We start from the raw sequence: 55,457 nt of genomic DNA, 5'->3' as shown, positions 1-55,457 counted from the left end.
CAAAGATGGTTTCCGTCAGAATGGCACCTCCAAGAAGAAGCCCCGTCTGCAGACCGATGACAGTAACAACCGGAATCATCGCATTTTTCAAGGAGTGCTTGTACACCACCCAGAACATTTTCAATCCTTTTGCCCGTGCTGTACGGATGTAATCAGATCTCATGACTTCAAGCATGCTGGAGCGGGTCATCCTTGCAATGATCGCCATCGGAATGGTGCCAAGGGCAATACCAGGCAGGATTAAGTGCTTCACCACTTCAATGAACTGGTCAAACCTTCCCTCTATCAGCGTATCGATCAAGTACAAATGCGTGATGGCTTCCACGGGCATCCGTATATTGTCCCGTCCTGTTGTCGGAAGCAAGTCCCATTTAATAGATACAAAATATTGCTCCATTAAACCGAGCCAGAAAATGGGCATGGAAACCCCAATAAGTGCAATCAGCATAACCCCATAGTCAAACCATGAGTTTTGAAACCAGGCGGAAATAATGCCCGCATTCACACCGACAATGACAGCAATTAAAATCGCTACAAGCGACAGTTCGATGGTTGCTGCTAAATACGGCCAGATTTCATCGCTGATCGGAGATCTTGTTTTTAATGACATCCCCAGATCGCCCTGGAACAGTCCGCCTAAGTAATGAACGAATTGCGTATACCAAGGCTGATCGAGGCCCAACTGTTTTGTCAGTGTTTCAATCGCGTCTTTTGACGCTTGCTGGCCCAGGATCAATTGCGCAGGATTACCAGGGATCGCGCGAATCATCATAAATACAATGAACGTCATGCCAAGAAGTACGGGTATCAGCAAACCAACCCTTCTGATTGTATAAGAAAACATGTCCACACCTCATTTACGCATAGTTGTGTTACATCCTGATGTTTTTCTCCAAAACAAAAGGGGAGCATGCAAGATACTCCCCCGTTTTTTCATTACTTCGACATGGAAACATCAACAAATGATTGAGAGCCTTTAGGATGCGGGTAGAAACCTTTAATCGTGCTCACACCAGCAAGCTGTGGCTTAGCATGTACAAGAGGAACCCATGGTGCATCTTCGTGAATGATTTCCTGTGCTTTTTTGTATAGCTCTTCACGTTTTGCTTCATCAGCTGTGGATTGTGCTTCAATCAACAGTTTGTGAACCGGTTCGCTCTTATAGCGGGAATAGTTATTGGAATCGATCGTATCTTTATCAAGAAGCGTATACAAGAAGTTATCCGCATCTCCGTTATCCCCTGTCCAACCGATCAAGAAAGCAGGTGCTTCGCCTTTACGCAGTTTCTCAAGGTACGTACCCCACTCAAACGTTACAATGTTTGCTTTGATTCCAACTTTTGCAAGGTTTGCCTGGATGGCTTCAGCAATTTTTTGTCCGTTTGGCATATAAGGACGTGATACCGGCATTGCCCAAAGATCCATCTTAAAACCGTTTGGATATCCTGCTTTTTTCAGAAGCTCTTTTGCTTTTGCTTCGTCATAAGCATAGTCTTTTACATCCTTATTTTGTCCGGCAATGGAAGATGGAAGCGGCGTTATTGCAGGTTCAGCTGTTCCATTGTAGAAGTTTTTGATCAAATCATCTTTGTTTACAAGATGGCTGATCGCCTGGCGTACTTCTTTTTTGTTGAATGGTGCTTTTTCCGTATTGAAACCGAAGTAAGCAACGTTCATGGAAGGACGCTCAAAAATTTGGAGATTTTTATCCGATTTGATTTTATCAATGTCACTTGGGTTTACTCCGTCGATCAAGTCCACTTCGCCCTTGGTCAACGCATTGAGGCGGGCAGAGTTGTCTTTAATGACTTTAAACGTAACACCGTCAAGCTTAGGAAGTCCTTTTTTCCAGTACTTATCGTTTTTAACCACAGAAATCGTGTCTCCACGCTTCCACTCTTTAAACTTGAAAGGTCCTGTTCCTACAGGATGCTCTCCGTATTTATCGCCATATTTGTCAATCGCTGCAGGGCTTGAAATCGCAAACGGGCTCATCGCAAGGTTTTTAAGGAATGGCGCTTGCGGGCGTTTCAGCGTAAATTCAACTGTAGAATCATCAAGTGCTTTTACTTCTTTAATCACCTGGCCAGGATCGTTCTTGAATCCGCCAAACATGGAAGCATAGTAAGGGAATTTGGCAGCGTCGCCATTCACCCAGCGCTCGAAGTTTTTCACAACAGCATCTGCATTAAAATCGGTGCCATCCTGGAATTTAACTCCTTTTTCAAGTTTGAACGTGTATTTAAGGCCGTCCTTGGAAATATCCCAGCTCTTTGCCAACTCAGGCACAACATCTGTATTTTCTTTTTTATAGCCTGTCAATGTTTCAAATACTTGCTCTGTAACGATAAAAGATTCACCGTCTGTTTCATGAGCCGGGTCCAGTCCAACCGCATCGCCGCCTCGTCCATAAATCATGACGCCGCCGCCTTTGTCTTTTCCATCGCTGCTGGCGCCTTCACTTGAAGACTTACAGCCGGCGAGCCCCAGTGAGAGAACCAAGAGTAACACCAAAACTGTTAATGAACTTTTCTTCATGTTCTTTCCCCCATTTTCATATAGTTTTTTTGCCTCTATTTATGTGTACGAGCTGTCATTCATAAAGATGACAAGCTACGTAATGGCCTTTATCCACTTCCTTAAATTCGGGCCGTCTGGCAGAACACACATCCATTGCCTGTGGGCAGCGGGTATGAAATGCACAGCCTTTTGGCGGATTGGATGGACTTGGTACATCTCCTTTAAGTATGATGCGTTCCTTCTTGATTTCTACGTCCGGAATAGGCACCGCCGATAGCAAAGCCTGGGTATAAGGGTGAAGCGGATTATCATAAAGCGGTTCACTGTCTGACAGCTCCACTATCCTGCCGAGATACATGACCCCCACCCTGTCGCTGATATGTCTGACCACACCCAGATCGTGGGCAATAAACAAGTAGGTTAAACCAAAGTCCTTTTGAAGATCCTGCAAAAGGTTGAGCACCTGAGATTGGATGGAAACATCCAATGCAGATACAGGCTCATCGGCAATAATCAGTTTGGGGTTTACAGCCAGTGCGCGTGCAATCCCGATCCGCTGGCGCTGTCCGCCGCTGAACTGGTGGGGATAGCGTTTGGCATGGTAGCTGTTCAGTCCAACAACCTCCAATAGCTCCTTCACCCGTTTCTTTCGTTCCTTTGCATCTTTCACACCGTGGACGAGCAGCGGCTCCTCCAAAATTTTCTCAACGGTATGTCTCGGATTGAGTGAAGCAAAGGGGTCTTGAAACACCATTTGCATTTCTCTTCGCATTTTGCGCATTTCATTTGAAGACAGGCCGAGAACATCTTTTCCTTCAAAAAAAACATTTCCTTCACTTGGTTCCAGAAGCCTCAGCAGCATGCGTCCTGTCGTCGACTTGCCGCAGCCGCTCTCCCCTACAAGGCCCAGTGTTTCCCCTTTTTGGATGGTAAAAGATATTCCGTCTACAGCCTTTACTTCACCAACGGTCTTTCCAAGCAGACCGCCTTTTATCGGAAAATGTTTCTTTAGATTTTCAACTTTAACTAATGGTTCGGTCAACGATGTCTACCCCTTTCTCATCCTCGTACAGCCAGCATCGGACCCTTTGGCTGCCTCCAAGGCTTTCCAGCGCAGGCGTTTCGCTGATACAGCGGTCAAACGCATGGGCGCACCGGGGCGCAAATTGGCATCCCGCTTTTACCGAGCCGGGCTTTGGTACGTTTCCTGGAATGGAGTACAGTCTCTCTTTCTTATCCCTCATATCCGGAACAGACTGAATCAGTCCTACTGTATAAGGATGCTTAGGAGATGTAAAGATGGTTTTGACATCTGCCTCTTCCACCACTTTACCTGCATACATAACAACCACACGCTGGCACATTTCTGCCACCACACCAAGGTCATGCGTGATCATCATGATGGCTGTATCTGTCTCTTCATTGAGTTTTTTCATCAGCTCAAGAATCTGTGCCTGAATCGTTACATCAAGAGCCGTCGTCGGCTCGTCTGCAATCAGCAGTTTCGGAGCACAAATCATGGCCATGGCAATCATTACCCGCTGGCGCATTCCTCCAGATAATTGATGCGGAAAATCTTTCATTAATTCTTCCGCACGTGGAAGACCAACCATTTTCAGCATATCAACGGCATGTGCCTGAGCTTTTTTCTTTGGCCATTTTTTATGTATTTGCAAAGCTTCGATCAGCTGGCTGCCGATGGTGAAAACCGGATTTAAACTTGTCATCGGCTCCTGAAAAATCATGGCGATTTCATTTCCGCGGATTTGTCGCATTCTCTTTTCCGAGGCTGAAACAAGATTCTCCCCATTAAACAGAATATCTCCCTCTACTTTTCCCGCGGGTGAAGGCACAAGTCCCATAACAGATAAAGAGGTAACACTCTTGCCGCATCCCGATTCTCCGACGATTCCAAGCACTTCTCCGGAATTCACCTGAAAATCAATGGAATTAACAACAGAAATTTCACCATCATCTGTCATAAAGGAGGTCCTTAATCCTTTAACTTCCAAGACAGGACTGCTCACTAACCCAACCCCTTTCTATGATGCTTTTTTCTTTCTGCGTGAACATTTAGTAGGACACTCTACTTCGAATTATGACACTAGTCTGATAATTTGACAATACGAAAATTTTTAAAAATTTAAAAGAAATAACAATTTTTTGTTAAATGCGGGTCTTTTTTAATAAAAAAAAGAGGCGGTGCACATGGTGTACACCGCCCTTTTCCTTAGTTTTCTGTTTCACCCATCACAACTTTATTCCTAGACTTACCAATTTAATCTCCAAGCTGCTGAACCGTAAACAGATTATAATAAACTCCTTGTCGAGCCATAAGTTCCTGATGGGTTCCGCTTTCTGCAATTTCGCCATTATTCACCACTACAATACGGTCGGCATGAGTAATCGTCGCCAATCGATGGGCGACAATAAACGTCGTCCGTTCCTTTGCAAGCTTGTCGAGCGATTCCTGGATCAAGTGTTCACTTTCCAAATCGAGAGCGGATGTTGCCTCGTCAAGAATCAAAATCGGAGGGTTCTTAAGAAAAACCCTGGCAATAGCGAGCCGCTGCTTTTGGCCGCCGGATAGTTTGACACCCCTCTCTCCGATTTTTGTGTCATATCCTTCCGGGAGGCTCTTGATAAAGTCATGGGCGTTGGCTGCTTTTGCCGCAGATATCACTGCCTCATCAGACGCATCAGGATTTCCCATGAGAATATTGGCTTTTACAGATTCACTGAATAAAATGTTATCCTGCAGAACCGTGCCGATTTTATCCCTCAGCGAACGTACCTTAAAGTTGCGGATGTCTTCCCCGTCCAGTTGAATGCTGCCTTCGGAAACATCATAGAACCTTGGAATCAGACTGACGAGGGATGATTTTCCGCCGCCGCTCATTCCCACAAGGGCGATCGTCTGACCAGGTTCCACTTCCAGATTGATTCCTTTTAATACATAAGGTTCACTCTCATTGTAACGGAAGTACACGTTATCAAATGAAAGCTGCCCTTTTACTCCGTTCAGTTTTCTGGCTTTTGGCTGGTCATAGATATCATATTCTTCATCCATAAATTCAAAGACCCTGTCCATGGAAGCCAGGGACTGTGTCAGCGTGGTGGATGAATTCACCAGTCTTCGTAGAGGATTGTACAGCCTGTCCATATAGCCTGCAAAAGCCACCACTTCCCCGATGGAAATATGCCCTCCGATGGCCCGGTAGGCCGCAAAGCCAATAACAAGCAACGGAGCAATATCTGTAATGGTGTTCACCACAGCAAACGTTTTGGCATTCCATGTCGTTTGATCCATCGCTTTGTTAAGAAAATGGGAATTTCTTTTATTAAATTGAACCTGTTCATAGTCTTCAAGAGCGAAACTCCGGATCACGGACATTCCCTGCACCCTCTCGTGCAAATGCCCCTGAACTTCGGCAAGCGCCTGCGATCTCTGTTTGGTCAGTCCGCGCAGCCTTGTATAAAAGTATTTAACCGATAGACCATAGAACGGCAGCATGGCCAGTGCCACTACCGTCAGCCAGCCGTCCATGGTAGCCATAATCACGATGGCAATCACAATCGTAAACATGTCCAGCCAGACATTCATTAACCCGGTAATGACAAAGTCTTTGGTCTGCTCCACATCATTAATGACCCTGGAGATGATTTCTCCCGATTTATTATTGGAGTAAAAACGCAAGGAGAGCCGCTGAATATGCTGATACAGCTTGTCTCTTATATCGTATAAAACTTTACTGCCTACCCATTGGGCATAATACTGTCTGTAATATTCAATCGGCGGCCGCAGCACACCAAAAATAAAGAATGCTCCTCCCATCAACCAGAACAGTTTGACCATTTTTTCACTGGTCGATAATCCTTCCCCGCCAATAATCGTGTCCACCACATATTTTAAGATGAGCGGAATAAGGAGCGGAATCCCAAATTTCAAAATCCCGATCACAATCGTCCATCCGATCTGTTTTTTATAAGGTTTAACAAAACCCAAATACCGTTTGATACTATCCAAAACATCACACCCTAATTTGAAATGCTGAAGCAGGCGTTCAGAGCTGCAGGACATTGGAACTCTCACGCAGCTACACGCTTTTTGTGTGAGGCGGGTGAGTGAAATGACCAAAGCTCTGCCTGCTGAAGCTGGATCAAGAAATGCTGAAGCGGCCGTTTAACACGCTTTCATACCAAAATAACGCCTGAGGAAAGATCCCGTCCGGATCCAGCCAAGGCGTCCATCGCAAACATCTATAGTATACATCCTTATGGGCAGAAAAACCTGTTGAATGCTTGATTCAACAGGTTTTTTCTTATCTGAATTCCAAATACCGCTCGTACCATTGCTCTATAAAGCCAGGTTCAAACGGGCCTTTTCTCTGATTGATCATGGAAATTAAATTATTTAGGTTCTTTTGGATAATGTAATCAAGCTCTGGCGGGTATTTCATGATCTGTCGGTGCAGGCTGTATTCATCTTCATCGAGCAGTATATAGGACATATCAGGAAAAACTTTTATATCCAGATCATAATCAATATATTTTAGCGCCTCATTATCCCAAATATACGGTGTCCCCAGGTTGCAATAGTAGTAAAAACCATCCTGCCGGATCATGCCGATTACATTAAACCACTGTTTAGCGTTAAAGTAGCAGATTGCCGGTTCTCGTGTCCGCCACTGCCTGCCATCTGATTCTGTTACCAGAATACGGTCATTTCCCGCAATAACAACTGACGAGCTTCCTTTCAGGATAACCGTATCTTCCCAGGTTCGATGGAGGGATCCATTATGTTTGTAGCTCTGAATATCAATAATACTTCCGGGTGTGGGAAAACTCATATGCCTCTCCTTTCCTTCGCGATTCCGGAAGCCAATGGTTTACCAGTTATGGGGTTACTCCTTTCCGTTTAAAATAATACATATAGGTAATTCACCAGCTTCGTTGCAAAATACGTTCATTGTGTCGTCTCATCACTATTCTAGCCCTGCCCGGCGTTCATCATCCCCAAGATCAGTTACTTTACGTTATTTTCTCTTCTATAGTATATCGTTTTAAGAATAGTTTGGAAATGATAGTTACCCTGTTTATTGAAAAAAAGCTCGCCCATTTTTTCATTGCCTAGTTCTTTTCCCCCTGTATGTAGTCAAAAAACCCAAGAAAACCAAAAATGCCCCCTGCGTATAGCAGGGAGCATTAATGGATAGAGGTTACTGTTGGTTACCTTGGCCCTTGCGTTGTTGAGATTGAGCGTTTTGCTGACGAACCTGTTGAGCGTCAGTTTCGCTTCCAAACTCAGCACCGTATTGACCTTGGCCAGCTTGAGACTGTTGGTTTTGACGTCTAACTTGCTGTGCGTTTGTTTTTGACTGTTTGTCCATGTGTATCACCTCCACGAAAATTAATTTAACCCTCATCAAATGTTTTTATGTGAGCAAAAAAAATTTTTTTGATGAATATTTTCCGTGGTTGCGGCATCCCCAGACCGGGTATAGGATTGCAAACGGGATGAAAAACTAAAAAAGCTTTTTAGCGTGGTGCGTATGCACCAAAACTGGCACTGGGAGGTAACATCATGTATGTAGGAAGAGACATGAGCGAGCTGGATATGATGGATAAAAAGGAATGGAAGGACAGTGAACTGGCACACTTTCACCAGTCTTTCCAGCAGATTACACCTTATTTAAACGAAGAAGGTGTGACCATACATCGAGAAATCATCAAGGAAATTGAAGCCAGGGGCGGTCTGAAAAGCGATGAAGCGAGTTATGAGAGAGGCACTACTCCCAAAGTGGACTAAAACACACAAAAGGTGATCCTGAACTTCAGGATCACCTTTCGTTTAAAAATTACTGTACGATTGCCCGCCGTCAACGTTCAACGTGGCACCAACCACCCAAGAAGCCCGGTCAGATGCCAAAAATACAACCGTGTTGGCAATTTCCTCTACCGTTCCAAATCGCTGGGCTGGAATGTTTTGCTGAATATACTGGTTGATTTTCTCCGGAGTTTCTTTCAGCCGGCGCTGCCAGTTACCCGTCGGATGCAATACAGAACCAGGCGCAATTCCCGCAACCCTCACGCCCTGGGATATCATTTCATCTGCAAAGGACTTTGTAAACGAGATGAGGGCTGCTTTGCTGGCATTGTAGGTTGGCTTTCCACCCGACTCTCGGCCGAAGATGGAAGAAAGGTTAAGAATTGTGCCCTTTTCCTGCTTTACCATTTTTTCCGCTGCCAGCTTGCTCATCCCAACCGCGGACAAATAATTCAAATGCACCGATTCTTCAAATTGGTCCATTGTGGTTTCCATTACAGCCGATCCATTGCTTCCTCCCGCATTATTAACAAGGATATCGATGCCGCCAAAATGCGAGATGAATTCCTGAAGAATGCGTTCCCGGTCTTCAGGTGACTTCACATCCCCCTGCATGGTAAAAAGAGCTTGGCCCAATTCTTCCTTCGCTTCTGTCAGCGTCTCCTCCTGTCGTCCGCAAATGCCGACAAATGCTCCTTCTTCCAGGAACAGCTTGGCAATGCCCTTTCCAATGCCCTTGGAACCTCCGGTGATTAATACTTTTTTCTGATCAAGACCTAAATTCATAAGGCTGCCACCTCTTTCGCCAATTTTATGATTTTTTGATGTGAGACCGGGAAAGGATAAGCTTCCATTTCCTCAAAGGTTACCCACTTGAGCTCATCCTTGTCTCCAATTTCATAGATGCATCGCCCTTCGAATAATTGAATATCCCACTTCAGATGGGAAAATACGTGGTCAAGGTTACTGATATGGTCTCCGATTTCTGCTGATATTCCCCATTCGGCTTCCAGAAAAACTTTAAGATCTTCAATTTCACTTTGCCCTCTTTTTTTGACCGGAACATTCGGAAATTCCCACAAATTAGCGAGCAGGCCTTCCTTGGGCCGTTTGTGAATGAGATATTTCCCATCTTCTCTCCGCAAAATAAGAGCAGCTATATCCACATGACGAACTTTTGTTTTTTTCTCCTTTACAGGAAGTTCCCGCTGCCTTCCCTGTTCAAAGGCACGGCAGTGCTCATGAACCGGGCAAATCAGGCAAGCCGGAGATTTTGGTGTGCAGATCAGGGCTCCAAGCTCCATCAGTGCCTGATTGAATGAGGAAGGATCTTCCTTTGAAATAAGCTCGCGAACCGCCTTTTCAAATAAAGTCCGCGATTTCGCCTTTCCAATATCTTCTTCAATGAGCAGAATCCGTGACAGTACACGCATCACATTGCCATCCACCGCGGGTTCCGGGACGCCATAGGCAATGCTCAGTATCGCTCCTGCGGTATAGGGCCCGACACCTTTCAGCTTGGATATATCCTCCGGTGTATCGGGGACTCTTCCTCCATATTGCTCGGCAACCTCTTTTACTGCGGTTTGCAAATTGCGAACACGGGAATAATAACCTAAACCCTCCCATGCCTTCAACACCTTCTCTTCATCTGCTTCGGCAAGCGCTTCGAGCGTTGGGAAAAGGCCAAGGAACCGATTGAAGTAGGGAATAACCGTGTCCACACGGGTTTGTTGAAGCATGATTTCCGAGACCCATACTTTATAGGGATCCTGATCTGCTCTCCATGGCAGATCACGCTGGTTCATTTTGTACCAGTCCACCAGGTCTCGCTGAAAATTTAAAATCGAAAAATCGTCAGTATAAGAATTCAAAATGCTTATTCACCTTTCTTTTCAAATGCCCAGCAATGGAGCTTTGACAGGCCGCCGGAAATCATTTGCTCCAGCGCTCCATAAACGGTATGCTCTGTGGACAGTCGCTTTTCTTTAATGGAGTTGTAAGCTTGTGGATCACTGACATCAAAACATTCAACATACAGAAAATCCTGGTCGATGGCTTTCATCCAGACAGGCGTCGACACACCATCTTTCTTTAATGCATCAAGCACTTTTTTCATATACTTTTCGTATTGACCGACCTGATCGGTGTTTACTTTATATTCAATAAAAACCGTTAGTTTATCATTCAAGGTAAGATCCTCCATTCACCCACTAAACACGTTAGGAGGTGTGTAAATTGGATACTGGAACCCATGTCGTAATGGGGCTCGGGCTTGGCGGGCTGGCAATGCTTGATCCGGCCGTCTCTTCCGATTCCATAACTGCCCATGCTGTTATTCTGGGTACACTGATCGGTTCACAAGCACCCGATTTTGACACCATTTTAAAATTAAGAAACAATGCCGTTTACATCCGCAACCATCGGGGAATCACCCACTCCGTACCTGCCCTGTTTATTTGGCCGGCTGTACTGTCATTAATTATTTATGGACTGAGGCCCGAAGCCAATGGTCTGCATTTATGGCTTTGGACGTCCCTGGCAGTGTTTCTCCATGTTTTTGTCGATATATTTAATGCTTACGGCACACAGGCTCTCTATCCTTTTTCAAAGAAGTGGGTCGCTCTGGGTGTCATCAGCATTTTTGACCCATTCATTTTCATCCTTCATTTGCTCGGATTGGCATTATGGTACGGAGGCTTTGATCCAGGAAGGACGTTTGCAGTAACCTATATTATCCTGGCTGGTTATTATTTGCTCAGGATCTGGAACCGTCACCGGATTGCCCAGGTGGTCCGGCATCACATACCGGAAACCATTGAAGTCATCGCATCCCCCACCATCAAATGGGGACAGTACCATCTGGCCATTAAAACAAAACATCAATTCTTTGTAGGCAACATGAAACAAGGCCGTTTCAGGGTGCTCGACACCTTTGACCGTGTAGAAGTGCCCGATACAGACGTTATTCATGCCGCCAAGAAAGACAAAAACCTTTCGGCGTTCCTTTCCTTTTCACCGGTTTACCGGTGGGAGGTGGAAAAGAACAGCCATGGACATGAAGTCCGTTTTATCGACCTTCGCTACAGAAGCAAAGGGCATTATCCCTTTGTCGCCATTGTCCAGCTGGATGAAGAATTAAATATCATAACGTCTTATACCGGCTGGGTATACAGCGAGGACAGATTGCGAAAAAAACTGGATTTTACACCGGGTGTATTAAAAAACGAGTGATGAAGGAAACTCCTTCATCACTTCTTTTTTTTCAAGTGTTTAAATTTGGGATTGGATGTTTCGTATTCATGGAGCTTGGGACCAAAGCTGTTGATCCATTGCACAACCATTTCTTCTGTTTTATTTTTACCCCCATATTTGTATCCCGCACGCGCACGGGATGATTCAAAATCTTCCCACAATCCTTCGATCCAGCTTCTGGCATCGTCATAGGTGAGATGTTCATTTTTGGACATGAGCACACGGGCAAGGCGGTCAAATCTATCCTCCATTTTTTCTTCCTCCTTATCCATTATTTTGCCGTTTTCTGTTCACATTAAAGGTTTTTATTCAAACCATACTAGATGGGAACCGATTTAAAGGAGGGCTAAACATGCGAAACAAATCAAAAAACTTTCCTAATCGGATCTCCTTCTCAGGTGAGCCGAGAGCCAAAGAAGAATTCTCTTCCAAGCGGCCAGACGGATCCATTCGTGACCATCCAGAGGAACGAATGTTTCAATCCAATCGACACCGGGATGATCAATAGCTCTTGCGGTTATGGATGTTGCTGAAACAATCAGCGATGCCAAGCGGCTTACATCCAAACACGCAAGCGTTAGTAGTGCCGGAAAAAGAAGCGGCCCTTTCCGCTTCTTTTTTCAATTATTGGCCGGGCTGCTGCAGCATGGCGATCGGGAAAGCTTCCAATTCCTGAGATTCGTCTCGGTAACCCCAGGCAAAAATCCCATTCATATACAATATTTTAAAGGAAGATCCGGGATCTCCCTCTACGCCGTATGTTTTTCCGGGATCAAACAAGGCCGGATCCATCATATATGATTTTGCCATCATAATTTTCCGCTCATACACGGCAAATTCGCTGACCATTCCCATTTGTTCCGCCTTTTGCGCTTTTGCATGAAGGTCAGCAATTTCGTTCTGAAGTTCTGTCTTGTTCATTTCACTATATCTTTTTTCCATGATGAGCCTCCATTCTTCTGCTTTTAGTATAATAAACATTGTATAAGAATCCAAACGTATTGAAAGGATGATCCCATGAAATCAGTGATCATTACCGGAGGCGGCTCAGGACTTGGAGCGGCGCTCGCGGAAGAATATGCAAAAAAGTATAAAGTAATCCTTATCGGGCGCACCTTAATGAAATTGACGATGGTGAAAGATGTGCTGTTGCAAAGAGGGCAGCACGCCGATTGTTATGCGTGTGATGTAACATCCATGGAGGAAGTAAAACACGTATTTGGACAGCTTTTTCAGCAAGAGGACATACATATGCTGATCAATAATGCCGGCTCGGGGATCTTTGGGCCGCTGGAAAAGTTTACAGAGGAGGAAGTGAACCTTTTGCTGGATATCAATGTAAAAGGCCCACTATTCACTACGATGACGGCTTTGCCTTATTTAAAGGAAAAAGCAGAAGGCCAAATCATGAACATCATTTCCACCGCAGGACTTCGGGGCAAAGTAAATGAATCCGTCTATTGCGCCAGCAAATTTGCCGTGAGAGGATTTACGGAAAGTCTGGTAAAAGAACTGGAGGGAACCGGCATCAGCGTAACAGCGGTTTACATGGGAGGAATGGATACGCCGTTTTGGGAGGACAGCGACCATGTGAAGGACAAATCGCGGTTTAAAACACCTGAGCAGGTGGCTGTGCAAATTGCAGCTGAAGACACCGGAAAAGCAGAAATCTTTATTGATCGGTAAAATCAGAATTAAGCACTTCATCGATCATATCGACAGGAAATCCTTTCCCATATAGATGCTGCTTCATTTTGTTGCGGTATTGCAGCCCGGAAAACTTTTTATAGCGCTTGTGGGCCTTGTTGGCCTGCTTTAACAAAGCGTCCCTTTCTTCATCCCTTGAGCTTTGCAGGTCAATATTTCGCAGAGCTTCTTCAATCACATCCCAGGAGTATCCTTTTTGCAGGAGCTGCTGGGATATTTTATTTCTCCTTTCATTACTGGACACGCCTTTATTTTGGTTTGCCTTTTTCTGAGCGAAAGAAGCAGCCGTCTCAACTTGCTCTTCAAGCGGAAATTCCTTTAATGCTTTTTCAATAACAGGTTCGGGAATGCCTTTTTGTGACAGCTCTCTTTTTATGACCCCCACCCCTTTTGATGTGGTATTCTTCCTTGTCCGTACAAACATCAGGGCAAACTCGGCATCATCAAGATATCGGTACTCCAGCAGCCGCTTGATCACCTCTTCGATGGCATTATCCTCGTACTCCTTCTTTTTCAGGTAGTCCCGGACTTCCTTCACAGACCTCATTCGAAATGACAGATATTGAAGAGAGGTGTTAAATCCTTTTTTGATTTCATCTTCATAGAGGAGGTCTCTTAGCTCCTCTGTATCAATTTTCATTCCTTTTTTCAATTTGTATTTAATCAAAATATCAGTATCAACACTGAAGCCATACTCTTCTCCTTTGCCCTGGTCGATGTAGATATTGAAACGGTCCGCATTCTTTTTTTGAGTTGTGATCTTTGTAATGACTGTCATATTTCTCACCCCGCTAATACTTTTATATTAACATATCAGACCAGAAAAAGAGCCCGCATAACCTTATGCGGACTCTCGTTTTTTAACAGCATCTCCTGGCGGATGCTCCGTATTTTTTGTCCAAAAAATCATTGAAAAATTCAGCCTCTGTAGGCGGGGCCACCTCGGGATGATGTATTTTTATATGAGCGACGTAGGACTCATAATCTGGAAGATTGGATACTCCCTTCCCGATCTTGCGGATAACTCCGGCCCCCTGCCTGATTTTTTGAATAAAAGTTCTCATCAGGACACCTCGCTGATTTTCGTCTGTTTAAACGGATCCTCACTTGTCGGCAGTTCTTCTTTCTTAAACCACACTTTTCCCCAAATCCTCAGGGCATCAATCAGAACACCGAGAATAAGAAGCATAAAGATGCCGGTAAGCACCGCATTTAACTGGTTGTTAAAGATAATCTGTTTGGCTGCTTCCTCAGTCGGTATGGTCGGTGGCAGCTTTCCTGCAGTTAACGCCTGCTTTGTCACTTCCGCCTGCTTCAGGAAGCCAATGTTCGGAAGCTGAGAAAAGATTTTTTGCCAGCCGGCCGTAAACGTCACAATCATGAGCCAGGCAAGCGGTGCCAGCGTGACCCAGCAATATTTGGTTTTGCCCATCTTGATGATGACTGTTGTCGCCACAATCAGAGCAATGGCTGCCAGCATCTGATTTGTTATGCCAAAGAGCGGCCAGAGCGTGTTGATGCCGCCCAGCGGGTCAGTGACCCCTACGACAAGGAAATAACCCCATCCGGCAACTACAATGGCACTTGTAATATAAACGGCAGGCATCCAATCCGTTTTTCCGATCGGCTTCCAAATGTTGCCGAGTAAATCCTGAAGCATAAAACGCCCGACCCTCGTTCCTGCATCAATCGTCGTTAATATGAAGACTGCCTCAAAGAGGATGGCGAAATGGTACCAAAACGCCATAAGCTGAGGTCCACCGACAATTTTTGAAAAAATGTGTGCCATTCCGACGGCTAATGACGGAGCACCTCCTGTCCGTGAAAGAATGCTCTCTTCATCCACCTGCTGGGCAAGCGAATTGATTTCATCCGCACTGACCGAGAATCCCCAGGAGGAGATCGTCGATGCAGCAGCGCTTACATCTGTGCCGATTGCCGCTCCCGGCGAGTTGATTGCAAAATACACGCCTGGCGATAAAAGGGTAGCTGCAACAAGAGCCATTACCGCTACAAAGGATTCAGTCAGCATTCCGCCATATCCAATCATGTTGGCATGTTTCTCATTGGCAATCAGCTTTGGCGTTGTACCGGAAGAAATCAAGGAGTGGAATCCCGAGACTGCTCCACAGGCAATGGTGATGAACAAAAATGGAAACAGATTCCCCGAGAATACCGGACCCGTTCCGTCCACGAACTTGGTCAGCGCAGGCATTTTGATTTCAGGCATAACAATGAATATGCCGACAGCCAGCAAACCGATGACCCCAACCTTCAAAAATGTGCTCAAGTAATCACGCGGAGCGAGCAAAAGCCAGACGGGAAGCACGGAAGCCAGGAATCCGTAAACAATCATCATAATAGCGATCGTTTTTCCTTCGAATGTAAACATCGGGGCCAGTGTAGCAGAATCTGCCACCCATTGACCGCTTACAAGTGCAAAAATCAACAGAGCAAACCCGATGATTGAAGCTTCCCCCACCCTTCCCGGCCGCAAAAATTTCATGTAGATTCCCATGAACAAGGCGATCGGAATCGTCATCGCAATGGTATACATTCCCCATGGGCTCGCTTTTAAAGCGTTTACAACGACAAGCCCCAAAACAGCAATCAAAATGATCATGATGGCAAATACACCAACGAGTGCAAGGTATCCTCCGACAGGACCGATCTCTTCTCTTGCTATCTCCCCGATTGATTTACCTTTTCGCCTCATGGAAATAATCAAGACGACGAAATCCTGGACACAGCCCGCAAGGACAGCACCCGCGACAATCCAGATCGTTCCTGGAAGATATCCCATCTGAGCAGCCAGGGTGGGCCCCACCAGTGGACCCGCACCAGCAATCGCAGCAAAATGATGACCGTAAAGGACCCATTTATTGGTTGGCACATAATCCTTACCGTCCGTGTACCTTTCAGCCGGCGTCGCACGCCTCTTGTCCAATCCGAAGATTTTATTGGAGATAAAACGGGAATAAAAGCGATAAGCAACTGCGTATGTAGCGAGCGATGCCACCACGAACCAGATGGCATTAATGTGTTCGTCCCTCTGCAGGGCAATAACAGATAAGCTAATGCCTCCAGCAAGGGCAACAGCAATCCAGATCAAGATCTTTGCGACCGGATAACTTTTCTTTCTAATCGTGCTCGGCTGTGTTTCCATTAGGCTCCCCCTCAAAACATTGATATAATTACAGTGCAATTATAACAAATATTCTTAATTTTTAAATAAATTTTACGGAAAATTACCATACAGGAGGTTTTTTATGAAAATTGCAATCACAGGCGGTACCGGACTGATCGGTTCGGCCATCACCAAGCTTTTGCTGTCGAAGAACCATGAAGTGTACATACTGACGCGTTCTGACAAGAAATCCGATCATCCGAAGCTCAGGTATGTGCCATGGCTGGGTAATGAGAGTACACCGGAACATGAGCTTCAAGGCATCGATGCCTTTATTAACCTGGCCGGTGAAAGCATCAACGGAAAATGGACCGATGAGAAAAAGAAAAAAATTATGGACAGCCGAATGAAGGCCACGGATGAAGTATTGCGTATCCTGTCTGAGCTCCCCGAAAAACCGTCCGTGCTGGTCAATGCCTCCGCTGTCGGTTATTACGGAACATCGGAACAAGAGCATTTCACTGAACGCTCCACACCGAAAAACGAAAATTTTCTCTCGGAAGTGGCCCGGCTCTGGGAGCAAAAAGCAAGTCATGCCAATGAACTGGGAATTCGCACCGTTTTTGCGCGGTTTGGCGTTATTCTTAGTGAAAAAGGCGGTGCTCTCTCCCAAATGGCTTTGCCCTATAAATTTTTTGCCGGCGGAAGAATCGGTTCAGGCAGACAGTGGGTATCATGGATTCATCTTGAGGATGCGGCCAGGCTTATTGAGTTTTGCCTGCAGCCAGGCATTGAAGGACCCGTTAATGTGACGGCACCTTATCCCGTACAGAACAGTGATTTTGGCAAAGAGCTCGGAGAAACACTGGGACGGCCCCACTGGCTTCCTGCTCCCTCCTTCGCCATAAAAAGCCTGCTTGGAGAGATGAGTGTACTGGTCCTGGAAGGACAGCACGCCTACCCGGAAAAGGCGGTAAAAAAAGGATTTACCTACCATTATCCACGGGCTCAAGAGGCGCTGGAGAATTTGCTTAAGTAATCAGCAATATATATAAAAAAAAAGAAAAATAGGTGATGCAGTTGAAAACACTGATTAAAGGCGCCAAGGTTTATCCTATAACATCATCAGTCATGAAAAGAGGAGATATTCTCATCCAGGACGGGAAGATTCTCCATCTTGCTCCATCCATTGAGCCTTCTTCAGATATGGAAGTCATCGAAGCGGTTGGCTTCCACCTTTTGCCGGGGCTGATTGATGTTCATACCCATTTAGGGCTTTACGACGAAGGAACGGGCTGGGCAGGCAATGATGCCAATGAAACCAATGAAGTTCTCACTCCCCATATTCGTGCTATCGATGGATGCCACCCTCTCGATAGCGGATTTCGTGATGCCATTCAACATGGAATCACAGCCGTCCACATCATGCCGGGCAGTGCCAATGTCATCGGGGGAACCACATCGGTCATTAAGACAGCCGGCACAGATATTCGTGATATGCTCGTGAAAGAACTTGCAGGACTGAAAGTGGCCCTTGGGGAAAATCCAAAAAGGATTCACAGCGGAAGAGAAAATAATTCCATTACCCGGATGGGCATTATGGGAATGCTGCGTGAAGCATTTTATCACGCAAATGCTTCAACTTTTAGGGAAGATTTAAGAATCTCCCCTCTTGTGGCCGCTTTGGAACGGGAAATCCCGGTCCGTATTCATGCTCACCGTGCAGATGACATCCTGTCTGCAGTGAGACTGGCTGACGAATTCAACCTCGATTTAAGAATCGAGCATTGCACGGAAGGTCACTTGGTAGCCAACGATTTATCCGGCCGCGGACTTCAGGTTTCAGTCGGTCCCACGCTCACGAGAAGGTCAAAAATCGAACTGAAAAATAAAACATGGGAAACCTATAAAGTTTTGGCTGACCACGGGATTGAGGTTTCAATCACCACTGATCATCCCTATACACCCATCCAGTACTTGAATGTGTGCGCAGCTCTTTCCGTACGGGAAGGATTAAGCGAAGAAAATGCACTTAGAGGAATCACCATCAACCCGGCAAAAAACCTTGGAGTGGACCAGCGGATCGGAAGTTTGGAACCTGGAAAGGACGGGGATCTCAGCCTGTGGTCGGAGCATCCGTTCCATTTTTCCTCCCTCCCTGTTATGACCATGATTCAGGGTAAAATTCTTTACAAAAATAAGCGTTTTTTTTATAAAAAATAAACAAAAAAACTATTTTCTTTTTCGGTAAAATATCATATGATTCAAGTATAAATGAATAAGCAAAAACCATAGGGAAGGCAATTGGTGCGCCACCAGATTTTCTGGTCCTAGTGGGTTCGATTCCCACCCCGAATTAATTTTTATTCTTAATTCGAGGGTGGGATTTTTCTGCCCTCCAGGAGGGATTAAATTGTTAAAAAAGCGTGATTTAAACGACTGTCATGTTCTTTTCAATTTAATGGCGCACCCGGAAGTTTTTCCTTTTGTTCGGCAAAAAACCGAATGTCTCGAGGAATTTATGTTCCTTACCAAACAGACGATTGAGGAAGAAGAACGCGGAGAAACCATCTCCAGGACCATACTGGATGAGTGGTATAACCCCATTGGAGCGATCAGCCTGTACGACATACAGGACGGGTGTGGTTTTTTAGGCACCTGGATTGGACAGCCGTACTTTGGAAAGGGCTATAACAAGCCTGCGAAAGAACATTTCTTTTCAGAATTGTTTTATGAGCATAACATTAATACTGTATTTATGCGGATTCGAAAATCGAATCCCCGCTCCCAAAAGGCGGCGGAAAAGATTCCTTATGTGACGCTGGCCAATGAAACCCGTCCCGACATTTATCAGCAGCTTAACCGTTATGCAGATGTGTATAACCTGTATCAAATCGAAAAAGATAACTATGTGCTTCATCAGATGAGAACCCAGCATCAACACGAGATGTTTGACGACAACCATCTGAAAGAGGCTTAAATATTTCGCGCCATTAAAGGAAAAACTATAAAGGGGATGACTCAGTAAGTTCTGTTGCTTGCCGGGTGATCTTCTTTTTTTATTTCTTTTAAAGGGGGAGACAGGCATGAAAAGTAAAAAACAGCAGGCTGAGGAGCGCAATGCTGCTTTGACCAAAACGCAGGAAGTGCTATACAAAGAAGAGTTTAAGTCCGCTAACGGCAGGGAAAAAAATGAGTATACATCCCAAACCTCTTCACAAATCAAGTAGTTCCACATACAGAAAAAAAACAACATTAACCTCTCCATGATGACCTATACTGCTAAAGGAGGAATACCCATGGACAATGAAAGAAACCGGTTGGAAAATGAAAAGGACGGTTTGACCGAAGCGGATCTAAACCAGCCTGAAGGTGTAGATGTAGAATATTCTTCTGAAGTCGCCGATGCGGATGACCGTGAAGCAATAGAGCGCGCGGAAAAAGCAGACCATCGCCAGCTTGATAAATAAGAACAAAAAAGCCCTTCCTAATCGGGAGGGCTTTTCTTTTTCTGTGGGTAACTTTATCCACAGGTTGTTAATATCGTGGATAACTTGCATACTTATTAAAGATTTGTAAATTAAATAAACGTATTATGATGTTTATATAAATTTTTCATTATTTTAAATATTCACAACCAGTGGATAACCCTGTGGATTGTGTGTATATGTCTGAAAATATTGATTAGTACCACACTTTTCATTTAATCTACTATAGACTAGACAAGCAAAGGACGTGAACATGGAAATGATTCGAACGGTGAATAAAGGCTTCATAAACGGATGTAATCACGTATGAGAACCTTCAGAAAGATCTATTTATTTGGATATATTCTGATTGCCTTTCTCGGAGTAGCCAGTCCTCATCCCTGGAAAGGCATGATTGTTGGTGTTGCCGGCTATGGGATTTACTGGCTGATCTTCGGTTCCTGCATGAAGGCGGAAAAAGCAAGAAAGGCAAAAGCAGCAGCCAGAAGATCAAAGAAAAAACGAAAAAAAGGTAGAAAAGGCAAAAGTGCGGCAGCCGCCGCTTCAGGGTTCTGGTGGAGCGATACAGGGACAGATAGCGGGTCTTTCGGTGACAGCTGCAGTGACGGAGGAAGTGATGGCGGTGGATGCGACTAACCTGTAAATAATTTTAAAAAGAGAGAAGGGAACCGCTCCCCTCTCTCTTTGTTCATCCTTCATTCTTTTGTACGAGCGTGCACACAACTTCAACATGAGCCGTTTGCGGAAACATATCCACAGGCGTTAAATTTTCCAATACGAATCCGTGACTTATTAACATGTGGACATCTTTTGCCAGTGTAGAAGGATTACAGGACACATACACCATCCGTTTTGGCTTTATCTTTCCAACAGTGTTCAGGAAAGCCTGGTCGCATCCAGTTCGGGGTGGATCCACCACAATAACGTCCGGTTTCCATCCTTCCTTCAGCCACTTTGGAAGGATCACTTCCGCTTTTCCGGTTTCGTAATGCGTATTTGTAAATTCATGCCGTTTTGCATTCTCTTTTGCATTTAGGATGGATTCTTCAATGACGTCCATTCCTCTTATTTCAGCAGCATCCGGGGCCAGCCAGAGCCCAATCGTCCCGGTTCCGCAGTAGGCGTCCACCACTTTTTCTTTTCCGGTGAGCTTCGCTGCTTTTTTGGCTTCATCATACAGCTTTACCGTCTGTTGCGGATTCAGCTGAAAGAACGCTCTTGCTGAAAGCTCAAACGACAAACTGCCGAGATTCTCCCCAATCGTTTCAGGACCCTCAAGCGGGATGGTTTTTTCTCCGAAAATAATCGAAGTTTTTTTGTCATTCACATTCTGCACAATGGATTTGATCTCGGGAATCCGTTTTTGGATTTCGGCGATCAAAAGTTCTTTGCGCGGAATTTTTTCCTGGGTGGTCACAAGAACCAGCTGGGTTTCACCTGTTTCAAACCCGGTTCTTACCACGATGGTACGGATGATCCCTTTTCGTGTTTTTTCATGATAAACCGGAATATTCAGATCCTCCAGAATCCGTTTAACAGCGTTGGTTACACGCACAGTTTCCGGATGCTGAACGATGCATTGCTCGAGATCAATGATCCGGTGCGAGTTAATGCCATAAAGGCCAGCAATAACCTTCTCCTTCTCTTTGGCCACCTGAAGCTGACTTTTATTTCGATACTCCCAAGGGTTTTGCATTCCGACAGTCGGACGGAGAGGCAGTTTCTCCGGTTTAATTTTTGTATACCGCTCAAAGGCCTGGCGAACGACATCCTGCTTTTCCTTCAATTGACCTTCATAGCTTAGGTGCTGCAGCTGGCAGCCTCCGCATTCATTATATAATGGACATGGGGGCACCACCCGGTCACGAGATTTTTTCTTGATGCGCTTGACCACAGCTTCAGCACGGTTGGGATAAACCTTCTCTATTTGCGCAATGATTTCCTCACCGGGAAGCGCTCCCGGTACAAAGACCACTGTACGTTTAAAAAAACCGACTCCCTCCCCATTAATGCCAAGACGCTTAATGTTGAGCGGGATGGTCTGTCCTTTGGTTAAAATGGTTTTTTGTTTGTGGTTGGCTGTTTCTTTTGGCAAAGCCATTCACTTCTCTCAAAATTTTTTTACGTCCCATTATAGCATTGTTTCCCGATTGTTCCCAACTACAACACCGAAACAGAGAAAAAAGCCTTATAGAAGGCTTTCAGCTTGTGGAGAAAGCTCTGTTTTTTCTCCACAAGCTTTTTTATTTGTTTAGAATTACTGCCCTGTTGTGTGATTTCTCTGAAGAAAAAGATCCTCACACACCTAGCCAAGCTTGGCTAGGTGTGTGGCGATCTTTTTCATATTCTGACAGGCTGCTGTGAGAAGCACCTGCTCACTCGCATTCTGTAATCCCCTCAACCTGCAATAGCGAAGCCCATGCAGCTCTTTCGAATCTGCGAAGCTTCGCTCCACCTTTTCTTTTCTAAATTTATAAAGCATCTTTCCAGAAGCCGACAGTCTGTTGTCGCGTACTTTTTCTTTATGTTCTTCCCAGACATGGCGCGTTACGACTTTTTGTTTGTTTTTTGAACGCGTGCACTCATTTAATAGTGGGCATTCTGCGCATAGCTTGGGATCCGATTTATACTCCTGATATCCTTCCCTTGTGGTTGTGCAGTAGACGAGTTCCTGGCCATTGGGACAAACATATACTTCCCGTTCTTTATCGTATGTAAATTTCCATTTCGGCATCAGCCCTTTTGTTGGGTGGTATCTGCGGTGGGCGATCACCCCGAAAATCGTCCGGTCATAAAGTCCCTTACAAATCGGAGTGGTGAGATAGCCTGAATCTAAAGCCACAGCTTCTACCCCTAATTGAAATCGTTCGATTTGGCGGTCTAAACGAGAAAGGTAAGGCACAGAATCATGCACGTTCCCAGGGGTGACATAGGCATCGGTGATAATATTGAATTTCATATCGGTCGTTCTATGATCTAAATAACAGAACATTTCTTGTTTATGGTCTCGCGACATAAAACCACAATCGGGATCAGTCGTACTTTTGCGAATTTGCTTCTTTTCTTTCACCTCCTCTTTCTCTTTTAAGGGCTTTTTTCCGTGCTTTTCTCTGTCCTCCTCGACCGCCTGATTTAATTCTTCAATGTATCCTCTTGTTTCTGCTTCCACTTCTTCTCTTGTGAATTTATGTTTATTGGCATTCGCTTTAAGGTGGGTAGAATCGGAAAATAAGACTCTTCCTCCCACCATTTTATGATTCATGGCTTGAAGGACGATCTCATCAAAGATCTCTTGAAAGACGTGGGTATCTTTGAAACGAGTCCGCCGGTTCCAACTGATCGTGGAATGATCTGGAACAGGGTCATTCAGTTTTAAGCCAAGAAACCAGCGATAAGCGATATTGGTTTTGACTTCTCGTTCAAGTTGTCGTTCTGAGCGAATGCCGTAGAAATAGCCGATGAACATCATCTTGAAAAGCAGAATAGGGTCCGAAGGACGTCCTGTAGATTCTGAATAATAAGGACGAACTTTCTCACCGATAAAAGAAAAATCGATATAGCGATCAATCTTCCTCAAGAGGTGGTCTTCAGGAACCAAATCTTCGATAAAAACAAACTCTGCTTCATTCTGAGTATCCTTTTTAGGCTTATACATACAAACACCGTCCGATCCTTATTTGTTAGTTATATTATAACAAATTAACGCGGTGAATAAATAAAGTTGATGGATAAAAAAATAGACTGTCGAGAGTTTCTCGACAGCCTGAAAGCCTTATAGAAGGCTTTTTTATTGGACAGGAGCTTTATTGGTCTGGTTATCCACTTTCAGGTCATCAAGGCTTTTGAACGTATAGCCCCGCTTTCTCAAATCATCTATGGCTTTGCCCAGCGCCTCTGCATTATCCCTTGAAACTGTGTGTAAGAGCAGAATACAGCCGGGATGAATCTGTTTCATGATGTTGTTGTACGAATATTGCCAGCCGCGCTGCCGGTTCACTTCCCAGTCAACAAACGCCAGCGACCAAAATACATGACGGTATCCCAGTTGCTTGGAAACAGCAATCGACTGCTCGCTGAACACACCTCTTGGAGGACGAAGATAATGCATGTCATCGCTTCCGGTGATTTTGCGGTATTTTTGCTTAACCGATTCCAGTTCCTCTTTCATGCGCCCTGCAGTGATTTGTGTCATATCCGGATGGTGGTTCGTATGATTTCCGACAATATGGCCTTCCTTTGCCATACGCAGGATCAAGTCTGGATGAGTGTTGATAAAATGTCCCGTAACAAAGAACGCTGCAGGCACCTTCTTCGCCTTTAACGTATTCAGAACATCATCAGTATAACCATTTTCATACCCATTATCAAAGGTAAGATAAATGTCTTTTCTCTTTGGATCGCCTAAAAACAGACCGTCGTACTTTTCCATCAGCTGCAGATAGCGCTGATCCGTCGTCGGCTGCACTTCATTCCCTTTCTTTTGAAAATACCACTCATGCCGGGTATTAGAAGGCTGCAATGCATAAGCGGTATGGGTGGTTACCAGCAATATGGCACCAATAAACAGTGCAGATATCCCCCATTTTTTCATGGCGTTTCTCTCCTTCCTTTCTGAATTCATCCATACCTTTAGTGTTTATGGATGGATTAAAAGCATACGAGGAAGTCTTTGCCATGAAAAAAAGACCGGCAGTTGGCCGGTCTTTTTGAGGAGTTTTATTTAAAAACAGGTTCTTTAAATTGCGCGAGTTTTTCAAGTGAGGAGCTTTCCACGTCCTGATGCAGGCTGTTCCCGTGGGAGTCCATGGTAACAACCGCGGTAAATCCTTTAACGTTAATATGCCACATGGCTTCTGGAATACCAAATTGCATCAAATCAACGCCTTCAACTTTTTGCATGCACTCCGCATAGTACTGCGCGGCTCCGCCAATGGCATTCAAATAAACACCGCCATGCTCGCCAAGCGCCTGAAGGGTCTTTTTCCCCATTCCTCCCTTGCCGATGACTGCACGGATACCAAATTTTTTCATAATATCGCCTTGATACGGCTCTTCACGGATCGAGGTAGTTGGACCAGCAGCTTTAACGACCCAGTTGCCTTCCTCATCCTTGGCCATTACCGGGCCGCAATGGTAGATGATTTGTCCGTTCAAATCAACAGGTGCATCATGATCGGTTAAATATTTATGAATCGCGTCACGTCCGGTATGCATCATACCGTTGATAGTTACAACGTCCCCTACTCGCAATTCGCGAATTTGTTCTTCTGTGATTGGTGCTTCCAGGGTCACCTGACGGACTTCTGTTTTTTCTTCAAGTGCTGCAGCCGCTTCTTCCTTCATTTTATCGAAGTCGACATCTTCGCCTTCCTGATACATCCACTCCTGGATTTCGCCAGTAACCGGGTCAATTTTAACGCCTAAACGACGGTATGCCCAGCAGTTGTAGGCTACAGAAACGAAGAAGCTGGCAGGAATTCGGTTGATGACGCCCACTTTACAGCCAAGAAGAGTTGTTTCCCCTCCAAAGCCCATGGTTCCGATGCCAAGCTTGTTGGCATTTTCCATTACATACTCTTCAAGCTTGCGAAGATTTTCGTTTGGATTAACATCATCTGCCGAGCGGAACAGCATTTCCTTGGCAAGCTCGTAACCGCTTGTACGGTCTCCACCAATTCCTACACCGATGAAACCGGCACTGCACCCTTGACCTTGCGCCTGGTAAACGGAATGCATGATGCATTTTCGGATGCCATCAAGGTCGCGTCCCGCACGGCCAAGTCCTTCAAGTTCAGCTGGCAGGCTGTATTGAATATTTTTATTTTCGCATCCGCCGCCTTTAAGAATCAAACGGACATCAATATAATCGCTTTCCCATTGTTCAAACTTAATAACAGGCGTTCCCTCACCAAGATTATCACCGCTGTTATCACCAGTGATCGAATCCACAGAGTTAGGACGAAGCTTGGTATCGCTTGTTGCCTCAGCCACCGCTTTTTTGATCGCCTTTTTCATTTCAATTTGGTTCACGTTAACTGGTACTTTAATTTTAAAGGTCGGCAGTCCCGTATCCTGACAGATCGGTGAAACGTTATCGTCGGCCATTTTAATGTTTTTTGTAATCGTGTCTAACGACATTGCTGCACGGGTGCCTGCATTTTCGCGAATTTTCGCTGCCGCAATGGCTCTGCGGACATCCTTTGGCAAGTTTGTTGATGTTTCCACGATTAGCTTATACATGCTCTCCTGAAACTTTTCCATGCTCTAACCCCTTTTATTATTTAAAAATAATTTGTATCGCTTTAAACCAATACCATTATAACAAAAAGGATAAAAGAGCGCTTACTTTTCGTTCCAATTTATTCTTTTTCCCAATTATTTCGGAATTGTTTGCATTTGAATTCAAGATCATCAAGCATCCCAATGATACGGTCAATTTCTTCCACACCTGCTGTTTCTGCATCAATTGAATCCAGCACCTGCAGCAGCATGTCGATCCGATTCATAATGTATTCTTTTTGAGATGACTTATCTTCTACTGATTTACCCAAATATACCTCTCCTTTCTTTCATACTGTATCAAAGGATTGAATCTCTGCCAATAAAATCCCCGCAGCCCTTTTTCTTTTACGGCGATTGCGTTATCATATGGTGTATTTATAGATTGCGGAAACGTTATGTTTTTACCCGTTTTATTAATAAAGGAGTTTTTTATGATGGTAAAAAACCCAATTTCCATCCAGAATGATCCCTGGGAAGCTTATTTGGATGTTGAAAAGCACGGCACGATGCAGCTTTCGAATATTGAAGTCACGACAACGACGCTTTGCAATATGCGCTGTGCACACTGCGCTGTCGGTTACACACTGAATGTTAAGGATCCAGAACCTCTGCCGCTTGAACTTCTTATGGGCCGATTGGATGAAGTTCCGGAGCTTCGTTCATTTTCCATCACTGGCGGAGAGCCGATGATGTCAAAAAAATCTGTCGAGAACTTTGTGGTGCCTTTGCTCCGCTATGCCACTTCGCGTGGAGCAAGAACACAGATTAATTCTAACCTTACCCTGGATCTTGAACGTTATGAGCCTATTCTTCCTTTTTTGGATGTTCTTCATATTTCCCACAATTGGGGCACCCTCGAAGATTTTGCCGAGATCGGTTTTGCCCAAATGGAGAGGAAGCCTTCGATGGAGCAGCGGACCGCATTGTTTGACCGAATGGTACATAATGCACAGGAGCTCACAACAAGAGGTGTCCTTGTCTCTGCTGAAACAATGCTGAACAAGACGACTTTGCCCTACCTGGAAAAGATCCACAATCACATACAGGAAATGGGCTGCCAACGCCATGAAATTCACCCTATGTACCCGAGTGACTTTGCCAGCTCGCTTCAGGTGCTGTCACTTGAGGATACACGTTCGGCCATTCACAGACTGCTTGATGTCCGTAATCCTGACGTTTGGATGCTTTTTGGCACCCTGCCTTTTTATCCATGTTCTGCTAAAAACGAGGACCTGGAATTATTAAACCGGCTTTATGCTGAAAAAAATGTGACGGTCCGGAATGACCCCGATGGTCGTTCCCGTCTGAACGTCAATTTATTTGATGGTGAAATTATTGTCACTGATTTTGGAGACACCCCCTCACTTGGCAATATACAAACCACCTCGTTTCCTGAAGCCTATGAAGCATGGCTGAACACATCTGCAGCGAAATCAGTGAATTGCCATTGTCCGGCTGTAAAATGTCTTGGTCCGAATTTGCTGGTGAAAGATACGTATTACAAAGAAGTTGATTTCACGACACTTTCTTCCAATATATGACTAATTAAAAAGTTATAAACTTTACAATAGTAAGTTTTGGGAGTATCATCATAGGAAAGACTATAATTAGTAGTCGAAAGATCAATACAATGAGGTGAATTGTATGGATTACAACACAATGTGTCCCAGATATGAAGTAGCGATAGATATTATAGGAAAAAAATGGACGGGTCTTATCATCCGTGTTTTATTGGGAGGATCAAGGCGTTTTAAGGATATTAAAAAGCAAATCCCCGAGATGAGTGACCGCATGCTTACGGAGCGCATGAAAGAATTGGAATCCGTTGGCATTGTTTCACGCCATGTTTATCCTGAAACCCCGGTCCGCATCGAGTATGCATTGACCGAAAAGGGAGAATCCCTACGATCCATTATTGAATCTATTCAATTTTGGAGTGAGCAATGGGTTGAAGAATGCGAACTTCAAAAATAAAAAGGAACCAGCTAAAAGCTGGTTCTTTTTTATTTACATATTCGACGAATGAAATCTGAAAGAAACGTGTTCCTGCACCGGAATCCATGCTCCGATTCCCTGTTGGGTTACATTTTGCACTTCAATTTTTCGTTTACTGCCTTTTAGGACAATATAGACTTCACCGTAGGTGACCCTCCCTTTTTCATTCACAGCTGGAACATAACTTGCCAAGTACCCAACCTGCTTGGGAGCAATATTATAAACATTGTTTTTCTTGGTACCCGCCCCAATATTCGTCTGAAATGAAAGTGGGAGTCTGGTTTTTTCTCCTGCAGCAATCATCATCATTTTCTTTACGGCTTCGCTGTTAGGGATTTCCGCGGTAAGCCCTCCAGCTACTCGTTTGTGCATCTGTTGATGATAGCGCAGCTGAGCAAGCGACTTGCCTCCCCGGTTATCAAGCCTGTTCAAATTGATTTGCTGATATTCCCAATTGACAGCTGATTCTGTAGATTGATACGAAAGAGGCCACACTCCAAGAAAGATTCTGGCTCTGTAACCAAAAGCCAATTTTGACGGATGAATGACAGACTCGTTCAACATACGAATTAAATCCGGGTTGGCTATAGCCACGTTGGATGTTTTCAGCATTGACTTTGCCAATTTGCTCGGTTCAAGATAAGGAAGGTCCTGTGCAGAGTTAGGATAGGTGTTTTCTTTAGAAATACTCACAACCGATCCCGGAACCCTCACACCTGCGGCCGCAGCGGAATGCGGCTGGACAACCAGGGAAAAAATCAGAATTATAACAAGGAATAAGGCGGCTGAGTTTCGATTTAAACCCAACACCAAAGTGTTCCGTTTCATGTGTTTTTCCTCCTTTTATATCCCTATTTTTTTCTTGTTGTAGAAATTTATCCATGCTGAGCGAATAACAAATTTTTACACAAAAAAGACACCTGGAAATTCAGGCGTCTTTTTCTTTGTCTTGCTTTAATATTCGGATATCCTTCCATTTTCCCAGCTTGTAATACAAAATGGCGAAAACGCTGCTGATGATAAAGCTGACGGACATTCCGTAGGCAATTCCTCGTTCTCCAAACCACTGCGCAAATAAATAGGTCAACGGGTATCGAAGAATCCAAAATGAAATGAGGTTCAGGATCAGCACCTGCACCATGGCGCCTGAAGCCCGGACAACGCCGTTCAAAACAAAATTAATACCCAGAAACGGATAAAAGAAGGCGATGCTTCTTAAATATTGAGCACCGAATTCAATCGTTTCTGCATCTTTTACAAACAGGGAAATAAACCAGGAAGCCCCTGCAACGACAATTGCGCTGATCAAAAGGGTAACACTCAAAATAAGATAAATCCCGTTTCTCGCGACCAATGAAACCCTGTCCCATTTGTTCGCACCAATATTCTGGCCTGCCATACTGTTTACAGCTGAGCCGAGCGTCATGGCCGGCAGCATGATCAAACTGTCCATCCGCTGGGCGACTCCAAACCCGGCCACCACATCTTCTCCAAAAGAAGCAACCACACTCATGATAGCAGCCACTCCTCCCGAGATTAACAGCATCTGCAGTCCTGCCGGAAGTCCAAGTGCCGTTACCGTTTTTAGATAATATCTTTCTGGCCAATGAGGAATTTCAAAAGGCACTTTGCCGGTTTTAACAGAATGATATACCCCATACAAGAAAGCGGCACCTTGTGAAAAAATTGTGGCATATGCGGCACCGTCCAATCCCATGTTAAATCCGCTGATGAACAAAGGGTCCAGAATGGCATTTAAAATGACAGCAATCACGACAAACTGTACCGGTGTTTTACTGTCTCCCATTGCCCGGAGGATGGTTGAAATAAAATTATAGCCAAACAAAAACAAGATTCCCGCAAAATTAATCTGAAGATAGTTTACCGCCATGGGCATGACGGATTTCGGTGTTCCGAGAAGCTGAAGCAGCCACTGTGATGTAAAGAATCCAATAATGCCAAGCAAAATGGCCAAGCATCCCAAAAGGGTGACAAAGGCATTCACCGATTTTCTCAGCCCTTCAGCATCATCCGCTCCTTTTTGCTGCGAAAGAACCGTGAGTGCTGCTCCATTGATCCCAATAATAAACGACAATACAGCAAAAATGACCGTGGACGATAACGAAATCGCTCCGACTTCCCTGCTTCCAAGAAGGTTTCCCACCCAATAGCTGTCAATGATCTGAAAGGAAACCTGGAGGAGATTGCTCAGGAAGATGGGCCAGGAATAAAAAATCATGCTTTTGAACAGATTGCCTTTTGTAAAATCGTGGCTAAGCGCCATGTCCTTGCTCCTCTCCTTGTTCTAAAATCCGGTTCTGTGTTTACTCGATTCAAATTTGTGGAACTATTTTAACAGGTGAAAAATGAAAGGAGAATTATTTATGAATCAGGAGGAATTTAAACAAAAAATTAAAGATATTGTGGACTCAAATCCTATTGGCACCCTTTCCACCGTTTCACAGAACAAACCAAATGCACGATATATGTACTTCCAACGTGATGATATTACCCTGTTAACCGCAACAAGTAAACAAACACATAAAGTGGATGAAATTGAAGAGAATCCAAACGTTCATGTTCTTTTGGGCTACACAGACTGGGACAGCCCATATATTGAAATGCAGGGAACTATCAGGGTTCGTGAGAAAGAAGTCATTAAAGAGGAATTCTGGCAGGATATGATGAAGCACTGGTTTACAGGCCCGGATGATCCTGATTTAATTATCCTTGAGATTCAACCAGCATCATTCCGTCTGATGAATTCAAAAGAAAAAGAGCCCGTTACTCTGGATATGTAATAAATCAAGAAAAGCATTCCCCAAAAGGAATGCTTTTCTTTATGCAATCAGTTCAAATGAATCACTGATGCGGATACTGCCTTTTACCGACTGAACCATTGAACAGTTTTTCTCTGTAACGCGCAGTGCTTTTTCAATTTTCTCTGGTGACAGGTCATTGCCTTTCAAAATAAAATGCATATGAATGCTTTCGATCCGGTCCGCCTCTTCCTTGTTTCTGACCACATCTGCTTTAATTTTGATATCTTCCACGTCCAGCCGCATTTTTGAGAGTACTTTTCGGAGTACTCCCCCGCTGCAAACCGCAACCGATGACACCATCAGCTGATAGGGTCTGAATCCATAGTGTGCATCTCCGGAAACATCAAGGGATCCATATTCAAATTGTGTTTGAAACCCGTTTTCTCTCATCGTAAATTCCATCATTATCACCTCGTATACCTTACAGTTTATACAACTTTCCATGGTTTTTACAAAAATTGCGATTTCCTGTCCATGACATGGCTATTCATTGTAAAATGGGGATAGATTTGATGCAAAGGATAGGTTATATAATGGCTGTATTGACACGATCAAAATTCTCCATTTTAGTAAGTATTGTTTTTATTTCAGGATTTTCTCAAGGCATGCTGCTGCCTTTGATCGCCATTCTGCTGGAAGAGGCGGGCACTTCTTCAACATTAAATGGATTAAATGCTATCGCTCTGTATATCGGTATTGTTCTTGCTTCCCCTTTTATTGAAAAACCGATGAGAAGATTTGGCTATAAAAAAATAATCCTGTCAGGGCTTGTCCTTGTTACTGTTTCGCTTTTTTTATTCCCCTGGTGGAAAGCCTTCTGGTTTTGGTTCGCGCTACGCCTGGTGATCGGTGTAGGAGATCACATGCTCCATTTCTCCACACAAGTGTGGGTCACGTCCAACAGCCCGGCTGAAAAGCGTGGCCGAAACATTGCGCTGTATGGTATTGCGTTTGGCGCGGGCTTTGGAATCGGACCGCTTATGACCAGACTCGCTTCCGTGAGCGAGGCATTGCCTTTTCTTATATCTGGAGCCTTCTGCCTGATCTCACTCTTTATTATGACGTTCATCCAAAATGAGTTTCCGTCATCTGAAGGTGTAAAAGAAGCAGGAATGAATACACTCGGACGCTACCGGGAAGTTATGCGGGCAGCCTGGGTCGCCCTCTTGCCTGCCTTTGGCTACGGATTCCTGGAGGCTTCGCTAAACGGTTCTTTCCCTGTTTACGCATTGCGGCATGGCATACCAGTGAATTGGGTGTCCGTTTTACTGCCATCCTTTGTTGTGGGAAGCCTTGTCTTTCAATTGCCACTAGGATTATGGAGTGACCGCTTTGGCCGGAGAAAGGTGCTTCTCGTATGCCTCTTCGTCGGCTTTCTGGCCTTTACAGGTACATTATTGGCCGGCAGCCACATGTGGATTTATTTACTCCTTTTTTTCATAGCCGGAATGTTTGTCGGTTCCCTGTTTTCACTTGGAATTACGTATATGAGCGATCTCCTTCCGCTGCACCTTCTGCCTGTGGGCAATATCCTGGCCGGAATCGCCTTTAGCTCCGGAAGCATGACAGGCCCTCTTGTTGGCGGCTGGTTTATTGAAGCCTTCCAATCAGGCGCATTTGTTTACGCGATCAGCGGCATGCTGCTGATACTCCTCCTTGTCACCTATTTTCATAAAGGAACCGGAGAAAGAAATCATTCGCAAAAAAACGTCGTCTGACAACCTATAATATAAGCTGTCAGAATGCATACTAGAGAAGGCAATATTTTTGCATTCTGCGCTGAAATTCCTTATACTTATAATTGAAATTAAATAATAATAATTATAAATAAAACAATTAGCAAAGGAGCCACCTATTCATGAGATTACGTGATGAAATGCCGGAACTAAACGGCGCAACAGAATGGATTAACGGAGAAGTTAAAAAAGAAGATCTAATCGGCAACAAACCAACCCTTATTCACTTTTGGTCTGTAAGCTGCGGACTATGTAAAGAAGCTATGCCAAACATCAACAAATTCCGGGACGATTATAAAGATGAATTGAATGTCGTTGCTGTACACATGCCTCGTTCTGAAAAAGATTTAGACCTTGACCAAATCAAAGAAGTAGCAAAAGAACACGACATTTCACAACCCATCTTTGTTGATAACCAACACAACCTTACCGATGCCTTCGAAAACCAATACGTTCCAGCCTATTACGTTTTTGATGCAGAAGGAAAACTTCGCCATTTCCAAGCTGGCGGCGAAGGCATGAAAATGCTAACCAAACGCGTCAACCGCGTACTAGGAAAAGAAACGAAGTAAACAAGAAAAGCTGAAACGCCTGTTGAGAGACGACTAGTACTGGAGGGCTTTGTCATAAAACGCTTTTTGTTTTCTGACAAAGACCGAAGTGATCGAGTCTCTAGGCGTTGAAGCTGGATCACAAGAAAAGCTGAAGAGCCCGTTTAAAAGCGGCAGACGTTGGAACTCTTGAACATACAACACGCTTTTTGTGTTGTGTTGAAAGAGTGAAACGGCCGAGCTTTTGGGCTCTGAAGCTGGATCATATAAGAAAAGCTGAAACGCCTGTTGAGAGACGACTAGTACTGGAGGGCTTTGTCATAAAACGCTTTTTGTTTTCTGACAAAGACCGAAGTGATCGAGTCTCTAGGCGTTGAAGCTGGATCACAAGAAAAGCTGAAGAGCCCGTTTAAAAGCGGCAGACGTTGGAACTCTTGAACATACAACACGCTTTTTGTGTTGTGTTGAAAGAGTGAAACGGCCGAGCTTTTGGGCTCTGAAGCTGGACACCTTTAAATCTTGAGGAGCCACCTGATCATCTGTCAGGCGGCTTTTTTTTATGAAAATGACGCAATATGCAACTAAATCATGTCGAACCGCAAGTAAATCTGGATTTACCGCAACTAATTTTTGTCGAACCGCAACTAAATCGTGTCGAACCGCAACTAATTCCCCGACCCCCTCTCTTTCACCTCCAAAAACAACCCCAAAAACTGCCAAAAGGCAGCTGCGGGAGCTACCTTTTTCTCTTTAGTATGTTATTTTCAATAATTCTGTAGATAAGGGCGCAAAATTTAAACACAGCAAGCCCGACCATGGTGCCAAATCCGTTTAATAAAATGTCGTCGATATCGAAAATGCGGTGAGCATAACTATATTGAAGCACTTCGATGATTGAGCTTGTCCCGAACCCGATGAAGAACATAAGTGCCCATTTTGAAAAGAAGCGGTGGATAAGGGGTGGCAAGAATCCCAGAGGAAAGAACAATACGACGTTGCCAATGACGTTTTTAAAGATCAGCCAGTAATCGCCGCTTTTCCACATGAGTCTTATGCTGTCAAACAGCACAAGGTTCAGTGACTTCCCGTACACATAATGGTTATATGTAAAGAGAGTGACGTATATCAGAACCGTAAAATAAATTAAAAACAGGAGCCAGCCAATATTTCTCCACTTTAACCGGGCCTTTTTCTTAGTTACGTTTTTATTCTTGGTCATATTCCTTCTCCATTCAATCGCTTGATCCCGGCCAATTGCAGAACATCCAACTTATCCTCCGTTCAAAAAAAAGCCCCGTTCATTATACCATATGAGGTCGATAGGAAATCATGCAATTCGGGGGTGATCTTGTCCAAAAAAAAAACCGCCTAATGCGGTCTTTTTAGAAACGCTATCTTGTTTTTGTCAGCAGGCCTCTTTCATAAGCCTGATCGATTTTAAATTTATGCAGTGTGGCATTGATTACCCCGCCAAGGACAATAACCAGTCCTGTCAAATAAAACCACAGCATGAGGACAATTACAGCTCCAAGGCTTCCGTATGTAGCGGAATAATTTCCAAAGCTGTCGACATAAAATGCGAAGCACAAAGAAACAATCAGCCAGGCAACTGTAGAAAAGATTGCGCCATACCATACTTCACGATACTTCAGTCTTTTGCAAGGTCCCATGTAATAAAGAACAGAAAAAACGACCGCTATGACCAGAAAACTAATCAGCCAGCGCATCAATCCCCATATGCTGAGGAAGACCTGATCCAGTCCGAGATAGGAGAAAATAAATTCACCGATCATTTTCCCAAAGACAGGAAGGACAAGAGAAACAACGATGGCGAGGATGAGTCCAATGGTAAGAAACACGGCAAGGGTTCTTGCCATAATAAACGACCGGCATTCCTCGACGCCGTATGCTTCATTCAATGCCTTAATCACCGCATTTACGCCATTAGAAGCGGACCAGAGTGTCGCAATGATCCCGAAAGAAAGCAGTCCTCCCTTTTTGGATTCAATGACCGTCTGCAGGTTTTCCCTGATGACCTTCATCGATTCACCAGGAACCACATTGTTTAACACTTTAACCGCATCTTCCGGAGAGATGAAAATCCCGCCGAGCGTAATCAGGAAGATCAAAAATGGAAAGAGAGACAAAAGAAAATAGTAGGCAAGCTGGGCTGCCAAGTCCGGCACATCATTTTTCTTAAAGCTGTGCATAAACTCCACTGCAAATGATTTTGGAGATATGCCTTTAAGCTGGCTAAATAAATTCATATAGGTTCACCTCGCTGTTTCCAGCCCATTGAAAAAAAGGGCAACGATTAGTTGCCCTGATTCCTTCCAACTACATGTGGATTATTGTCTAAATCCGCATAGGACGGACCTGAAGTGGAAGTGGGTGAAGTAGAATTTTTATCTGAAATTTCGGCTACTGTATCTTTGCTGTGCTCTTTTACATCCTGTCCGGCGTCCTTTAATTTGCTGCCGATTTTAGCGACTTCACTTCCTGCTCCTTTTACTTGTTCTACAGCCTGCATCCCTGTGTTTTTTACGCTGTCTACTGTATTCATAAGATGTTTTACATCCTCCACTACATCATTTACTGCTGTTGATGCCGATTGAAACGTTTCCTTCATGCCGCTTGTCAGAGATTGTGGATCATCTTTAACCGTCCTTGCCAGGTTCTTTGTAGTATCCTTTACCCCAATGGAACGCTGTTTCATGGATTGTCTTGTTGAACGGTCCAGCATGGCAACAGCCGCTCCAAGAGCAGCTCCGATCAAGATGCCTTTTAACAATTTACTGTCATCTTTCTGATACGTTTCATAACTTTGGTAAGCCATTTTGCATCTCTCCTTATAATAAGTATTTACGTGAGTGTACGGATTACATTCCCGATGCTTGGCATGAAAAAACATTTTTTTATTTTGTTTATTTTTATTTATCAATGGGTATCTTAACGGTACAACACAATAAAACAAAAAACTTTTAAGGAGGAACACACACATGAGTTTTCTTTGGGCACTTATTATAGGTGGTATTATTGGATGGTTAGCAGGAGTAATCACAGGACGTGACGTTCCTGGCGGAATCATTGGTAACATTATCGCAGGTTTTATTGGAGCTTGGCTTGGAGGACTAGTCCTTGGTGACTGGGGTCCTACCGTTGCAGGTTTCGCTATCATACCAGCGATCATCGGTGCGATTGTCGTTGTATTGATTGTCAGTGCTATCTTGCGTGGTATGCGAAGAAACGCATAACACTCCATACTAAAAAAAAACCGTTACGCCAAAAGGCGCGACGGTTTTTTTATGTTGCAAAGTCTTTTTTAAATACATGGCTGACCCGGGCATATCCCATCCTTGCTTCATAAAACCGGTGGGCATCTGTTCGTGATGTGCCCGACGACAGAGCTACACAATTACAGTTATTTTGCGCCGCAAACGATTCAATGAACGAAAGCAGCTCTTCCCCGTGTCCTTTTGAACGGACCTGCTCATCGGTAACCAGATCATAGACCCACACATGTTTCCCGTAATAAAGGTTGGTCAACATGGCAAAGCCGGCCACAGCAACAATTGTCTCATCATCGCAGCAGGCAAGCAGCGTATAGCCGCTCGTTCTCATTTCTTCATATAAAGAGAGAAACAACGCTTCCGTTAAATGGGGACGCAGCTGCTTCATTACTGGAAACGCTTCTTTTACTTCAACACGTGTTGAAAGCTCCCGAACAATGCCCATTCCCATTCCTCCTTATAGGTTTTCTCGCTCCACAATCTCTTCAAGCAAATGAGTGCATCCTTCTTTTACCATGGCGTAAACTTCATCAAAGTTGCCTGTAAAATAAGGATCCGGAACATCCTGTACCTCACTTCCAGGAACATAGTCCATGAGTCTTGCTACATGCTCCACAGGTGTATTGCCCGCGAGCTGCTGAAGATTTCCGATGTTTTCAGCATCCATCCCAATGACATAATCATACGCCGAAAGATCGGTCTCTGTGATCTGCCTGGCTTTTAGCCCTTCAAATGAAATCTTTTTATCGGTTAACAACTTTTGGGTTCCGGCGTGAGGAGGTTCACCTACATGCCAGTTTCCGGTTCCGGCAGAATCTACTGAAATTTTATCCTCCAACTTTCGCTTGGCTACCATATCCCTGAAGATCGCCTCAGCCATTGGTGAACGGCAGATATTGCCGAGACATACAAACAGCACTTTAATCATCCATGACTCCCCCATCTTTTCAATGCTATCTTAAAGTATACCGTTATTTGGGCAAAAAAATAAGAAGAAGACGTTAAGTGTACTATAATGAGTACTAAAAGGAGTGATGCCTGATGACGGATCAACAGGCTATTGAACAGTTGGCTTCCTGGTTAAACCACTCTTCCTTCACTGTCGTTTTGAGCGGGGCCGGGATGTCCACCGAAAGCGGAATCCCCGATTTCAGGTCACATAATGGATTATGGAAAAACTTTGATCCGGCCTATGTTTCATCTGTCGAGGCCGTGGACAATCATTACGATCTGTTTAATGAATTTTACTCCCTTCGACTTCAGGATGTTGAGACCTGCAGTCCTCATGAGGGGTATGAAGCATTAGCAAGATTACAGCAAAATGGATTGATACATGCAATTGCTACCCAGAATGTTGACGGCTTTCACCGGAGAGCTGGAGAAAAGAATATCTATGAACTTCATGGATCACTCCATAACATTTACTGCCACACCTGCAGCAAAGTGCATTCAGCTGAAGATTTTAAAAAAGGATCGACCTGTTCCTGCGGAGGGAAACTTCGTCCATCCATCGTTCTTTTCGGGGAACTGCTGCCTGAGGAGGTATGGCACCAAGCCATGTCGGCCATTCGCCAGGCAGATTTGGTCCTGATCATTGGTACGAGCCTGCAGGTTTATCCAGTGAACCAGCTTCCTTCCATGGCGAAAGGAAAGACCGTATTAATCAACCGTGAGCCAACATCGATGGATCACCTTTTTGACCTTTCCATTTACAGCAGCGCAAAAGACACTTTGTTAGAAGTAGAGCAGCTTTGTCTTAAAAGATAGCAAAAAATCCTCTTTCACAAATGAAAGAGGATTTTTTGCTTAATCAGGGATCACTTTTACAAAATAATTCCGGGTGCGGGGACCATCGAATTCACAGAAATAGATGCCCTGCCATGTTCCGAGTACCAGGTCTCCTTCGTTGATAATGACCGTCTGGGAGGAACCTACAGTACTTGCTTTTAAATGGGAGGCGGTATTCCCTTCCCCGTGCCGGTACTTCGGATGCTCCCACGGATAAACTTCATCGAGCCTCATCAACATATCCGATTTAACATCCGGATCGGCATTTTCATTAATTGTTATCCCTGCCGTTGTATGGGCACAATATACATAAAGAACCCCATCTTGCACACCTTGTTCCTGGATATAGGCCCGGACCGTCTCCGTTATATCCAGCATTTCGTCCCGGTTATGTGTCTGTATTGTGAATCTTTGCAGCAAAACTGATCACCTCGCTATATTTTTCCGTTATCTTATAACCATTACCATTCTGGCAAATCATCAAACACCGAAGAAAGGAATGCTTACTTACTATGGAACACCACATATTTAATGACCTGACAGAAGTGCGTGAGGAACTGATTCAACATCATCTCTACAAACAGCTGACCAATGCCGAACGAGTGAAAATCCTGATGAAGCACCATGTTTTTGCTGTGTGGGATTTTATGAGTCTTTTAAAAAAGCTCCAAATTAAACTTACACGTGTGTCCTTGCCATGGATGCCGGCACCTCACCCTGAATATGCCCGGTTCATTAATGAAATTGTACTCGGGGAAGAAACGGATGAAGATGGGGAAGGCGGATTTATCAGCCACTTTGAGCTTTATTTGAAAGGAATGAAAGAGGTAAAAGCAGATACAAATCCCATTGTGACTTATCTTACAAGGATAAAAGAAGGAGAAGACCCTCTTCTTGCGCTTGAGTCGGATGAAATTCCAAGAAGCGCTGCTGCTTTTACACATCAAAGTCTAAAGCTTGCCCAGCATGGAGAAGTACATGAGGTAGCCGCGGCTTTCTTTTTCGGAAGAGAAGACTTGATTCCCGACATGTTTCAGGTGCTTGTTGATGAAGTTTCCTCACATGGAGTGGACGCAAAAACATTAAAGTATTACCTGAACCGCCACATTGAGTTGGATGGAGAGGAGCATGGCCCGCTTGCGGAAAAACTGCTGCTTTCGCTTTGCGCTGATGACCCGGAAAAGCTGCAGCAGGCAAAGCAGGCTGCTATCGAATCTCTAAAAATGCGCATCAAGCTTTGGGATGGCGTGTTAGAAGAAATAAAAGACGTTCAGGCGTAAAAAGACGCAGCCGGAGAATCCCGGCTGCGTTTCTTATTATTTGCGGTTCACACGTGTGCGGTCCCCGCTGATTCTTTTCCATTTATTTTTTTCCGCCAGCGCGGCACGCTGATCCTCTTTCCTGGCGAGGAACGCCAGCTCTTTTTGCAGCTTAACGTAGCTGTTATAGCGTTCTTGATCCAATGTTCCGTCTGAAATGGCGGCCTGCACAGCACATCCTGGCTCTGTTGTGTGCCTGCAATCTCTGAACCGGCAGCGACCGGCAAATGCTTCTACATCCGAAAAGCTCTGGCTTACCCCTTCATCCGCTTCCCACAGCTGAAGCTCCCTCATTCCAGGAGTATCAACAACTACTCCTCCATCTTGAAGCAATACCAGCTCCCGATGGGTCGTGGTATGGCGGCCTTTGTCATCATCTTCCCGGATGGTTTTCACTTCCTGTTTCTTTTCACCAAAAAGCGCATTCGTTAAAGTAGACTTTCCCGCTCCAGAGGAACCAAGCAGCGCCACCGTTTGACCCCATTCGAGATACGAAGACAGCTGCTCCAGCCCTTCTCCATTTTCGGCACTGATCGCATGGACTGGCACTCCCATCGCGATGCTCTCCACTTCCATTATCTTTTGTGAAACATCCTCACAAAGATCAGACTTGCTCAGAACAATCACCGGATTTGCCCCGCTCTCCCAGGCCATGAGCAAATAGCGCTCCATTCTGCGGAGGTTAAAGTCGGTGTTCAGAGCATTGACAAGGAAAACCGTGTCAATGTTGGCTGCCACAATTTGTTCTTCAGTCGTGACTCCCGCAGCCTTTCTTGAAAACTTGCTTTTTCGTGGCAAAATGGCGTGAATGGATGCTTTCTGTTCCTCTGGTCTTGCTGAGATCACGACCCAGTCCCCAACCGCAGGATAATCCTGGCGTTCCGTTGCCAAATGACGAAGCTTTCCTGTGACTTCGGCAAGAAGTTCACCATGCTCGGTAAACAAGCGGTACATTCTCTTATGCTCGAGAGCCACTCTTCCCACCGTGAATTGTTCTTGATCATAATCGGTAAAATGATGTTCAAAAAAAGATTCCCAGCCTAATTGTTTTAAATTCAATGTGATTTCCTCCAATGAGATAAGTTGTTTTTTTGCAGAAAAAAAGACCGTGTCACCGGTCTGTAAGAAGCCGCTTAAACAGCAGCCTTCCATACAAAATAAAAACCCGTGAGCATATTACACAGCCCACGGGAATCTACACTTAACCATTGAAGGTTACACAAACGTGCATCAAAAAAACTAAAGGTCCAGGTTACCGGAGGGCTGTGATATGAAATTAACAACAATGATGGCAGATACAATAGCGATGTTCATAAAACATACCTCCTTAAAGACTCTTTAATATCTTAACTATAGTATAAGTATGCAGGATTTGTAAACATGTTATTCAAAAGATTCAAAAAAACCTGAATGGCCAAAGCCACTCAGGTTTCTTAAATCATTATCTTTTGCGGATCCAGATGGTACCGGCAGAGTTGTCGCTTGCTTCACCAAGAACGTGGAACTGTAATCCAAGGTTCGGAAGGATGCGTCCTGCATCAGCAATGACACCATCTTCTTCAGCACCGTTGTAGTCCGTCCAGTCGATATACTGTCTGGAGTCATCAAACGATCTTACACCTTTTAGCCCTTTGTAGTCAAAGATACCGCGGGATGGAGAGTTGATGTACCAGGATGGAGCCTTGTCAAAGGAGAAGGCAGCATCTGCCACTTGGTAGCGAGTGGAATTTTCAATAGTTGGCTTGCCGTTGAGCGTACCAACGATTGCCTTAGGGTGTGAATCTACCACTCCAAGGAATCCATAGCCTGGATGCGGGCCAGTCCAGTTATCGGAATAGCTGTCATCTGCATACCATACAACCATACCTGTGTTGTATTTTACACCACGTGCAAATTCAAGAGATTTATCTGCACCAGCGTAATTTCTCCATTCAAGGTAATAGTTGTTATTCTTAAAAGAGATACCGTCGCTTACTAGGGCTCCGCCAGCTAGCGTCAATTCAGGAGTGCCCTCAGCATCATCTGAAAAGACGACATTTCCGTCTACGTTTAATGAAAGGTTGTCCATGGCAAATCCGTTTAGAGCCAATCCTCCGTCAGTAACATAGTTAAAGACGAGTTTTACTTTTTTGCCTGCAAACTCAGAAAGATTATACTTCTTATCAACCCATTCGCCATCGGAAGAATCAGCACCTTTAGATGTGTTTTCGTCACCAATAACGTCAATAACTTTTTCAGTTCCATCGCTTGTTACGGCTTTTACAGTCATAAAGTCGTAATCATATTCAATTTCAAAGTTTGCCTTATACGTAAATTCAGCAGATTTTGCATTGGTAAGATCAAACTCAGGCGTTGTCATTGTTGTATTCAAATCATCGCCTTTTTCACTGTAATAGTATTTCTGACCAAATGCAGGTTTAAGTCCCTGTACCTTTTTATCAGGAAGGTTTACTTTCACAATTCCTGGATTTTTGGACTTTGTAACAGACTGGTCAATCGTAGTTAGAAGACCGAGCTTGTTTATGTCCTTGTAATCTACTTCCTGAATGTTCGCCCAGTTTCCTCCAATAGTTTTTTGGAAGAAATCCTTGTTTTGTGGAGAGAAGCTTGTAGGTGTTGTTCCTGCAATTTCCCCATTCCAGCTACCGCCGCTCATGATAGACCATGAAGCAACCGGCTCACCATCATCTGTATATTGAGTGTCATACTCATCCGGCAACCCTAGGTCATGGCCAAATTCATGGGCAAATACACCAACTGCACCGTCTTCCGGCTCAACAGTGTAGTCGAAGGCAGCCATCTGTCCGCCCCAGTAAGGAACGTCAGTCGAAGTTCCTGGAATTTTATATGGTGCGTTTCCGATTGTCCAGCGGTGAGACCAGATCGCATCGTCTCCAAGGGCTCCACCGCCTGCTTCCTGTCCCACACCGGCATGAATGACCATCAAGTGGTCAACCAATCCGTCCGGCTCGTTGATGTTGCCGTCACCATCAAGATCATAAGGATCAAGCTGATCATAGTCTTTTAGATTAATACCTGCTTTAACAGCAGCATTCAAGGAATCTTTAATAAAGTCACGCGGCCCTAGTGGTGCCTGGTTGTCGTTACCGCCATCTGGTGAATCATCACCATAGTCTGCCGCTTTACCAGGAACCGTAAGCCATGGTGAAACCGTTCCTTCTACGGTGTAGCTTCCGCCGGATTGCTCTTCATAGTATTGTTTGAAGGTTTCTACCTTTGAACCATCAAATAGTTTAAAAGGCTTGTCCCCGAAAAGCATTTGCTGATAATGCTGCTGGTTGAAGTCGTCAGACCACATATATCCTGGTTCCTGCTCAATATTATTGTGTTTGAAATCAGAGTACTCTGCCAAAAGCACAAGCACTTTGTCTTTCCTTACAGGACCGTTATACTTCTTTCCCTTTGCCGGCTTAACTTTTACAAAACCATCAGACGATCCGCCCTTTTGCAGCTTTGCATGGCTGTTGTTCAACTTCTTGGACAACTGCTCCTTTTGCTTGTTGAGGAAAGACTTTGCTTTTTGATCAAAGTTCTTCTTGCTCGATGAAGATGAAGCTGCGACGTTTTCGGTTCCGCCTGTTTTTTCATTTTTACGTTCTATGTACTTCTGTACTGCTTTGGCTGTAGCCGCTTTTGATGCATTTTTGGCGATCAGCCCGCGATCTTTCAACGCCTTTGCCAGTCGGTCCTGATCAACAACATTCATGTCGATTGGAGCAAACTCAGACGTTTTCCCCTTAGACGGCTGTACATCGCTGGCAAATGCCGATGGTGACAACAGACCTAAAGAGAGTCCGCCAATCAAGAGCGATGAGCCCAATTTTTTAGACCAATTTCCCAATGTAACCCCTCCTGTTTTTGAACAGCATGAATTTTCTGTATACTTGCTTTTTAAAGGTATCATATTACTAAGCTAAAGAGGATTGTACTAATTTACTAAAATAGCATTTTTTTCACAGGAAAATGCAGGTATTAAGAACTAATTAGCTCTTCCACTTTAAAGCGGAAGAGCTAATTTGCTTATTTATAAATAACGATTGCTCCGACTGAATCATCAGATGCTTCACCATTTACCCGGACTTTCAGACCATAGTTGTCTGCGTTGCGTCCGGCATCCGGCATAAATGGATTTTTGAAGGAGTTGCTGTCGTCAAAGAGAGATACCGCTGGTTGAGATGGTGATGTCAGCGTTTGTACTCCTGGATAATCGATATTCAGACCAGATGTTTTATCCAATCCAAACGCGGCATCCGCAATATGGAAGCGGGTGCTGGCCTCTACACCAGTGTTCCACTTCAAGTCGTTGATGTGTGAATCTACGACACCAAGGAAACCGTCGCCAGGGTGAACCCCTGTCCAGTTATCGGTATATGTCGGATCCACATACCATACAACCATTCCTCCGTCATAACTCATGTGGGAGCTTCCACGCTTGATATGGGCAAGACCTTCATCTACTCCTTGATGGTTTCTCCATTCAAGTAAATAGTAGTGATCACTGTATTTGTTGCCGTCTGACTTTTCAAAGCCTTTTAGAGTAAATGCAGACGGATCTTTCTCAGCTCCATCGTCTATTAAAGTAGCACCATCAGCAACTACCTTAATGTTATCTGCATAGAAGCCTGCCTGGCTGGTTCCCCAATCCGTAGCGGAACGAAGACGAAGCTGAATTTTCTGCCCTTTGTAAGCGGAAAGATCAAAGGACTGCGCCTGCCAGCCATTGGAGTTGCCTGTAAATCCTGGCATAGAGTCTAGAATTGTAGGATATCCCTCCGGAACGACGTCAGAACGAGTGTTGTTGTTTCCAAGAGACTTCCATGTCTTCCCGCCATCGGTGGAAACTTGTACAAAGGCAAAGTCCCACTGCTCCTCAATATCGTACCATGCGTCAAAGGTCAGGGTTACGGATTGCTTGCCTGTAAGATCCACATTGGTCACCATGGAGTTGTCCATCTCATCTCCCTGGCCGCCCCAATACTCATAAGTGCCTGTTTTTGGCGTATTAATGTAAGTTTTCTTCTTTGGAAGATTCACTTGAACAGCCTGGTGATTGTCGCCGTTTGGCGTATTGGCCTGATCAAGCAGGAACTGTGTTCCTTTAGATGATACATCTTTCCAGTCGACAACAGTAGGAGTTGTCCAGTTTCCTCCCAAAGTAGATTGGAAGTAAGATTTAGCCCACGGAGAGAAGCCTGTAGGCTCTGCTCCCGGGACCTTTCCTGCCCATGAGCCACTTGCCATGATGGACCAATATCCAACGGCTTCACCTGTACCAGAATAAATCGTGTCATATTCATCAGGAAGGCCGAGATCATGTCCATATTCATGAGCAAATACGCCTGTTGCCCCGTCTTCAGGCATCATTGTGTAATCATAGAATCCAGGTGTCCCCTGACCAAGTCCATCCGGATCAACAAATTTAGCAGAACGGTGTGACCAGATCGCATTGTCTCCAAGTGCTCCGCCGCCAGCTTCCTGTCCCATTCCGGCATGAATGATTTGCAGGTGGTCAACGAGGCCATCCGGCTCCCAATAGTTGCCGTCGCCGTCCAAATCATGCGGATCCTCTAAATCATAATCTTCAAGCGGAATACCTGCAGCTTTGGCAGCATTATATGTATCCACCACTAACTGCTTCGAACCTCCTGGTGTCACATTGTCGTGGCCGCCAGTTGCTTTATCGGCACCATAGTAGGCAGCCGTTCCCGGAACCTTTAACCATCCGTAGGCTTTTCCTTCAACGGTATATGACCCGCCCGATTGCTCCTCATAAAATTGCTTTTGAGATACAAAATCTTCCCCGTTGGGGCCTTTCACACCATTCTCGCCGAAAATCATATCTTCAAAGTGCTCTTGATTATAGTCCTTGTAGTAATTGTCTGTTTCGTTCGGCTTTATCTCGTTGTGAAGCGTGTCTGAAAACTCCACCATAATGGTTAAAAGTTTCCCTTTTTTCACCACTTCACCAGGTCCATGATCGTTAACAGGATCAGGCTGTTTTTTATAATGACCCTTCTTTTTTCCGTTTCCGTTCAAAAGACCATTATTGAACCCTTTGAACTCCCGTTGTTTTTCAGCGGCAGCCGCTTTTGCTTTTGGAGCTAGCGGATCCTTTTCTTTTACAGCATCCGGTTTTCCTTTCAGCTCAAGATAGGATTGCAGCGCCTTTTGCTTTTCCTTTTGGGAAGCATTTTTTGAAATGACCCCTTTTTTAATAAGTGAATCTATTAACTTATCATCATTTACGATAGCAAGGTCAAGCGCCGAGTGGCTATTGCTATGATGATTTGAAACGGTTTCCTGCATCGCTGTCTTTGCTTTTACGTCCAAAGACCCAGTAAACAGGGATGTTGATACTAACCCCAATGACAATCCCGTAACCGCCAGTGACGATCCCAATCTCTTACTCCACTTTCCCAAATGTACCCCTCCTGTAGAAGATAATGAATATTTTGTAATTTCTTGCTATCTAAAAGTATCATATACTCAGCAATTTGGAATGCGACCTTCGTACTATAATTAGAATATTTTAACTAATCAAAAAATACATTTGTTCATCCTGAAAGGACTACCGAACCATATCAAGAGTCCGCAAGAATCAATCGTCTTATTTACATAAAAATCCAAATTGTTTTTAATTGATATTTTGTCGGATATCCAGAAGGGATTAATTTGATGAGAAAGAATATTCTTTGATAAGGAGGGATAAAAGATGTCCAATCCATCTTTCATCGAAAAGTATAAAGAGGATCATCAGCATCCCATTAACAAATTGACCCATTCGATCGGCATACCGCTGATTGTTGTTTCGCTGCCTCTCTTTTTCTGGCGATGGAAACTTGCGCTGGCCTTGTTTATCGTTGGGTGGATCCTTCAATTTATCGGGCACCTTTTTGAAGGAAAAAAACCTTCGTTTCTTAAACATCCGGTCTACCTTCTTGTCGGTCCTGTCTGGTATGTCAGGAACATCCTTACAGGGAAGGCATTCAAAAAAGAAAAAATAGAAAAACCGCACCTGTAACAGCCGCCTCCAGACTTTGGAGGTCCCATTACAAAAGTGCGGTTTTCATTCTTCCTTTTTTTATTTATTTTTTTCAATTTCTTCCACGAGCACAGAAAGCTCTTCCCAGCGGTTCATCGCCGCTTCAAGCCGGGCTGCAACTTCCTGCTGTTCACGGAACAAGCCATCGATCTTGCCAAAATCACTTCCGGCTGCAGCAATCTGGGACTCTATTTCTTGATGCTTTTCTTCCAATTCTGCAATGGTGTCCTCAATGGTCTCCCATTCCTTTTGTTCCTTATAGGAAAGGCGGCGGGCTTTTTCTTTTTTCGGTTTCCAATCTTCAGGAGAAGCTGCTGTTTTCGAAGCTGCTATCTGTTCTTCTTCTTTTCTTTTTTGCTCCAGGTATTCCGAGTAATCACCATCAAACCGCTCCACCCTGCCATTTCCTTCAAGGGCAAAAAGGTGTTCCATCGTGCGGTCAAGGAAATACCTGTCATGGGATACCGTGATGACTGCTCCCGGAAAATGCTCCAGGTAATCTTCCAGAACCGATAGTGTTTCAATATCCAGATCGTTTGTCGGCTCATCCAGGAAGAGGACATTCGGTTCATCCATCAATACCCGCAACAGATACAGACGCCTTCTTTCCCCTCCTGAAAGTCTTGAAATATATGTCCATTGCGCACTTGGAGAGAAAAGGAACCGTTCCAGCATTTGCGATGCCGTGATGGGCTGGCCGTCTTTCGTATAAATGACCTCTGCCGCTTCGCGTATATACTCGATGACCCGCAGGTTCTCATCCATTTCTTCATGATTTTGGGTGTAGAAGCCCAGTTTAACAGTCGGGCCTGTTTCCACCTGTCCGGTATCCGGAGTCATTTTGCCGGCAAGGATATTTAAAAGCGTGGTTTTACCGCTTCCGTTTTTACCGATGATGCCCAGCCTGTCATCCGGCATAACCAAGTAACTGAAATCGCTGAACAATGCCTTTCCGTTAAACGACTTGGATATCTCCTCAATCTCAATCACCTTCTTGCCGAGCCTCGCAGAACCAATCGCGACCTCCATCTGGCCTTTTTGGGCTGGACCCGATTGTTCCTTTAATGCTTCTGCACGCTGAACTCTTGCCTTCTGTTTGGTTGTGCGGGCTTTGGCTCCCCGTCGAAGCCAGGCCAGCTCCCGGCGAAGGAGATTTTGGCGTTTTTGTTCGGATGACGCTTCGCGCTCTTCGCGCTCTGCCTTCTTATCCAGAAACATTTCATAGTTTCCTTCATACGTATACAGATTTCCGCCCTCAAGCTCAATCATCCGGTTCGTTACACGGTTTAAAAAGTAACGGTCATGTGTCACCATCAGGAGGGCGCCTCTGTATTTGGCAAGAAAATCTTCAAGCCATTCCACCGTTTCATTATCAATATGGTTGGTCGGCTCATCCAGTATGAGAAGATCAGCTGGCTGGATGAGAGCACGGGCGATAGCCACTCGTTTTTGCTGTCCGCCTGAAAGCATGCTCACTTGCTGTTCGAGCATTGTGATGCCGAGCCGGTTGAGCACTGTTTTTGCGGTTGTATTCGTATCCCATGCATCCATGGCATCCATTTTCTGCTGAAGGGAAAACAGCTTGTTCTGAAGCTTTTCATTCTGTGGATCTGCTTCAAGGCTGCTGATCGCTCTTTCATATTCGCGCAACAGCTGCATAAGGGGAGAATTTCCGTAAAATACAGCCTCGAGAACCGTTACACCTTCTTCGAAATAAGGAGTCTGGGAAAGGTATTCAATGTGAAAATCATTGGCGTGAATGATTTCTCCTGTGTCCGCCGATTCCAATCCCGCAATTATTTTAAGCAAAGTTGACTTGCCGGTTCCATTGACACCTATGATGCCGATCCGCTGCTTTTCACTGATTGTAAAGGAGATATCCTGAAACAGGGTTTTATCTCCGTAACTTTTTGAAAGTTGTTCAACCGATAATAAACTCATTTGCTCCTACCTCAGATCTATAGTTATCTTCTTTTATTGTAACAAAAATTGCTGAACAACCCGTACGATCGTGATTTAAAAAGTGGGGTCTGTTATGATAATAAAGGTTAAATGGTCCCTATTCAATAAATGGTTTAGACAGAGGTGGATAAGGCTATGTAACTATGGAAGCTAAAAAGGGGGAATGTTGAGATGGATCCTATGCAGCCCAGTGGTCCGTTGGATGCCATTGGTGCGTTAATGGGCATCTTTGGTTTACTGTCCTTTATCGTAACAATTTTTATCGTCGTTTTAACCATCATCTTTTTATTTAAGGCCATGGGCTTTATGAAACGGAAATTGGAAGCCGACCGCTTGAGAAACGAGCAGCTGGAACGGCTGATCCAGCTTCAATCCAATCATGAAATCAGCCGTTACCGAACAGAGGAAGAACGTACATAACCCGCAAAAAAGGATCGCGCCCGTGGCGCCATCCTTTTTTGTTTATCTTTCAATCAATCTCCATCAAAGAGGTTAAAAAGCCCTTTCGCCATACTTCCCTCATCCTTGGATTGAGGAATGGCAGCAAAGACCCTGCTTGCCAGCCTGCTAAACGGAAGGGATTGGATCCAGACTGCTCCCGGACCGCGAAGTGTCGCAAAGAACAATCCTTCACCGCCAAACAATGCCGTTTTGACTCCCTTCACCATTTCGATGCTATAGTCCACGTCTCTTGTCATGGCAACGAGGCACCCTGTATCCACACGAAGCACTTCTCCCGGCTGCAGTGTTTTTTCATGAATGGTACCGCCTGCGTGAACAAAGGCCATTCCGTCTCCTTCAAGCTTCTGCATGATGAATCCTTCACCGCCGAAAAAACCGGTTCCAAGCTTTCGCTGCAGTTCTATGCCGACAGATACCCCTTTCGCAGCGGCCAAAAAGGCATCCTTTTGACAAACAACTTTTCCGTCATACTCACTCAAATCCATTGGAATAATCTTTCCGGGATAAGGAGAAGCAAAGGAAACGTGTTTTTTTCCTGATCCATCGTTTGTAAAGGTCGTCATAAACAGGCTTTCACCTGTCAGCATGCGCTTTCCGGCATTGAATAACTTGCCCATCAAACCGGATCCTTGGGAAGAGCCGTCTCCGAAGATGGTTTCCATGCTGATGCCATCCTCCATCATCATCAAGGCACCTGCTTCAGCTACAACCGTTTCACTGGGATCCAGCTCCACTTCAACAAACTGCATGTCATCCCCATAAATTTTATAATCAATTTCATGGTTATTCATTTTTTCTTCCTCCTAAAGTATGTAAAAATCACTACTCCTTTTACGCATCCATGCTGCCAAAGGTTTCAATAATAAGAATACGGCTTTTTTCATGGATATTCCTTTTTATAAAAAAACTTCCGAAATTTTTTCGGAAGTTCATCACATTGGAATCTAGTTGAATGTTTATTGTACTTCTTTTTTTGTCAGCCCGGAACGCAAGGTGTGCCGAATAAACCACAAATTGATGAGTTCTACCTTTTTGTTGTACTCATTTATATTTAAACCGCCCTGTAAGTGTTTCTTCCTGATGATAAAAAAGTACTTTTCCACAACCTGGCTGTAGTCTGCCATGTGATGCTCCTCCTCAAAATTACAGATAATATTGTCTATTACCCGCTTTACTTTGTTCTTAAGCTTATATTTACGGATAGATTTGGGACAGACTACGTAAAAAGGAGGGTTATGAGATGTCAGAAAAAGAAACCGACTATGAAGGAAAGAAAAAGCTTTACCTCGACATCGACCGGATGATCAATGAAGGGATGGCCGGGGGAACAGTGGCCCATGAGTATGATTTGAATCAAATCAGCTATTCCACCGAAATAGGTGAAGAGGAAGAACCGCCAATCCGGCAGGAAGAAGACAAGAAATAGCAAAAGCAGGGAGCTCGTGACTCCCTGCTTTTTTATAATCAGTTCATGTGTTGTTTGATCTGCTGTATGGATTTCAGCAGCTCTTGATACCGCAGCTCAAGCACTTCTTTCTGATCGCCTTTTCCTGGCATGGACAGTCTTCCAATCAGATCTGCGCGTTCAAGCTCCAGCGCTAACAGCTCTTCCTGTCCAGCAAATGGTTCCTGTTGGATTTCCTTTGCATGTTGCTGTTCAAAGGCAGCATAGTTGCCTTTGAAAAACAGACATCTACCCTCCCTGAATATCAACAAATGATCGGCAACGGTGTTCATCAGTTGGCGGTCGTGGGTAGCAAACAAAATGGTACCCGGATAAACGGACAAGACATGCTCCAATGCCACTCTCGTAAAAATATCCAGATAGTTGGTTGGCTCGTCCAGCAAAAGCAGGTTAAAGTCTCCGAGAAATATCTTGGCCAGGGCTGTTTTTACTCGTTCGCCTCCGCTCAGCACCTTCACTTTTTTGTGTACATCTTCCCGTTTAAACAGCATCCGCGCAAGCACCGTCCGAATAAACATCTTGCTGTATGGACTCTGTTCCGAAACATTTTCCAAAATAGAACGTTCTCCGTCCACAATCTCTAAATTTTGATGGAAATATCCGATCTTCAATGCCCGGGAGGCGGTTACGGACGAATGCCCCTTAAGAATCATGTTCATCAGGGTAGTCTTTCCGCACCCGTTCGGCCCCGTCAATGCCACTTTCATTCCAGGTTTTACAGCAAAAGAAACCTCTTGAAACAACTTCCTCTGTCCAGCCGTTTTCTCCATATCTTTTACTTGTAACGCGAATCTCGCATGTACCGGGCTTAATTTTGCGATATCAAACTGAACGATTTCCATTTCCTTCGGTTTCTCTTTTTTCTCCAGCTGCTCCATCCGCTTTTCCATGGCTTTTACATTTTTCATCATGGCGGCCTGCTTGCTTTTCACCTTGCCTTTTCCAAGTTTTGCTTCGCTATCGCTCATCCGAGACGGCTTTTTTTTCATCCTTTTCACTTTTTGCGTTTTTGCACTTGCCGCTTCCTTCAGCCGCTGCTTTTCTTTTGTATAGGCTTCATACTCGAATTGCTGCCGTGTCAGATTATGCAGCTTCTGCTTTTGATAAGACGAAAAATTACCCGTGTAAAACGAAGGAACTGTATCCGCAATTTCAATCGTTTTTGTACATACCTTATCAAGAAACGCACGGTCATGAGAGATGACGACTACCGCTCCCTTAAAAGAAGACAGTTCTTGTTCCAACTGCTGGATTCCATCAAGATCAAGGTGGCTCGTAGGTTCATCCATAAACAGCAAATCGGGTTCCTCCTCAAGCGCAGCCGCCAGGAACAGGCGGGTCTTTTCTCCTCCGCTCATGGATGTATACGCCTTAAGGTTTACGCCCCACTTCTTCTGTACCTTTTCTGATGGCAGTGTCTCCGCTTTGCGGCCGAATTGAAATACAGATGCAATTTTCCCGTAAACGTGGACTTCTCCTTTATCCGCCGCCTCTTCTCCGGCAAGCATATGCATCAGTGTGGATTTACCTGCGCCGTTTTGTCCGACCACGCCGATCCGGTCGCCGCTGTGAATTAACAGCGGTTCCTTCAGCTGAACAATCAGCTTGGCCAGATACGATTTTTCAAGATCTGTTGTTTCCAATAAAAGCATAAAAAAACCTCCCTGAGAATCAGAGAGGAATTAGCTGCACAAAAAACACCCGATCATTGCAGATCACGCAAAAAGAAAAAGGGTATAAAAATGGGCAAACTAATCCTATCTGAAGTTTATTTTCAAAAAAGAAGATAAAGTTCATGTTAAATAGGAGTTAGTTGCGCATTGGACGATATACCTTTTCCTTTCCAGATTTTACTTCTCTTTTAGTTTAGAGCCGCTCCGGTATCTTGTCAATATCAATCGTCAAACCGGCGGATGTCTACTTTTTTCGGTTTTTGCCGGTCAGCCGGCAGCCGGTAAAGCCTAAGATATAAGAATCCTTTTTTATACGTGGCCTGAATGGCATCACTACGGACTCTGTAAGGCAGCTCAATTTCCCTGCTGAAACTTCCGGAGCCAAACTCCTGCTTGGCAATTCTGTACTTGCCGCCGACAAGGTTGGTCTTTCCTTTTATATGAACACTTCTGTCGTCGACATAAACATCTACGTCTTCCGCTTTTTCCAAGCCCGGAATGGCTGCAACGCACAAAAGCTCATTATCGGATTCGTAAATATTAACAGCCGGAAATCCTTTTTCCTCTGCAGGCTCGGCAGGCTGGTTCCTTTGTGCCTCATCCTGCTGCCCATAAGGCGAAAAGAAGTTTTGCCCGAGATACTGATCGGCGAACTTCTTCCATTCCATCATCTGTTTCCATGAGTCCACGGAGTGATTCCCTCCTTTCTTGCAAGGTTAAAGACTTAGATCAGGATGGAGCAGGAAGTTCCACTGTCGGAAGGGCGGCGAGCGGCGGCGCTGCTCCTGTATAGCCGCCGGTGTTATACAGGTTCGATACCGGCCGAATCATACCAGCGCTTCCAATCTGCATAACAGAGGAATTCTGAATCCCCTGTACCTTTAATTGATAAATGGTAATCGTTTGGTTCACAAAGAGATTCACAGCTATTCCTCCCTTCCTTTTGGTTCCCGGTGTTTTCGTGATACAGTTGCAAAAGGAACGATGGACAAATTTTTGGGATCTGGATTCGTCCGATAATCACGGACATGCTTTACTCTTGATTCCAAATCGATGTTCTGAATCCCACCGATATGAAGCATGGCAGCTGTGGAAATACCAAAAATATTAATCGAGTTTACTTTAATGAACGATGGATCGTGGTAGGATTCCATGACCACTTCATTTGTTGGAATCCTTGGAGGACGTACCATGGTAAATATCTGATACTTTGGAAAATCGAGCAGGTTGTTGAGTGTGGGATTAAATTCAGGTTCGTACTTTTGAATGGCAATTGCCCTTGAAAACGCCGTATGTTCATCCGTATCTCCCACATTGACGATGGAAGAAAATAAAACCGAGCGAATATGGATGTGGTTCACTTCCGATGTACGCGGAATCATTTTTTATACGACCGATAAAGGAACAAGGGCGGTTCCAACCGTCAGAGTTTCAGGAGGTGTGTCAAAGGCAGCCGCAAGCGAGATGTGGCCGGCATCCCCTACCAATACAAGCGAAGAGATGCTTACTCCCACAATCTTCAGATCCCCGATTGAGAGATCATGATTGATTACCTGGAATTTCATGGTTTTCGCCTCCGATGTTATTATTTTTTAAACTCAGGATAAAATGCTCCATTCCTTTGTAGACATCGCCCTTTACCTTGTTTTCAACAAGAAGCAGCCCTTCCTGGTTTTGAGGCGGGTACTTTTGCATGTAATGTTCAAGCCTTCCCGGCAGTTGTGTCCGGATATCATTGATGATTAACTCATGATAGGTCTCTTCCAATTTATGTTCATGCTCTTCTTCAATCTTGGCAATGTCATCCGCTGCTTCAACGTTCAGGTACTCTTCGAGGTTCCGCATAATTTCAGTATATTCCCGGCTCGAGCTCAACGATCCCGGTGGGTTTCCGCCATTATTAGGGACAGCGATGGATTCTCCTCCCACGGTAAAATCATCCACGATATTTTTACCATCCGCATCAGAACTGAGCCCGATATTCAGGGTTCCGTCGAGCCTTTCAATTTTCAACTGATCGAATGAATATTGGATTTGTGTGGTCGGCTGGTCTTTTACCTTTTTCATATCCTTCGTCAAGTCTTCAATCTGCTTCTCCAATTCACACACTTTATCCTGGAGGCATTGAAGCTGCCCCTGCATTTGCTGTATATAGTAGTATTGATTGTAGGTGTCCGACATAACATCATCTCCTTACTATGTTTTATGCCGGACCTATCCCAAATTTGCTTTTTAAATCTTCGCTTCTAGTAATTTCCGATGTTGGTATTGTCGTACTGGTCCATATCATACGTGTTTGTCAGGTTATAACCAGTATTGGTTCTGATGTTGTCGCCCGTATTAAAGGATCCGGCCCCCGCAAATGTCTTCGCGTTGCTGATTGGTTGGATGGCCTGAACATCCCCAATATGGACAATCGAACTGCTTGAAACTGAGGCAATGTTGATACTCCCTACGATACCAGGCATCCAACCCCCCCTGCCGTAACCGTCTCTTATATAGCATATGTAGCTTTCTCTTAGGTGTTCACCCTCTTTATACACACCAAATTCCTGCCATCATCATAGATTGATAAGAGCAGCAGGAATCCAGACAGCACGTCATAAGGGAGGTCGTATTACTTGCCATCACTCATCGTAGGACCAGTCACCATTTCCGCCGTTCAAGCCGATGGAGTTGTCAATTTCGGTGACACCCTTGTCATCAATCCGAAAAGCACGAGCAAAGGATACAGTGGTTCTGGTGGAGGAAATACAGGGAATTTCATGCAAACCGTCACGTTCGTCAGCGCCACCAATACACTTGACACCGATGCCGTAGATTCGAATGTAGCCGGCAACACTTAAAATCATTAAAGGAGGAGTTTGATCATGTCAGAAAACGACGGCCCTATTCTGCCCTTTTTAAATGAAAAATCGTTAGGTACATGGGTAAAATCACTCGAACAATTTATTGATAAAAGCTTTGAGCATTATCATACAATGGTTGATAACCTCTCATTCCCGCTTGAAGTTAAAGAAACAAAAGATGAATATCTGGCGTATGCAAACCTCGAATCCTATGACCAGAACCAAATTCAGATTGAAGTGCTGGACCGTGCTCTGAAAATTATTGCCTACGCCTCG

General features: G+C 44.6%; 66 protein-coding genes (2 of these 66 only partly in view). 23 read left to right on the top strand and 43 right to left on the bottom strand.

The window, feature by feature from the left end:
• From QNH15_RS04290 to QNH15_RS04260, 7 genes are all read right to left on the bottom strand, one after another.
• On the bottom strand, positions 1-844 hold the 5' portion of the coding sequence (locus QNH15_RS04290; protein WP_061974264.1) for an ABC transporter permease. 158 nt of this gene lie to the left of the window's left edge; 844 of the gene's 1,002 nt are visible here — the first part of the coding sequence; it begins with the start codon at positions 842-844; its stop codon lies beyond the left edge, outside the window.
• A gap of 92 nt (positions 845-936) precedes the next feature.
• Positions 937-2,538, bottom strand: a complete 1,602-nt coding sequence (locus tag QNH15_RS04285; protein WP_283892842.1) for an ABC transporter substrate-binding protein — start codon at positions 2,536-2,538, stop codon at positions 937-939.
• 55 nt (positions 2,539-2,593) lie between these two features.
• Positions 2,594-3,562, bottom strand: a complete 969-nt coding sequence (locus tag QNH15_RS04280; RefSeq protein ID WP_283892840.1) for an ABC transporter ATP-binding protein — start codon at positions 3,560-3,562, stop codon at positions 2,594-2,596.
• On the bottom strand, positions 3,543-4,547 hold the full coding sequence (locus tag QNH15_RS04275) for an ABC transporter ATP-binding protein (protein ID WP_283892839.1): 1,005 nt from the start codon (positions 4,545-4,547) through the stop codon (positions 3,543-3,545). The genes QNH15_RS04280 and QNH15_RS04275 overlap by 20 nt, the downstream gene beginning before the upstream one ends.
• Positions 4,548-4,798: 251 nt before the next feature.
• Positions 4,799-6,547, bottom strand: coding sequence for an ABC transporter ATP-binding protein (locus QNH15_RS04270; RefSeq protein ID WP_283892838.1), 1,749 nt, complete (start codon positions 6,545-6,547; stop codon positions 4,799-4,801).
• 295 nt (positions 6,548-6,842) lie between these two features.
• Positions 6,843-7,370, bottom strand: a complete 528-nt coding sequence (gene ntdP / locus QNH15_RS04265; RefSeq protein WP_283892837.1) for a nucleoside tri-diphosphate phosphatase — start codon at positions 7,368-7,370, stop codon at positions 6,843-6,845.
• Between the two features lie 369 nt (positions 7,371-7,739).
• The gene (locus tag QNH15_RS04260; protein ID WP_090237575.1) at positions 7,740-7,916 is read right to left on the bottom strand and encodes a gamma-type small acid-soluble spore protein; all 177 of its coding nucleotides are present in this window, start codon (positions 7,914-7,916) and stop codon (positions 7,740-7,742) included.
• A 188-nt stretch (positions 7,917-8,104) separates the two neighbouring features.
• Here QNH15_RS04260 and QNH15_RS04255 point away from each other — a divergent pair, with 188 nt between their 5' ends.
• Entirely contained in the window at positions 8,105-8,329 is a 225-nt protein-coding gene (locus QNH15_RS04255; RefSeq protein ID WP_061974278.1) for a hypothetical protein, read from the top strand.
• 42 nt (positions 8,330-8,371) lie between these two features.
• Here the strand turns inward: QNH15_RS04255 and QNH15_RS04250 are convergent, their stop codons facing one another.
• Genes QNH15_RS04250 through QNH15_RS04240 form a run of 3 tightly spaced genes read right to left on the bottom strand, consistent with a single transcriptional unit; the run spans position 8,372 to position 10,538 of the window.
• The gene (locus QNH15_RS04250; protein ID WP_283892836.1) at positions 8,372-9,133 is read right to left on the bottom strand and encodes an SDR family NAD(P)-dependent oxidoreductase; all 762 of its coding nucleotides are present in this window, start codon (positions 9,131-9,133) and stop codon (positions 8,372-8,374) included.
• Positions 9,130-10,221 carry an A/G-specific adenine glycosylase gene (mutY, locus tag QNH15_RS04245; RefSeq protein WP_283892835.1) on the bottom strand — a complete coding sequence of 364 codons (1,092 nt, stop codon included), beginning with the start codon at positions 10,219-10,221 and terminating at the stop codon, positions 9,130-9,132. Before mutY ends, QNH15_RS04250 begins: the two co-directional genes overlap by 4 nt.
• Before the next feature lie 5 nt (positions 10,222-10,226).
• Positions 10,227-10,538 (bottom strand): hypothetical protein, encoded by a 312-nt coding sequence (locus QNH15_RS04240; protein WP_283892834.1) that lies wholly within the window; start codon positions 10,536-10,538, stop codon positions 10,227-10,229.
• A 47-nt stretch (positions 10,539-10,585) separates the two neighbouring features.
• On the opposite strand from QNH15_RS04240, the gene QNH15_RS04235 reads away from it, so the two are divergent.
• Positions 10,586-11,581, top strand: coding sequence for a metal-dependent hydrolase (locus QNH15_RS04235; protein WP_283892833.1), 996 nt, complete (start codon positions 10,586-10,588; stop codon positions 11,579-11,581).
• Positions 11,582-11,598: 17 nt separating this feature from the next.
• On the opposite strand, the gene QNH15_RS04230 is transcribed toward QNH15_RS04235, so the two are convergent.
• Positions 11,599-11,853: a YfhJ family protein gene (locus tag QNH15_RS04230; protein ID WP_283892832.1), complete on the bottom strand. Its 255-nt coding sequence runs from the start codon at positions 11,851-11,853 to the stop codon at positions 11,599-11,601.
• A gap of 101 nt (positions 11,854-11,954) precedes the next feature.
• On the opposite strand from QNH15_RS04230, the gene sspK reads away from it, so the two are divergent.
• Complete coding sequence (gene sspK / locus QNH15_RS04225) at positions 11,955-12,110, top strand: small, acid-soluble spore protein K (RefSeq protein WP_061974290.1); 156 nt, start codon at positions 11,955-11,957, stop codon at positions 12,108-12,110.
• Between the two features lie 116 nt (positions 12,111-12,226).
• Here the strand turns inward: sspK and QNH15_RS04220 are convergent, their stop codons facing one another.
• The gene (locus QNH15_RS04220) at positions 12,227-12,544 is read right to left on the bottom strand and encodes a YfhH family protein (RefSeq protein ID WP_283892829.1); all 318 of its coding nucleotides are present in this window, start codon (positions 12,542-12,544) and stop codon (positions 12,227-12,229) included.
• 75 nt (positions 12,545-12,619) lie between these two features.
• On the opposite strand from QNH15_RS04220, the gene QNH15_RS04215 reads away from it, so the two are divergent.
• Positions 12,620-13,288, top strand: a complete 669-nt coding sequence (locus QNH15_RS04215) for an SDR family NAD(P)-dependent oxidoreductase (protein ID WP_283892827.1) — start codon at positions 12,620-12,622, stop codon at positions 13,286-13,288.
• Here QNH15_RS04215 and recX read toward each other — a convergent pair.
• The 3 genes from recX to QNH15_RS04200 form a co-directional block, all read right to left on the bottom strand.
• Positions 13,275-14,087 (bottom strand): recombination regulator RecX, encoded by an 813-nt coding sequence (gene recX / locus QNH15_RS04210; RefSeq protein ID WP_283892826.1) that lies wholly within the window; start codon positions 14,085-14,087, stop codon positions 13,275-13,277. The genes QNH15_RS04215 and recX overlap by 14 nt on opposite strands.
• A gap of 82 nt (positions 14,088-14,169) precedes the next feature.
• Entirely contained in the window at positions 14,170-14,373 is a 204-nt protein-coding gene (locus tag QNH15_RS04205) for a YbdD/YjiX family protein (protein ID WP_061974297.1), read from the bottom strand.
• Positions 14,373-16,475: a carbon starvation CstA family protein gene (locus QNH15_RS04200; RefSeq protein ID WP_283892825.1), complete on the bottom strand. Its 2,103-nt coding sequence runs from the start codon at positions 16,473-16,475 to the stop codon at positions 14,373-14,375. The genes QNH15_RS04205 and QNH15_RS04200 overlap by 1 nt, the downstream gene beginning before the upstream one ends.
• 103 nt (positions 16,476-16,578) lie before the next feature.
• On the opposite strand from QNH15_RS04200, the gene QNH15_RS04195 reads away from it, so the two are divergent.
• From QNH15_RS04195 to QNH15_RS04170, 6 genes are all read left to right on the top strand, one after another.
• Complete coding sequence (locus tag QNH15_RS04195; RefSeq protein ID WP_283892823.1) at positions 16,579-17,475, top strand: TIGR01777 family oxidoreductase; 897 nt, start codon at positions 16,579-16,581, stop codon at positions 17,473-17,475.
• Positions 17,476-17,516: 41 nt separating this feature from the next.
• Positions 17,517-18,659, top strand: coding sequence for an amidohydrolase (locus QNH15_RS04190; RefSeq protein ID WP_283892821.1), 1,143 nt, complete (start codon positions 17,517-17,519; stop codon positions 18,657-18,659).
• 190 nt (positions 18,660-18,849) lie between these two features.
• The gene (locus QNH15_RS04185) at positions 18,850-19,416 is read left to right on the top strand and encodes a GNAT family N-acetyltransferase (RefSeq protein WP_283892819.1); all 567 of its coding nucleotides are present in this window, start codon (positions 18,850-18,852) and stop codon (positions 19,414-19,416) included.
• Positions 19,417-19,522: 106 nt separating this feature from the next.
• The gene (locus tag QNH15_RS04180; RefSeq protein ID WP_283892817.1) at positions 19,523-19,666 is read left to right on the top strand and encodes a YfhE family protein; all 144 of its coding nucleotides are present in this window, start codon (positions 19,523-19,525) and stop codon (positions 19,664-19,666) included.
• Between the two features lie 69 nt (positions 19,667-19,735).
• Positions 19,736-19,906, top strand: a complete 171-nt coding sequence (locus QNH15_RS04175) for a YfhD family protein (RefSeq protein ID WP_283892815.1) — start codon at positions 19,736-19,738, stop codon at positions 19,904-19,906.
• Between the two features lie 324 nt (positions 19,907-20,230).
• Entirely contained in the window at positions 20,231-20,560 is a 330-nt protein-coding gene (locus tag QNH15_RS04170; protein WP_283892813.1) for a hypothetical protein, read from the top strand.
• 52 nt (positions 20,561-20,612) lie between these two features.
• Here the strand turns inward: QNH15_RS04170 and rlmD are convergent, their stop codons facing one another.
• The 5 genes from rlmD to QNH15_RS04145 all read right to left on the bottom strand — a co-directional run bounded on the left by rlmD (position 20,613) and on the right by QNH15_RS04145 (position 26,475).
• Positions 20,613-22,025 (bottom strand): 23S rRNA (uracil(1939)-C(5))-methyltransferase RlmD, encoded by a 1,413-nt coding sequence (gene rlmD, locus QNH15_RS04165; protein ID WP_283892811.1) that lies wholly within the window; start codon positions 22,023-22,025, stop codon positions 20,613-20,615.
• A 204-nt stretch (positions 22,026-22,229) separates the two neighbouring features.
• Entirely contained in the window at positions 22,230-23,579 is a 1,350-nt protein-coding gene (locus QNH15_RS04160) for an IS1182 family transposase (protein WP_283889030.1), read from the bottom strand.
• A gap of 132 nt (positions 23,580-23,711) precedes the next feature.
• A complete protein-coding gene (gene pdaA / locus QNH15_RS04155; RefSeq protein ID WP_283892810.1) occupies positions 23,712-24,515 on the bottom strand; it encodes a delta-lactam-biosynthetic de-N-acetylase in 804 nt (267 codons plus the stop codon).
• Between the two features lie 125 nt (positions 24,516-24,640).
• Positions 24,641-26,185 (bottom strand): fumarate hydratase, encoded by a 1,545-nt coding sequence (locus QNH15_RS04150; RefSeq protein WP_283892808.1) that lies wholly within the window; start codon positions 26,183-26,185, stop codon positions 24,641-24,643.
• A 98-nt stretch (positions 26,186-26,283) separates the two neighbouring features.
• Positions 26,284-26,475, bottom strand: a complete 192-nt coding sequence (locus tag QNH15_RS04145; RefSeq protein ID WP_061974313.1) for an SE1561 family protein — start codon at positions 26,473-26,475, stop codon at positions 26,284-26,286.
• A 162-nt stretch (positions 26,476-26,637) separates the two neighbouring features.
• On the opposite strand from QNH15_RS04145, the gene yfkAB reads away from it, so the two are divergent.
• The gene (gene yfkAB / locus QNH15_RS04140; protein WP_283892806.1) at positions 26,638-27,747 is read left to right on the top strand and encodes a radical SAM/CxCxxxxC motif protein YfkAB; all 1,110 of its coding nucleotides are present in this window, start codon (positions 26,638-26,640) and stop codon (positions 27,745-27,747) included.
• Between the two features lie 103 nt (positions 27,748-27,850).
• A complete protein-coding gene (locus QNH15_RS04135; protein ID WP_283892805.1) occupies positions 27,851-28,180 on the top strand; it encodes a winged helix-turn-helix transcriptional regulator in 330 nt (109 codons plus the stop codon).
• 33 nt (positions 28,181-28,213) lie between these two features.
• Here QNH15_RS04135 and QNH15_RS04130 read toward each other — a convergent pair whose 3' ends face one another.
• The gene (locus QNH15_RS04130; protein WP_283892804.1) at positions 28,214-29,029 is read right to left on the bottom strand and encodes a YfkD famly protein; all 816 of its coding nucleotides are present in this window, start codon (positions 29,027-29,029) and stop codon (positions 28,214-28,216) included.
• A 100-nt stretch (positions 29,030-29,129) separates the two neighbouring features.
• Positions 29,130-30,485, bottom strand: a complete 1,356-nt coding sequence (locus QNH15_RS04125; protein WP_283892802.1) for an MATE family efflux transporter — start codon at positions 30,483-30,485, stop codon at positions 29,130-29,132.
• 100 nt (positions 30,486-30,585) lie between these two features.
• Between QNH15_RS04125 and QNH15_RS04120 the strand changes: the two genes are divergently transcribed.
• Positions 30,586-31,002 carry a pyridoxamine 5'-phosphate oxidase family protein gene (locus QNH15_RS04120; protein ID WP_283892801.1) on the top strand — a complete coding sequence of 139 codons (417 nt, stop codon included), beginning with the start codon at positions 30,586-30,588 and terminating at the stop codon, positions 31,000-31,002.
• A gap of 39 nt (positions 31,003-31,041) precedes the next feature.
• Here QNH15_RS04120 and QNH15_RS04115 read toward each other — a convergent pair whose 3' ends face one another.
• On the bottom strand, positions 31,042-31,425 hold the full coding sequence (locus QNH15_RS04115; protein ID WP_283895430.1) for an OsmC family protein: 384 nt from the start codon (positions 31,423-31,425) through the stop codon (positions 31,042-31,044).
• Positions 31,426-31,556: 131 nt separating this feature from the next.
• On the opposite strand from QNH15_RS04115, the gene QNH15_RS04110 reads away from it, so the two are divergent.
• Entirely contained in the window at positions 31,557-32,741 is a 1,185-nt protein-coding gene (locus tag QNH15_RS04110) for an MFS transporter (protein ID WP_283892800.1), read from the top strand.
• A 140-nt stretch (positions 32,742-32,881) separates the two neighbouring features.
• Entirely contained in the window at positions 32,882-33,331 is a 450-nt protein-coding gene (locus tag QNH15_RS04105; RefSeq protein ID WP_061974329.1) for a TlpA disulfide reductase family protein, read from the top strand.
• Between the two features lie 363 nt (positions 33,332-33,694).
• Here the strand turns inward: QNH15_RS04105 and QNH15_RS04100 are convergent, their stop codons facing one another.
• The 4 genes from QNH15_RS04100 to QNH15_RS04085 all read right to left on the bottom strand — a co-directional run bounded on the left by QNH15_RS04100 (position 33,695) and on the right by QNH15_RS04085 (position 36,146).
• Positions 33,695-34,030, bottom strand: a complete 336-nt coding sequence (locus QNH15_RS04100; protein WP_283892799.1) for a hypothetical protein — start codon at positions 34,028-34,030, stop codon at positions 33,695-33,697.
• Positions 34,031-34,046: 16 nt separating this feature from the next.
• Positions 34,047-34,529 carry a VanZ family protein gene (locus QNH15_RS04095; RefSeq protein ID WP_283892797.1) on the bottom strand — a complete coding sequence of 161 codons (483 nt, stop codon included), beginning with the start codon at positions 34,527-34,529 and terminating at the stop codon, positions 34,047-34,049.
• A gap of 172 nt (positions 34,530-34,701) precedes the next feature.
• Entirely contained in the window at positions 34,702-35,577 is an 876-nt protein-coding gene (locus QNH15_RS04090) for a YihY/virulence factor BrkB family protein (RefSeq protein WP_283892795.1), read from the bottom strand.
• 47 nt (positions 35,578-35,624) lie between these two features.
• Positions 35,625-36,146 (bottom strand): YtxH domain-containing protein, encoded by a 522-nt coding sequence (locus tag QNH15_RS04085; RefSeq protein WP_283892793.1) that lies wholly within the window; start codon positions 36,144-36,146, stop codon positions 35,625-35,627.
• A gap of 163 nt (positions 36,147-36,309) precedes the next feature.
• Here QNH15_RS04085 and QNH15_RS04080 point away from each other — a divergent pair, with 163 nt between their 5' ends.
• Complete coding sequence (locus QNH15_RS04080; RefSeq protein ID WP_283892791.1) at positions 36,310-36,564, top strand: GlsB/YeaQ/YmgE family stress response membrane protein; 255 nt, start codon at positions 36,310-36,312, stop codon at positions 36,562-36,564.
• Between the two features lie 49 nt (positions 36,565-36,613).
• On the opposite strand, the gene QNH15_RS04075 is transcribed toward QNH15_RS04080, so the two are convergent.
• Together QNH15_RS04075 and QNH15_RS04070 are read right to left on the bottom strand one after the other, a co-directional pair.
• Positions 36,614-37,045 carry a GNAT family N-acetyltransferase gene (locus QNH15_RS04075; protein WP_283892789.1) on the bottom strand — a complete coding sequence of 144 codons (432 nt, stop codon included), beginning with the start codon at positions 37,043-37,045 and terminating at the stop codon, positions 36,614-36,616.
• A gap of 12 nt (positions 37,046-37,057) precedes the next feature.
• Positions 37,058-37,528, bottom strand: coding sequence for a low molecular weight protein-tyrosine-phosphatase (locus tag QNH15_RS04070; RefSeq protein WP_129477732.1), 471 nt, complete (start codon positions 37,526-37,528; stop codon positions 37,058-37,060).
• Positions 37,529-37,641: 113 nt separating this feature from the next.
• On the opposite strand from QNH15_RS04070, the gene QNH15_RS04065 reads away from it, so the two are divergent.
• Complete coding sequence (locus tag QNH15_RS04065) at positions 37,642-38,367, top strand: SIR2 family NAD-dependent protein deacylase (protein ID WP_283892785.1); 726 nt, start codon at positions 37,642-37,644, stop codon at positions 38,365-38,367.
• A gap of 39 nt (positions 38,368-38,406) precedes the next feature.
• Here QNH15_RS04065 and QNH15_RS04060 read toward each other — a convergent pair whose 3' ends face one another.
• A complete protein-coding gene (locus QNH15_RS04060; protein WP_283892783.1) occupies positions 38,407-38,808 on the bottom strand; it encodes a secondary thiamine-phosphate synthase enzyme YjbQ in 402 nt (133 codons plus the stop codon).
• 92 nt (positions 38,809-38,900) lie between these two features.
• Between QNH15_RS04060 and QNH15_RS04055 the strand changes: the two genes are divergently transcribed.
• Positions 38,901-39,668 (top strand): DUF3050 domain-containing protein, encoded by a 768-nt coding sequence (locus tag QNH15_RS04055; protein WP_283892781.1) that lies wholly within the window; start codon positions 38,901-38,903, stop codon positions 39,666-39,668.
• Between the two features lie 36 nt (positions 39,669-39,704).
• Here QNH15_RS04055 and rsgA read toward each other — a convergent pair whose 3' ends face one another.
• The 3 genes from rsgA to QNH15_RS04040 form a co-directional block, all read right to left on the bottom strand.
• Positions 39,705-40,766, bottom strand: coding sequence for a ribosome small subunit-dependent GTPase A (gene rsgA / locus QNH15_RS04050; RefSeq protein ID WP_283892779.1), 1,062 nt, complete (start codon positions 40,764-40,766; stop codon positions 39,705-39,707).
• 382 nt (positions 40,767-41,148) lie between these two features.
• Positions 41,149-43,569: an immune inhibitor A domain-containing protein gene (locus QNH15_RS04045; protein ID WP_430667125.1), complete on the bottom strand. Its 2,421-nt coding sequence runs from the start codon at positions 43,567-43,569 to the stop codon at positions 41,149-41,151.
• A 179-nt stretch (positions 43,570-43,748) separates the two neighbouring features.
• Positions 43,749-46,148 carry an immune inhibitor A domain-containing protein gene (locus QNH15_RS04040; RefSeq protein WP_283892778.1) on the bottom strand — a complete coding sequence of 800 codons (2,400 nt, stop codon included), beginning with the start codon at positions 46,146-46,148 and terminating at the stop codon, positions 43,749-43,751.
• Positions 46,149-46,440: 292 nt separating this feature from the next.
• On the opposite strand from QNH15_RS04040, the gene QNH15_RS04035 reads away from it, so the two are divergent.
• Complete coding sequence (locus QNH15_RS04035; protein ID WP_283892777.1) at positions 46,441-46,749, top strand: Mpo1-like protein; 309 nt, start codon at positions 46,441-46,443, stop codon at positions 46,747-46,749.
• 60 nt (positions 46,750-46,809) lie between these two features.
• Here QNH15_RS04035 and QNH15_RS04030 read toward each other — a convergent pair whose 3' ends face one another.
• Complete coding sequence (locus QNH15_RS04030; RefSeq protein ID WP_283892776.1) at positions 46,810-48,711, bottom strand: ABC-F family ATP-binding cassette domain-containing protein; 1,902 nt, start codon at positions 48,709-48,711, stop codon at positions 46,810-46,812.
• 192 nt (positions 48,712-48,903) lie between these two features.
• Here QNH15_RS04030 and QNH15_RS04025 point away from each other — a divergent pair, with 192 nt between their 5' ends.
• Entirely contained in the window at positions 48,904-49,152 is a 249-nt protein-coding gene (locus tag QNH15_RS04025) for a hypothetical protein (protein ID WP_283892774.1), read from the top strand.
• Between the two features lie 53 nt (positions 49,153-49,205).
• Here the strand turns inward: QNH15_RS04025 and QNH15_RS04020 are convergent, their stop codons facing one another.
• Complete coding sequence (locus tag QNH15_RS04020) at positions 49,206-49,985, bottom strand: TIGR00266 family protein (protein ID WP_283892772.1); 780 nt, start codon at positions 49,983-49,985, stop codon at positions 49,206-49,208.
• A 165-nt stretch (positions 49,986-50,150) separates the two neighbouring features.
• The gene (locus tag QNH15_RS04015) at positions 50,151-50,318 is read right to left on the bottom strand and encodes a hypothetical protein (RefSeq protein WP_156412591.1); all 168 of its coding nucleotides are present in this window, start codon (positions 50,316-50,318) and stop codon (positions 50,151-50,153) included.
• A gap of 116 nt (positions 50,319-50,434) precedes the next feature.
• Here QNH15_RS04015 and QNH15_RS04010 point away from each other — a divergent pair, with 116 nt between their 5' ends.
• A complete protein-coding gene (locus tag QNH15_RS04010; RefSeq protein WP_061974363.1) occupies positions 50,435-50,620 on the top strand; it encodes a hypothetical protein in 186 nt (61 codons plus the stop codon).
• A 38-nt stretch (positions 50,621-50,658) separates the two neighbouring features.
• Here the strand turns inward: QNH15_RS04010 and abc-f are convergent, their stop codons facing one another.
• The 7 genes from abc-f to QNH15_RS03975 form a co-directional block, all read right to left on the bottom strand.
• Positions 50,659-52,311, bottom strand: coding sequence for a ribosomal protection-like ABC-F family protein (abc-f, locus tag QNH15_RS04005; RefSeq protein ID WP_283892770.1), 1,653 nt, complete (start codon positions 52,309-52,311; stop codon positions 50,659-50,661).
• A gap of 242 nt (positions 52,312-52,553) precedes the next feature.
• On the bottom strand, positions 52,554-53,021 hold the full coding sequence (locus QNH15_RS04000; protein WP_283892768.1) for an Hsp20/alpha crystallin family protein: 468 nt from the start codon (positions 53,019-53,021) through the stop codon (positions 52,554-52,556).
• A 40-nt stretch (positions 53,022-53,061) separates the two neighbouring features.
• Positions 53,062-53,256, bottom strand: a complete 195-nt coding sequence (locus QNH15_RS03995) for a spore germination protein GerPB (RefSeq protein ID WP_061974369.1) — start codon at positions 53,254-53,256, stop codon at positions 53,062-53,064.
• A gap of 2 nt (positions 53,257-53,258) precedes the next feature.
• Positions 53,259-53,714: a spore germination protein GerPE gene (locus QNH15_RS03990; protein WP_283892766.1), complete on the bottom strand. Its 456-nt coding sequence runs from the start codon at positions 53,712-53,714 to the stop codon at positions 53,259-53,261.
• 3 nt (positions 53,715-53,717) lie between these two features.
• Entirely contained in the window at positions 53,718-53,897 is a 180-nt protein-coding gene (locus QNH15_RS03985) for a spore gernimation protein GerPD (RefSeq protein ID WP_283892764.1), read from the bottom strand.
• Positions 53,872-54,513, bottom strand: coding sequence for a spore germination protein GerPC (gerPC, locus tag QNH15_RS03980; RefSeq protein ID WP_283892763.1), 642 nt, complete (start codon positions 54,511-54,513; stop codon positions 53,872-53,874). The genes QNH15_RS03985 and gerPC overlap by 26 nt, the downstream gene beginning before the upstream one ends.
• A 65-nt stretch (positions 54,514-54,578) precedes the next feature.
• Positions 54,579-54,800, bottom strand: a complete 222-nt coding sequence (locus tag QNH15_RS03975; protein ID WP_283892761.1) for a spore germination protein — start codon at positions 54,798-54,800, stop codon at positions 54,579-54,581.
• 153 nt (positions 54,801-54,953) lie between these two features.
• Between QNH15_RS03975 and QNH15_RS03970 the strand changes: the two genes are divergently transcribed.
• Positions 54,954-55,178, top strand: a complete 225-nt coding sequence (locus tag QNH15_RS03970; protein ID WP_283892759.1) for a spore germination protein — start codon at positions 54,954-54,956, stop codon at positions 55,176-55,178.
• A 24-nt stretch (positions 55,179-55,202) separates the two neighbouring features.
• Positions 55,203-55,457: the 5' portion of an Hsp20/alpha crystallin family protein gene (locus QNH15_RS03965; RefSeq protein ID WP_283892757.1), read on the top strand. It continues 207 nt past the right edge of the window; only the first 255 of its 462 coding nucleotides appear in the window; its start codon is at positions 55,203-55,205; its stop codon lies beyond the right edge, outside the window.

Origin of the sequence: Fictibacillus enclensis, assembly GCF_030123385.1 — a bacterium.
In the GTDB taxonomy this organism is placed as follows: Bacteria; Bacillota; Bacilli; order Bacillales; family Fictibacillaceae; genus Fictibacillus_C; species Fictibacillus_C enclensis.
Note: the sequence above shows the minus strand (reverse complement) of the source record. Positions and strands in the feature narration are given on the sequence as shown.

Excerpts from the sequence above, each read along its gene's own strand:
- QNH15_RS04085 (WP_283892793.1), bottom strand. The coding sequence starts at position 36,146 with ATGGCTTACCAAAGTTATGAAACGTATCAGAAAGATGACAGTAAATTG.
- QNH15_RS04160 (WP_283889030.1), bottom strand. The coding sequence starts at position 23,579 with ATGTATAAGCCTAAAAAGGATACTCAGAATGAAGCAGAGTTTGTTTTT.
- QNH15_RS03990 (WP_283892766.1), bottom strand. The coding sequence starts at position 53,714 with ATGATTCCGCGTACATCGGAAGTGAACCACATCCATATTCGCTCGGTT.
- rlmD (WP_283892811.1), bottom strand. The coding sequence starts at position 22,025 with ATGGCTTTGCCAAAAGAAACAGCCAACCACAAACAAAAAACCATTTTA.
- QNH15_RS04285 (WP_283892842.1), bottom strand. The coding sequence starts at position 2,538 with ATGAAGAAAAGTTCATTAACAGTTTTGGTGTTACTCTTGGTTCTCTCA.
- QNH15_RS03985 (WP_283892764.1), bottom strand. The coding sequence starts at position 53,897 with ATGAAATTCCAGGTAATCAATCATGATCTCTCAATCGGGGATCTGAAG.
- QNH15_RS04010 (WP_061974363.1), top strand. The coding sequence starts at position 50,435 with ATGTCAGAAAAAGAAACCGACTATGAAGGAAAGAAAAAGCTTTACCTC.
- QNH15_RS04205 (WP_061974297.1), bottom strand. The coding sequence starts at position 14,373 with ATGAGAACTTTTATTCAAAAAATCAGGCAGGGGGCCGGAGTTATCCGC.
- QNH15_RS04250 (WP_283892836.1), bottom strand. The coding sequence starts at position 9,133 with ATGAATTTAGGTCTTGATCAGAAAAAAGTATTAATCACCGGAGGTTCC.
- QNH15_RS04200 (WP_283892825.1), bottom strand. The coding sequence starts at position 16,475 with ATGGAAACACAGCCGAGCACGATTAGAAAGAAAAGTTATCCGGTCGCA.
- QNH15_RS04095 (WP_283892797.1), bottom strand. The coding sequence starts at position 34,529 with ATGACCAAGAATAAAAACGTAACTAAGAAAAAGGCCCGGTTAAAGTGG.
- QNH15_RS04125 (WP_283892802.1), bottom strand. The coding sequence starts at position 30,485 with ATGGCGCTTAGCCACGATTTTACAAAAGGCAATCTGTTCAAAAGCATG.
- QNH15_RS04015 (WP_156412591.1), bottom strand. The coding sequence starts at position 50,318 with ATGGCAGACTACAGCCAGGTTGTGGAAAAGTACTTTTTTATCATCAGG.
- QNH15_RS04055 (WP_283892781.1), top strand. The coding sequence starts at position 38,901 with ATGGAACACCACATATTTAATGACCTGACAGAAGTGCGTGAGGAACTG.
- QNH15_RS04090 (WP_283892795.1), bottom strand. The coding sequence starts at position 35,577 with ATGAATTTATTTAGCCAGCTTAAAGGCATATCTCCAAAATCATTTGCA.
- QNH15_RS04025 (WP_283892774.1), top strand. The coding sequence starts at position 48,904 with ATGGATCCTATGCAGCCCAGTGGTCCGTTGGATGCCATTGGTGCGTTA.
- QNH15_RS04130 (WP_283892804.1), bottom strand. The coding sequence starts at position 29,029 with ATGAAACGGAACACTTTGGTGTTGGGTTTAAATCGAAACTCAGCCGCC.
- recX (WP_283892826.1), bottom strand. The coding sequence starts at position 14,087 with ATGACAGTCATTACAAAGATCACAACTCAAAAAAAGAATGCGGACCGT.
- QNH15_RS04215 (WP_283892827.1), top strand. The coding sequence starts at position 12,620 with ATGAAATCAGTGATCATTACCGGAGGCGGCTCAGGACTTGGAGCGGCG.
- yfkAB (WP_283892806.1), top strand. The coding sequence starts at position 26,638 with ATGATGGTAAAAAACCCAATTTCCATCCAGAATGATCCCTGGGAAGCT.
- QNH15_RS04080 (WP_283892791.1), top strand. The coding sequence starts at position 36,310 with ATGAGTTTTCTTTGGGCACTTATTATAGGTGGTATTATTGGATGGTTA.
- QNH15_RS04220 (WP_283892829.1), bottom strand. The coding sequence starts at position 12,544 with ATGGAAAAAAGATATAGTGAAATGAACAAGACAGAACTTCAGAACGAA.
- QNH15_RS04120 (WP_283892801.1), top strand. The coding sequence starts at position 30,586 with ATGAATCAGGAGGAATTTAAACAAAAAATTAAAGATATTGTGGACTCA.
- sspK (WP_061974290.1), top strand. The coding sequence starts at position 11,955 with ATGCGAAACAAATCAAAAAACTTTCCTAATCGGATCTCCTTCTCAGGT.
- ntdP (WP_283892837.1), bottom strand. The coding sequence starts at position 7,370 with ATGAGTTTTCCCACACCCGGAAGTATTATTGATATTCAGAGCTACAAA.
- QNH15_RS04195 (WP_283892823.1), top strand. The coding sequence starts at position 16,579 with ATGAAAATTGCAATCACAGGCGGTACCGGACTGATCGGTTCGGCCATC.
- QNH15_RS04175 (WP_283892815.1), top strand. The coding sequence starts at position 19,736 with ATGGACAATGAAAGAAACCGGTTGGAAAATGAAAAGGACGGTTTGACC.
- QNH15_RS04070 (WP_129477732.1), bottom strand. The coding sequence starts at position 37,528 with ATGATTAAAGTGCTGTTTGTATGTCTCGGCAATATCTGCCGTTCACCA.
- QNH15_RS04255 (WP_061974278.1), top strand. The coding sequence starts at position 8,105 with ATGTATGTAGGAAGAGACATGAGCGAGCTGGATATGATGGATAAAAAG.
- QNH15_RS04115 (WP_283895430.1), bottom strand. The coding sequence starts at position 31,425 with ATGGAATTTACGATGAGAGAAAACGGGTTTCAAACACAATTTGAATAT.
- pdaA (WP_283892810.1), bottom strand. The coding sequence starts at position 24,515 with ATGAAAAAATGGGGGATATCTGCACTGTTTATTGGTGCCATATTGCTG.
- QNH15_RS04150 (WP_283892808.1), bottom strand. The coding sequence starts at position 26,185 with ATGGAAAAGTTTCAGGAGAGCATGTATAAGCTAATCGTGGAAACATCA.
- QNH15_RS04230 (WP_283892832.1), bottom strand. The coding sequence starts at position 11,853 with ATGGAGGATAGATTTGACCGCCTTGCCCGTGTGCTCATGTCCAAAAAT.
- QNH15_RS04110 (WP_283892800.1), top strand. The coding sequence starts at position 31,557 with ATGGCTGTATTGACACGATCAAAATTCTCCATTTTAGTAAGTATTGTT.
- QNH15_RS04035 (WP_283892777.1), top strand. The coding sequence starts at position 46,441 with ATGTCCAATCCATCTTTCATCGAAAAGTATAAAGAGGATCATCAGCAT.
- QNH15_RS04170 (WP_283892813.1), top strand. The coding sequence starts at position 20,231 with ATGAGAACCTTCAGAAAGATCTATTTATTTGGATATATTCTGATTGCC.
- QNH15_RS04020 (WP_283892772.1), bottom strand. The coding sequence starts at position 49,985 with ATGAATAACCATGAAATTGATTATAAAATTTATGGGGATGACATGCAG.
- QNH15_RS04075 (WP_283892789.1), bottom strand. The coding sequence starts at position 37,045 with ATGGGCATTGTTCGGGAGCTTTCAACACGTGTTGAAGTAAAAGAAGCG.
- QNH15_RS04180 (WP_283892817.1), top strand. The coding sequence starts at position 19,523 with ATGAAAAGTAAAAAACAGCAGGCTGAGGAGCGCAATGCTGCTTTGACC.
- gerPC (WP_283892763.1), bottom strand. The coding sequence starts at position 54,513 with ATGTCGGACACCTACAATCAATACTACTATATACAGCAAATGCAGGGG.
- QNH15_RS04065 (WP_283892785.1), top strand. The coding sequence starts at position 37,642 with ATGACGGATCAACAGGCTATTGAACAGTTGGCTTCCTGGTTAAACCAC.
- QNH15_RS04135 (WP_283892805.1), top strand. The coding sequence starts at position 27,851 with ATGGATTACAACACAATGTGTCCCAGATATGAAGTAGCGATAGATATT.
- QNH15_RS04105 (WP_061974329.1), top strand. The coding sequence starts at position 32,882 with ATGAGATTACGTGATGAAATGCCGGAACTAAACGGCGCAACAGAATGG.
- QNH15_RS03975 (WP_283892761.1), bottom strand. The coding sequence starts at position 54,800 with ATGCCTGGTATCGTAGGGAGTATCAACATTGCCTCAGTTTCAAGCAGT.
- abc-f (WP_283892770.1), bottom strand. The coding sequence starts at position 52,311 with ATGCTTTTATTGGAAACAACAGATCTTGAAAAATCGTATCTGGCCAAG.
- QNH15_RS04030 (WP_283892776.1), bottom strand. The coding sequence starts at position 48,711 with ATGAGTTTATTATCGGTTGAACAACTTTCAAAAAGTTACGGAGATAAA.